Origin of the sequence: Deferribacter abyssi (assembly GCF_049472655.1) — a bacterium.
GTDB lineage: Bacteria > Chrysiogenota > Deferribacteres > Deferribacterales > Deferribacteraceae > Deferribacter > Deferribacter abyssi.
Genome location: NZ_JAQNCS010000005.1, coordinates 1 through 57,671, shown reverse-complemented (window position 1 = coordinate 57,671; position 57,671 = coordinate 1). Strand labels below are relative to the sequence as shown.

Below are 57,671 nucleotides of genomic sequence, written 5' to 3'. Positions count from 1 at the left end.
CATACAGACGATCTTATCAACAATAAATTTGAACTTGTAAAAATTTTAATTTCTTTAATATTATTTACAATATCTCTTTTTTACAAAACAAAATTAGCATCTTATCCTCTTTTGGAGTATTCCGCATTTTTATTTCCTTACTTCTTAATAGGTTATCCCGTAATATTTAAGGCAGCTAAAAACATTAGGAACAGACAACTCTTTGATGAAAATTTCTTAATTTTAATAGCAACACTCGGAGCAATTGCTATAAAAGAACTACCTGAAGCAGTTGCAGTAATGCTATTTTACAATGTGGGGGAATATCTCCAAAATCTAGCAGTCGGTAAATCAAAAAAATCTATAACTAGTCTGCTTAATTTAAAACCTGATACAGTAACTATTATTAAAAATAACTCATATATTACAGTGATTCCAGAAGAAGTTAAAATAGGAGATTTAATAGTTGTAAAACCAGGAGAAAAGATACCTCTTGATGGAGTTGTAGTAGAAGGGAGTAGTTCTTTAAACACTTCAGCAATTACAGGCGAATTTGTCCCAAAAATGGTAAAGACAGGAGATGAAATACTATCAGGGATGATAAACGAAAGCGGACTTTTAAAAATAAAAGTAACAAGAGAATATAAAGATTCAACTATAGCAAAAATTTTAGAACTAGTAGAAGAAGCATCTAGTAAAAAATCAAAAACTGAACAGTTTATCACCAAGTTTGCGAGATATTATACACCATTTGTGGTTTATACTGCAATCTTTATAGCATTCATACCACCAACGATACTGCCAAATCAAACCTATGCAAGTTGGATTTACCGAGCATTAATACTTCTCGTAATTTCATGCCCATGTGCATTAGTTATCTCAATCCCACTATCATATTTTTCAGGAATAGGAAAATCTGCTAAAAACGGTATACTTGTAAAAGGTAGCAATTACTTAGAAGCATTAACAGATGCAAAAGTAGTAGCATTTGATAAAACCGGCACACTTACAAAAGGAGTCTTTAGAATAAATAAAATCATTACTAAAAACGGAGCATCTGAAGATGAGCTTTTAGAGTATGCTGCCTATGCTGAAATAAATTCTAATCATCCTGTGGCAGAAGTTATTATTAAATCATTTGGTAAACAGATAGATAAATCAAAAATTGAATCATTCGAAGAAATCAAAGGTTATGGACTTGAAACTGTCATAGACGGCAAAACAGTTTTGGTGGGTAACGATGGACTGATGCATATTAAAAGGATACCACATGATGATTGTGATGTAGAGCATTCAGTGGTTTATGTAGCTGTAGATGGGAAGTTTTTAGGTTATATCCTTATCGATGATGAAATAAAAGAAGAATCTATACAGCTTGTAAATAGACTCAAACAAATAGGTGTAAACAGAGTCATAATGCTTACTGGAGATAATTTTAATGCTGCGAAAAAAATAGCTGATAAACTTAATATAAATGAATTTTATGCAGGTCTACTCCCTCAGGATAAAGTAAACAAATTAAAAGAAATAAAAGAAAAACTTCCTGAAAATGAAAGAGTAGTTTTTACAGGTGATGGCATTAATGATGCCCCTGTTATCGCTTCAAGTGATATAGGTATCGCAATGGGAGGCTTAGGTTCAGACGCGGCTATAGAAGCTGCTGACATTGTAATTATGGATGACAACCCCTTATCAATTCCTAAAGCTATTAAAATAGCAAAATATACCAAGAAAATTGCAAAGCAAAATATTATATTTTCACTGAGCGTAAAAGGTATTTTCATAACCTTAGGGATTTTTGGTATCGCTACAATGTGGGAAGCGGTTTTTGCAGATGTGGGAGTAGCTCTAGTTGCAATACTAAATTCATTAAGAATTTTTACATATAAAACTTAATTGCAAAACACAAAAATTAATTTTACAATAAGTGTTTTAATAGATTATCGAGACTAAACGGTTTAGAAATTACAGGTACCGATATTGTTCCACTTCTAAACTCTTCAACCCCATAACCTGTCATCAATACAATGGGGAATTGTACACCTTCTTTTTTTAAATTATTGACCAACTCAACCCCACTCATTTCAGGCATGGTAATATCTGAAATCACAAGATCTATATCATTTTTATTAGCTAAAATATAATCTTTAGCTTTCAATGGATTATCAAAAACTTCTACTTTTTTACAAAATCTAGATAACATTGCCCCTACAGAGTGGGCTAAGTCTTTATTATCATCTATTACTACAACGTGCTTATCTCTTAATAAATTTATCTTTTCGTTTGTATTCATTAATTCTTGTTTATTCTCCATATTCATCTCAAATAAAGGCAAATAAATTATAAATTTCGTATACTCACCTTTCTTCGTATCCACTATTATATAGCCATTATTTCTTTTAATAAAACCATAAATGGAAGCAAGGCCAAGCCCTGTCCCTTTTCCCCTTGGTTTTGTGGTAAAAAACGGCTCAAAAATTTTATCCACTATACTTTCATCAATACCAGTACCATTGTCTTCGATAATTATTTCAGCATATTTACCTTTGTTTATTGTAAAAAAACCATATGATCTTTCATCATGAAAATTTTTTTTATCTATCGTTATCTTAATATACTTATGATCCCTCTTCACATGCTCTAATGCATAAACAGAATTATTTATCATATTTAAAAACATTTGATCTAAATGTACTGGATCAACTTTTAAAATTACCTCTTTAGTTTTCCTATCCAAAATAAGCTCAATATCTTCTCTTATAAGCCTTCTGTACATATCAATTGAGTCTACTAGATATTTAGATACATTAATCACTACTGGTTGATGTGAATCTTGTCTGCTGAAAGCCAACAGTTGAGATATAAGTGATGATGCCTTATCCACAGCTTCCATCATCTTATTAAAAATTTTCTTATCATATTCTCTATCTACTTTCATTTGATAAACCTGCAAATACGAAGATATTACTGTTAAAATATTATTGAAGTCATGAGCTATTCCACCAGCAAGCTGCCCAAGTGTCTCAAACTTCTGCTGAGCTATCATTTTATCTTTAATTTTCTTATACTCAGTAATATCAATACCAAATTTTACATATACATCTTTCCCCTTAAAATTTGTCTTTGATATTATAGAACTTTCAGTATATCTTGAACCATCAGTTTTTACATTTTCTATTTCCCCACTCCAAAATCCATTCTCATCAAGTTGTTGCCTAATTTCATCAGAATGCTTGTTAAAAAATATACATTGTTTTCCTACCTCATGACCATTATATAATAGAAAATGCTTATTTGCATATATTATCCTCCCATCAACATCCATCACAGAAATAAGTACAGGAGATTGTTCTATTAAATAACCAAAAAACTTTAACTCTTCTTCCCTTTCAAGTTTATCTGTTATATCTCTTAAAATTATAAAAATTCTATCTTCATTATCCATTCGAAAAGATATTGCTGAACTTTCAAAAATTAATTTATCTCCACTTTTATTCTTAAAAAATGTAATATAATTAGTTAATTTCCCCGATTCTTTAAAATTAGCCAGGAATTTATCTTTTTCTACTTTACTATAGTATAATTCATTAAGATTCATTTCTCTTATTTCATCCTCTTTAAACCCAAAAGTATTTTCTACATTACCATAAACCTCAATAACATCCCCACCAAAATTTGTGATAAAAATAATATCATATGTATACTCTAAAACCATTTTATAAAGCATTAAAACTTGCTTATGTCTTTTTTGAAAATAGCTATATATTAAAAAACCTGAAGCAGAAATTATTAATATAAAAATAAATGTATATACAAATTTTTTATTCAAATGAATTTGATCATCAGGAGCATTCAGAATAAAACTATCATTTGGAAGTTTTTTTATATCAATATTAAAATTCTTTAGTAAGTTAAAATCAAAAACCCACCTGCCCAATTCATCACTTGAAACCAATGGAAGTTCTTTTATATCTTTCCCTTCTAAAAGCTTTAAGACATAATCACCTACTATTTCACCTTTTTTACTACAACTTAATACTTTACCTCCTATTACACTTCCTGTTTCTAAAGATTCACTGTAAAAGGTATATAAAGGTATCCTTGCTTTATTAAACAAGAATTTATTTATACCTTTTACAAACCGTATTTCACTATTATTTTTCGATGCGCTCATAACTATGGCAGCAACATCACTTTTCCCTTTAAACCTTTCAACCAATTCGTTTAAACTAACACCATCCAATAATTCTATATCAACATTTTTAAAATTATTATTTTTTATAAATTCAGATATTTCAGCCTCTAAAAAACCATGAAACATTTCAAAATAAGAATCACCTATAAAAACTATTTTTTTAATATTGGGTTGCAACTTTATGATTTCCTTAACCAAACCATCATAGTCATATTTTTCATAAATTCCTGTAGTAAGATTATCAAGAACAATCTTATCTTTAAAGTTTAACATATTTACAAATACAATAGGAATATCATTAAATAAACTATCCCTTAAAGAATATACAAAATTAAGAGCATCATTTTCAATAGTTACAATAACATCAGGAACATCATCTGAGTATTTCACAAAAAAACTTCTTCTAATTGTATCAAAATAATAAAAATCAATATTTATTCTAGAGCTATCGATAAACTCTGTAACTACCCTTACTTCTGTTCTCAAATCAGCAAGTGTCTTACCTATAGCCTCATAAACATTATGAGTTCTCCCATATTCTTCGTCATGAGAGTGAACGACCAAAACAAGATTGTCTTGAAAAGCAAAAGCACTAGAGTTAATTAACGTTAAATGTAACAAGACTAAAAAAAATATTGTTTTTTTTAAAATATAATTATTGTTCAAATTTTCCATAAACTGTACATTATAAAATTTTTAATAAATATTCCAGAAAAAATTGTTGACAATATCAAAAGTTAGATATATCTAACTTTTGATATTGGAGGTAATAATGCACAAAAAAGAATACAAAGTGTTACTGGTAGGTAACCCAAATGTGGGTAAAAGCGCCCTTTTTTACAATATTACCAAAAAATATGCCTCCGTATCAAACTATCCAGGCACAACTGTATCAATATTTAAAGGTAAAACAAAAATAGGAAATCATCATGAAATTGAAATTATTGATACACCAGGTTTTTATAACTTTTTGACTATCACAGAAGAAGAAAAAGTAACAAAAGAAATTATTTTAAAAAAAGAATATGACTGTATCCTTCATGTTGTAGATGCTAAAAATATAGTTAGAATGCTCCCTTTAACCTTTCAATTATTAGAAGCAGGTATTCCTACAATGCTTGTTTTAAATATGTACGATGAACTTGAATGTAAAGGGATGGAAATCAATATTTCACATCTAGAACACGACCTTGGAATACCTGTAGTAAAAACTGCAGCTATTAAAAACAAAGGTACGGATAATCTTATATCAAGGCTTGTAAGTGTTTTAGAAGGGAGATATAGTTTTCAACCTGTAGGAATAAATTATGGTAACAACATTGAGTCTTTTATAAAAAGTATTGCTTCACTTTTAAAAAAAGAGTACCCTATCTCTAAGAGGTCTATCGCTCTTCTATTACTGCAAAAAGATGCAGACACCATCGAATTAGTAAAAAATGAGAATGAATACTCTGAAATTATGAAACTCATTAACTCTCTACCAGAGGATTTGAACATAGAAATATCATCAAAAAGATTACATTTATCTCAAGAATTATGTAGTGAACATTTTTACTCAAATGGTAAGACAAAAGGTGTTGCAATAAAGCAACTTATTGATAAAATAACATTACATCCTGTGGCTGGTTTTCTAGCTGTTTTACTAATATTATATTTTGGTTTTTATAAATTTGTAGGGCAGTTCGGAGCAGGTACTCTCGTAGATTTCATTGAAACAAAAATTTTTGAAGAAAGTATTAATCCATATATCAATAATCTTTTTCACAAACTATTAGGCTCCACAATTTTTTTCAATCTATTTGCTGGAGATTACGGTATAATAACTTTAGGCTTAAGATATGCTATCGCTATCGTTTTACCTGTTGTTTCTACTTTCTTTTTCATGTTTTCACTGTTAGAGGACTCAGGATACCTGGTTAGGCTCTCAATTATTCTTGATAAATCACTAAAAAAAATTGGGTTAAGCGGACGTTCTGTAATCCCTCTAATTTTAGGGCTTGGTTGTGGCACAATGGCAACCGTTGTCACTAGAACTCTTGAGACAAAAAGGGAAAGACTCCTTGTAACTTTTCTCCTTGCATTAACCATACCTTGCTCAGCACAACTTGGTGTAATCTTGGGCTTGTTTGATAAAAGTCTTTCTGCTTTATTAATATGGTTTACCACAATTCTTATCGTATTCCTATTAAGTGGATTCATATTAAACAGATATACAAAAGGGAAAGAAGCAAGTTTTTTTATGGAAGTGCCACCCCTTAGAATGCCAAACTTAAAGAATGTTTTTTTAAAAACTTACTCAAGGCTAAAGTGGTATGCATTAGAGGTTATTCCCCTCTTCATATACGCATCAATCCTTATTTGGATAGGAAAAATAACAAAACTTTTTGAGCTATTCTCTCTCATACTTTCATATCCAGCAAATTTAGCAGGACTTCCTGAAAAAATGGGAGAAATCTTTCTTTACGGATTTTTTAGAAGAGATTTTGGAGCTGCGGGACTTTATGATATTCAAGAACTTTTAACTACTAGGCATTTAGTAGTAGCAAGTGTAATTCTTACCCTTTTTGTACCATGCATTGCTCAGCTTTCTGTCATGATAAAAGAAAGAGGTTTTAAAACATCGATGATAATCTTTGGTACTGTTATACCATTTGCCTTTTTAGTGGGAATTATCTTAAATGCAATTCTTATTACAGTAGGATACTGATATGAAATTAAAAGATGCAAAAATAAATAAAGGATATATAGTGGTAGAAATCAACAAAAAAGATAAAGATGCCTTTAAAAAAATATGTTCATTGGGAATATTACCAGGACTAAATATTAAAGTTATACAAAAAACACCTATGATAATATTTGAAGTGTTCCATTCTCGTTTTGCTATTGATAACGAGTTGGCAGATAATATTCATATAAAAGAACTTATTTGAAAATATCTATTTATTAATTGATATATTTGAATATATAAATGATTGATAATATTGCACTTTTTTTGATCAAACATTGTTATATTTATGATAAAAATCCACTTCTTTTTCTTCATTTTTAACAACTTTTTTTTCTCAAAAACTCTTATCTTATATACATCTTGTAAACTTTATTTAAAAAAAGAAAAATGTTTGCTAAATATAAATATTTAAACAGTTATTGCAATATAAATATAAATAAGTTTATATTTAGTTCATAGGGTATTGTAATATCAATAATAAAAATTTCTTATTAATGTTTGGAGGTTAAATATGCCCCGTATAAGTAGAAGAAGTTTCTTAAAATTGGGAGTGGCTTCAACTCTTTCTGCAAATTTCTTATCTATTCAAAAATCTTATGCCGCAGTTTCTTCCGTTGATTTTGGTATGGAAAAGAAAGTACCCGTTTTGTGCAGAATGTGTGCACAATTTTGTCCAATGCTAGCAGTTATACGCAACGATAGGGTTATAAGAGTAGAATCAAACAAACACACACCACATCCGGGAATATGTGCTCGTGGCAGAGCAGCAATGGGAGCATTATATAATCCAGACCGAATTAAATATCCATTAATCAGAGTAGGAAAAAGGGGAGAGGGCAAATTTAGAAGAGCTACATGGGATGAAGCTCTAAACATGATCGCTGATAAATTAAAAGAACTTAAAAACAAAGGTGAAGAGCATCTTGTAGCCTTTCTTCCACGATTTAATAGTGCTCCAGAAATGGATAAACAGTTTTTCAAAATTTATGGAACCCCAAATATTGTGGGTTATGGAGATACCTGTTTTGGCAACTCTCTTGTAGTCAGTTTCGGTGCAATATTTGGAGGTAAAGAAGATAAAGGTGTACCTGGTGGCGGAACAGGAGCTCTCACACCTGATTATGAAAATGCAAAATATGGATTACTCATAAATAGAAACCCTGGCGGCGGACTCGTAACATTCCCATGGGGGGTAATGTTTGGTCGTGGAAAAAGAAATGGGCTAAAAATCACTGTTGTTGATCCAAGAAAACCATCAGAAGCGGGAGAAAGTCTTACTGATTGGCTACCTATCAGACCTGGAACAGATCTTGCTTTCCTTTTAGCCTTAACTAACATTATTTTAACTACAAACAAATACAACAAGGACTTTTTAAATAAATATACCAACGCTACAATGCTAATTGATGATGAAGGAAAACCTATATACACAGAAAAAACTGATGATAAACATTTTGATTATCTAGTATTTGACGAAGCTGATCAATCATTCAAACTATCACGTTTTGCTCAAAAACCTGCTTTGATAGGAATATTTGACTATAAAGGGAAAAAAGTAAAAACAGCACTTACAGTATTAAGAGAATCCTCAAAACATTATACTCCAGAATGGGCTGAAAAAATCACATCAATCCCAGCGAGTAAAATTAAGCAAGTAGCTGAGAATCTCATTAAAAATTCTCCACAGGTATTCATCGAAAGAGGATACAGATCAACTAGATATGAAAACTCAATGGAAGAAAAACGTGTAATTTTGATATTAAACGTTCTTTTAGGAAACATTGGAACAAAAGGTGGAATGATTTTGCAAAGAAAAGTCAAAACAGCTCACTTTTTAAAAACACCAAAACCACAGAAAAAGCCACTTAGTCTCTATTATAGAAAATTTGATAATTTTTCCCTAATTAACACATCAAATTACAGAAGATTATTTATCAAGTCACTATTAGATGAAAAACCTTATAAATGCAAAATGGCAGTTTTTTGGGGACAAAATATAATAGGCGGTTCTACAGGTGGAGAAGAAATCATTAAAGCTTTAGAAAAGCTTGAAATGATTGTAGCTGTATCTCCATTTTTCAACGAGACAGTTCTTTATGCAGATGTAGTTATTCCTGATGCAACGTTTTTAGAGAGAGATGAAGCAATAAGAACAAAATTCAAAACACCATATCCGGTCATAGCAATCCACAAAAAAGCTGTAGAACCACTTTTTGAAGCTAAAGATGGTTATTGGATTGTACTCGAACTCGCAAAAAGAGTGTTTGATAGCGAAACCTATAACAAATATTTTAAAGAATTCGAAGAGAAAGGTATTCAAGCCATCTGGAATAAACAGCTTTCACATATAAAAGGGTTTTCTAATGAAGAAAAAGCTGGTTTTTCAATACCTGCCCTTTTTGAAAAAGGGGTTTGGACAGGTCATATAAAATACGGTATAAAAACAAAAACAAAATCAAAAAAAATAGAAATATATAGCACTTTCTTTCTAAATAATCATCTCAAAATGAAAACTAAAAGTGAAAAATTAGCATTAATACTTGATCCAAAATTTAAATATATAGAGCCCTACTGGAGAACATCTAAAAACAATCTTGATAATGACGAATTTGTACCTGTAACAGGATTTAATCCTTTGAGCTCATTCACTGGTGCACAAACTAAAAATAATCCTATATTAAAGGTTGTGGGTGAAATGATTGATTGGGACGCAGTATACATTAATAAAGCAAAAGGTGAAAAATTGGGACTAAAAGATGGAGACATGATTGAAATTTTCAATATAGAAAAACCTCATTTACCAACGTTGGCTAAAGTTAGGTTGGTAGAACATGTTCATCCCGATGCCCTATTTTCATTTTATGGAATTGGTGCAGGTTTTTATAATAAACTCAATAAATTTCTAACTTATGCTCCACAATACGGTTTGAACCCAAACCATATTGGCAATTTCAACTTTTCACCACTTGATGGTGGTCAACTTTCTCAAGATTTCATTGTAAAAATAAGGAGGGCAAAATGAGTAAAAATTTAATTTGTTACGACTCAATATCCTGCATTAGGTGTTATGCATGCATGATAAATTGTGCAGTAGAAAATAGAGCCAGACAGTTTAGAGATAAAAACAAAAGATATGAACTTGCTGTAAACGAAACAAAAGAAAGTTATTACTATCTTACTCCAGAAATACACGAATATGGAAAATACCCAAAAACTCAAAAAATAACCAAGTTTATCCATTGTAACCATTGTGAAAACGCACCATGTATGCAAATATGTCCAGCAAATGCTATTGAAAAAAGAAAAAATGGTGCTGTGGTAATACATGATGAAATCTGTGTTGGATGTAGATCCTGCATGGATGCATGCCCATATAACATTCCCAAATATGATATCAAAAGAAACAAAACATATAAATGTATATTCTGCTACGATAGAGTAGAAAATGGATTAAAACAGGCTTGTGTTGAAGCCTGTCCAACTGGTGCTATGTTTTCAGGAACTTTTGAAGAGGTAAGAAGAGAAGTTTTAAAAAGGATTGAAAAATACGAATCTACCTACAATGAGCCTTTCGTAGCTTATGGACTGGAGGAAATAAATAATTATGTGGGTAGTTTAGGATGGATTACTATTGTTCCCAAAAAAGAACTTGAAGTATACAAACTATCAGAAACCCCATACAAAAATGGTGTAGTATTAAGAAATATAGCTAAAAAAAGTGCACCTGTATTAATTGGTACTGCTATTGCTGCTACAGCAGGCCATTTCCTTTATTGGCTAGCAAAAAGGAAAAAAGTTGTAGAGCAATCTTCAAAAGAGGAGGAGTAAAATGTTAAAAAAAGCTGATACAAAAATAGAAGTATTTAACCAAATTATTATTTGGTATCATAAACATATAATACATTTTATGTTCTTCTTCATAATTACAGGTTTACCTATTCTATCCGACAAATTTAAATTTCTCGCATATATTTTTGGTATCCCAGTAAGCTGGCTTGGTGAGATAAATACATCTGCAGAAATTTTGAGTGTAGGTATCCAGGTAGCAAGAATTTTTCACAGGGTTACAGCATTATTTTTCATCATTGCTTCAATTCCATTTGTAATTGTAATGCTAAAAGATATTAAATCTTGGCATATTTGGCCTGAAAAGTGGGGAATAAAAGCATTTTTTGGAGGAATTAAAGATCTTTACAAAACGTATATAAAATTTGAGCATCCTGAGATTGGTAAATATAATATGGGTCAAAAACTTTTTGCATGGTTTATAATTTTTGCAATGATTATGATGACAGCTTCTGGGTGGATTTTGGCTTTTAGAGACTTTTACAGCGAAAATCTGTGGCAATGGGCACGAGCAATCCATGCTATTTTCTTTATATTAATAATTTTCTTTTTAATAATTCATATATATATAGGAACTCATCCTATAAACAGATGTGGTCTTAAAGCAATTTTTCGTACAGGTGAAACGGATTTAGAACATATAAAAGAAAAACATCCCCGCTGGTATAATAAACTCAAAAATTTATGAAGAAGGAGGTAACCCTCCTTCTTTATATAAAAAATTATACTAAAACGTCTTAAAAACTATGATAACTAAAAAATTAACAAGGAAACCATCTTACAAAGAAAAAGGTGAAAAGATATACCAGTTTTATTTTAGCGTAACCAAGGTTGATCATTAGCTAAAGAGAAAAAAGGCTCATTATACAATGAGCCTTTAATTATTAAAAAGTTATTATGCCTTTTGCACTTTACCTGCTTTAATACATTTCGTGCAAACTTTTTTTCTTACCACTTTGCCATCTTCAATAATTCTTATTTTATGCACATTTGGATAAAAAACCCTTTTTGAGACATTGTGAGCGTGGCTTATAGTATGCCCAAACATTGGACCTTTACCACATATATCGCATCTTCTTGCCATTATCTCTACCTCCATCTTAAAATGAGCGAACAACTCATATATATGAAAAACAAACTTTTTGCAACGATTTTTGTATAAAACTAAAAATAATTTTTTCAACTATTACGTTTTATTAAACTATAGAGTATCTACTAGAATAAGCTTTATTTATTCAATAATTCTTTTATTGTACTAATAACATCTTTTATGTGAAAAGGTTTCCTAAAAAAAGGATAGCTCTTTTCAAAACTATCTTTAATTAGTTGCAATTCATCGGAACCTGAAATAAAAACAATCGGCAATTCAGGCTTTAATTTTAAAAATTGTTTTGCCAAATCAATACCATTTTTATCATTCAAAAAGATATCTATTATTGCTAAATCTACACTATTATTGAATTTAATTATAGCATCATTAAAATTATTTGATTTAATGATATTATACATTTCTAAATTTAAAATAATTTTGAAGGATTCAAGTACAGTATCTTCATCATCCACTATTAAAATTGTTTTTTTAGTATTTTCTTCTTTTGAGTGTCTATATGAATTGGTTATTAAACTATAAGCATGCTGAATAGTAGGTAAAAAGATTTTAAATGTTGTACCCTTACCAACTTCGGATTTTACAGTTATTGTGCCACCATGTTTTCTAATTATACCATAACTGGTTGCCAAACCGAGACCTGTACCTCCTTGATTTCTTTTTGTAGTGTAAAATGGTTCGAAAATTTTAGGCAAATTTTCTGATTCAATTCCAACTCCTGTATCAGATAATGATAACTCAATATAAACACCTGGAGATAATTCAGGATTAAATAAGCTATTATATTCATCTATTATTTTATAGTTAGCTGTAACACGAAAAACCCCACCATTGGGCATTGCATCTTTTGCATTTGCTGTTAAATTTAAAATAACCTGAGTAAGTTGAACAGGGTCTCCTTCAAAAGGTGGTAAATTTAAAGGGATATCTGTGACAAAAGAAATGTTTTCCCCAAGTATATTTTTAATTAATGAAATATTTTTATTTATTAATTCGTTTATACTCAGGATTTTAATTTCAGATTTGGATTCTCTACTAAATTCCAAGAGTTTATTTATCAACTGTGTAGATTTATTGGAAGCCTCATGAATTATTTCAGCTGGTTTTTTTAAATGCTCTGGTAACTGGTTATTTTTTATAAGATAAGATGATAATGTGAGAACTGGTGTTAATAAGTTGTTTAATTCGTGAGCTATACCAGCAGTAAAATATGCAATACTCTTTAATTTTTCAGTATTTATCATTTGAGACTCAAAATTTTTGTATAAAGTTATATCATATAAAAAACTATATACATGTGTAAGGCTTCCGTCTTTATCAAATCTACCGACAGCATTTTCTAATACAATAGTTTCATTTCCTTCTTTGTCGATATAAGTCATTTCAATATTTTTCACTGTTTTCTTTTCTTTTAATATTGTCAGAAAAAGTTCACGCTGTTTTTTATCTTTATAGAATTTAGAAGCATTAGTTACTTTGAGCTCATTTTTATCCTTATATTTAAAAAGATTTAAAAATGCTTGATTACAGTCTATAAATTCCCCTTCTGGTGAGGTAATACAAATCGCAGCAATATTTTCTTCTAAAAATTTTTCAAAATCTTCAGATAAATTTGATAATTTTATAGATTGTTCCAACCTATAAAGGTTTGCTGCTAATAGATTTGATATTTCACACAAGATTATACGCTCAAATTCTTCGAGTTCTCTGTTATATACATTCAAATTCAATATTATATACCCATAAAAATTGTTTAGATATTGAATTTTTGTTGTAAATGTATGGCTTCCATGTTTTAAATTTAAATAGGCACAAGATTTACACATCTTATTGTTGTGATGATTTTGCAAAATGATATAGTTTCTACTTTGTAATACGTTGATACAATTCGGCAATCCTCTTTGAAGATTTTTTACAAATAACGATTCTTCTTCTTTAGTAACACCGTAATTTATAAAATCACTTATTTTCCTATCAAAATCTAATAGAATAATAGAAAAACATTTTATATCACTATATTTTGAAAGAAGATCTGCCGTCTCCGTTAAAATCAATTTTTTCGACTGTGCTGTTTTGAGGTTTTTATTTAGTTCATGCAAAATAGACAATAAGTCGAGATGATTTTGGAGTTTTTCTTTAGCTGATTTTTCTTCATGAATATCTATGGCAGTTATTAACCCTGCATATTTACCATTGTAAGTTGTAGTCCGACCTTCTAATAAAACCCACCTTTTTTTCCCATCTTTTCTTTTTACGAGAACCTCATATTTGTTTTCTGGGTCATACCCTTCTTGCCGTTTTCTACCACGTTTTTTTACAATTTCTTGGAAGCTTTCGTCTACAAGTTCCCAAAATTTCATACCTACAATTTCATCGTTTGAATAACCTGTAATTTTAGTAGCAGCAGGATTTGCAAAGATTATATTATCATCTTGGTAGAAAATAATTGCTACAGAAGTTTTTTCATAGAGGTCTTTAAGGGTTTGATTTCTTTCTTCTAATTGAATTTGGAAATTTTTTTTAGCCGTTATATCCCTTAAGGTAACTAATACGTTGTCAACAGTTTTTTTTTACTTACTATAGGAGTGGAAGTTACTTGTATATATTTAGTCTCTTTACCAAAAGGTATTTTTAGCTCATTAGTGAAACACTTTCCTGAATCAATAACTTCTTTTACTATACATTGAGATATGTTTTCACAAATATTGTGATATTCTCTTCTGTTATCATAGCATTTTTTACCTTCACAAAAACCTTCATCTTTTGCTTTCTGATTTGCATAAATTACAGTAAAATCTCTACTTAGTAAAAAAATTATATCAGGTAAATTATCTAGTATTTTCTTTAAAAAAAACTCTCCTTTATCCATACTTAATTTTATAGTATATTTTAATTATATTCAAGTTAATTTAATAATTTTATGGATATTATGTGAAAATAACTAATCTAAAATTAGCAATCAATTAAGCTGTTTCTTAATTTATTTTAATGTTATAGTAACAACTCAAAACTTGCACCACCTAAAAAAAATCTAAATTTAAATTATTTATTGAATTATTTAAAGGTTAAATAAGGGTTGAATATTTTTTAACTCTGATTTATATTTTGCACATGGAAAAACTGGATGAGTTAAGACGACAAATCGATTTAATCGATGAACAAATTTTAAAACTATTGAACAAACGAGCAGAGATTGCTATTGCTATTGGTAAAATAAAAAAAGCTCAAAACAAACCTCTTTATGTTCCATCAAGAGAAAAAGCAATTTACGAAAGACTAAAAATATTAAACAGTGGTCCATTCCCCAATGAGTATATAAAAAATGTGTTTCGTGAGATTATATCTGCATCCCTTTCTCTTGAAGAAGTGCAAAAAATTGCTTATCTTGGACCAGAAGGAACATTCACTCATCTGGCAGGGATAAAACATTTCGGATTAGCGGCAAAGTTAATACCACTTTCAAATATATCTGATGTTTTTGAATATGTAGAAAAGAAAAGATGCGCATTTGGAGTTATACCAATAGAAAACTCTCTCGAAGGTGTAGTAAACCATACCCTTGACATGTTTATGGATTCAAATCTTAAAATTTGTGGTGAAATTTATCTTGAAGTTTCTCATCACTTGATGAATTTGACTGGAAAATTTGAAGATATAAAAAAAATTTATTCTCACCCTCATGCTATTGCGCAATGTCGAAAATGGCTTTCAAAAAGTGCTAAAGGAATTACTGTAGTAGAAGTCGAGTCTACAGCTAAAGCTGCTGAAATTGCTAAAAAAGATGCAACTGTAGGTGCTATAGCTTCTGAAATGGCTGAAATACATTATGGATTGAAGATTGTAGAGAAAAGTATTGAAGATTTTACAAACAATTTTACAAGATTTCTTGTAATTGGATACACCGAGCCAGTAAGAACTGGCAATGATAAGACGTCAATTATGTTTTCTATCGCTCACAAAGCTGGTTCTTTGTACGAGGCACTTAGGGCTTTTGCACAACAACATATTAATATGACTAAGATAGAATCTCGTCCATCTAAAAGAAAGGCATGGGAATACATTTTTTATGTGGACATAGATGGTCATATTATGGATGAAAATGTAAAAATTGCACTAGATAACTTTTCAAAAAATGTTAATATACTTAAAATATTAGGCTCTTATCCAAAGGGGGAAAAATGATAAATTTTAGGAAGCTTGCAGGTGAAAATATTGCATCACTTGTGCCTTATGAACCAGGTAAACCTGTAAAAGAACTTGAAAGAGAATTAGGAATTAAAAAAGCTATAAAGCTTGCGTCAAATGAAAATCCTTTAGGAATCCCACCAAAAAGTAAAGAAGCCTTAATATCTTTCATGGATGAATTGAACAGATATCCTCTTGGTGATTGTTATTATTTAAGGCAAAAACTAGCTATTAAACTTGGAGTAGAAAAAAATAATTTACTTTTTGGTACAGGTTCCAATGAAATTATAGAACTTTTGATTAAAACTTTTGTAAAACCAGGTGAAAATGTAGTTTCTTTTTTCCCAAGTTTTTCTGTTTATGGGATAATTGCACAGGCTAATGGCTCTATTTGTAAATGGGTAGAAACAGATGAAGATTTTAAAATAAATTTTGAAAAAATAATAAATGCAATCGATGAAAATACAAAAATTGTTTTTCTTGCAAATCCTAATAATCCAACAGGCACGTATTTCAGCTATGATAATCTGATCTATTTTCTCAACAATATTAGAGATGATATTATTGTTGTTTTAGATGAGGCCTATTATGAATTTGTTGATGCCCAAGATTATCCTCAAAGTATCAATCTACTGAACAGTTATGTGAATCTTTTTATTATGCGAACCTTCTCAAAGGCATATGGATTAGCAGGATTTAGAATTGGTTATATTATAGGCAATTCTGAAGCTATTGAAATGTTAAACAGAGTACGCCAACCCTTTAATGTGAATATGGCTGCTCAAGTTGCAGCTGAAGCTGCCCTTGAAGATCACGATTTTTTGAGGAAAGTAATAAAAAATAATAGAGATGGAAAAATTTATCTTTATAATGAGTTTAAAAAATTAAAACTGAAATATTTTGAAACACAGGCCAATTTTATTCTTGTAAATGTCAACGATGGTAAAAAGATTTTCAATGATTTGTTACACAAAGGCGTTATTGTTAGATTCCTTGGCCCAAAACTTGCTCCATACATCAGAGTATCTATTGGTTTGCCTAAAGAAAATGAAATCTTTATTGAAAAATTAAAAGAGGTTTTGGAGGTATAATATGATTATTGTAATGAGGCCTGAGGCCACTAAAAAAGATATAGATTTTGTAGTAAAAAAACTTACTGACTATGGATTCAAAACTCATCTTTCAGAAGGTGTAGAAAGAACAATTATTGGTGCTATTGGTGATGAAAGAACTCTTCGTGATAAACCATTAAGTTCGTTGCCAGGCGTTGAGAAGGTAGTTCCTATTCTAAAGCCTTATAAATTAGTAAGCAAAGACTTCAAAAAAGAACCTACGGTAATAAACATAAAGGGGGTTAAGATAGGTGGAAAGCATATTGCTGTAATGGCAGGCCCCTGCTCTGTTGAAAGCAGAGAATTGCTTTTTGAAGTTGCTGAATCTATTTATAAATCTGGCGCAAGAATTCTGCGTGGTGGAGCATTTAAACCAAGGACGAGTCCATATTCTTTTCAAGGACTTGGTGAAGAAGGTCTCAAATATTTAAGAGAGGTAGCTGATCATTATGGAATGCTTGTTATAACAGAGCTTCTCGATCCAAGAGATTTAGATTTAGTAGCAAAATATGCTGATATTTTACAGATTGGTGCAAGGAATATGTCAAACTTTAGGCTTTTAAAAGAAGTTGGAAAAGCAAAAATTCCTGTTATGCTCAAAAGAGGAATGTGTGCTACCATTAAAGAATTTCTTATGGCTGCTGAATATATCGCCAGTGAAGGAAACTATGATATAATTCTTTGTGAAAGAGGAATAAGATCTTTCGATACTGAAACAAGAAATATCCTGGATTTAGCTGCAGTTCCTGTTATAAAAAATGTGAGCCATTTACCAATTATAGTAGATCCCAGTCACGGCACTGGTAGGAGAGATTGCATACTTCCAATGGCACAGGCTGCCATTGCAGCTGGAGCGGATGGGCTGATGATTGAGGTTCATCCAAGACCCTCTGAGGCATTAAGTGATGGTGACCAATCTATTTTACCTGAGAATTTTGATGTATTGATGAGAAGAGTTAGAGTAATAGCAGCTACTATAGAGAAACATCTAGAAGAGTAGATTAAGTGTCAAAAATTTTAAAAAAAATTGGTATAATAGGTATCGGTCTTATTGGCGGTTCTTTTGCTAAGGCTTTTTATAAAAAAGGGTATGAAATTTACGGTCTGGATTTTAATAGTGATACCCTTTTAAAAGCTATTGAATCTGATATTTTTGAAGGAGTTGCGAACTCTTTGGATGATTTTTTGACTTTTGACCTCGATTTAATATATATTACAACACCTGTTTCCTCAGCAAAAAAGATTTTAACAGATTTATCAGCAAAAAATATAACTACTCCTATTACCGATGCTTGTAGTACAAAGCTTTCTCTCGTGAAGTTAGCTAAAAAATTGAATTTGAATTTCTATGGTGGTCACCCTATTGCTGGTAAGGAAAAATCTGGTTTTGAGTATAGTGATGAAAGTATCTTAAAAGGTGCCTATCATTTTTTTACAACTGACAAAGAGGATGAAACTATTTTAGCTTTAAAAAAAATGCATGAAGAGATAGGAATGATCATAAAAGTTATAGATGCGAAAAAGCATGACGAATTATTTGGCTTAATCAGTCACTTTCCACATCTTATAGCTTTTGCATTGATTGATTTAGTGGATATAAAAAATCGTGATGCCTTTGGGTTTAGTGGTGGAGGATTTAAAGATTTTACTAGGATTGCAGCAAGTGATCCAAGAATGTGGACTGATATTTTTCTTGATAATAGTGAAATCATAACTTTACTAATCGATGAATTTATAGATATTTTACATAACTGGAAAAACAATATTCTTTATAAAAAAGAAGATGCAATATTTCAAGATATTGGACTTATTAGTAACATAAGAAGAAGTCTGTAACATTTTGTGTTAATATGATAACTAGGGAAGAAAGGAAAATATTATGGTTACTTTTGAAAAAATAAAGAAACTAAAAGGTGAAGTGGAAGTTCCTGCTGATAAATCAATAACACATAGAAGTTTTATTTTATCTGCTATGGCTAACGGCGAATCTATTGTAAAAAACCCTCTAATATCAAGAGACACAAAAGCTACAGTGAACGCTTTAAAAGCCTGTGGTGTTCAGTTTGAAAAAATCGAAGATGGTTTTAAAGTTATTTCAAAAGGATATGAAAACTTTCATGAACCTCTTGATATTATTAATTGTGAAAACTCAGGGACTACAGCTAGACTTTTAACAGGGCTTTTTTCTCCAATGAAAAAATATTTTGTTTTAACTGGAGATAATTCGCTTAAAAAAAGACCTATGGGTAGGGTTATTGAACCATTGAGCAAAATGGGTGCATCAATATACGGTAGAAAAGGTAATAAAAACTTACCTTTGACTATCTTACCATCAAAAATGCATGCTACAAAAATTGAATCAACAGTAAAAAGTGCACAGGTGAAAAGTGCTGTAATTCTGGCAGGTTTACAATTGGATGAAGAAACGATTTATGTTGAAAGGGTGAAAACAAGAAATCACACAGAAGTTATGCTAAAATATTTTGGTGTAAACTTAGATATATTTCATAATGAAATAAAAGTACCTGGTAGACAGATTTTAAAACCTTCTTTTATAGAAGTTCCAGGGGATTTTTCTTCATCTGCTTTTTTTATTGGTGCTGCTTTAATGTTTGAAAATAGTGAAATCTTAATTAAAAATGTTGGATTAAATCCAACAAGAACAGGTTTTATAAAAGTCTTAAAAGACTTAGGTGCAGATATCTCTATTTCAATTCATAATAATACTTTTGAGATTAAAGGTGATATTTTTGTTAGACATTCTAATTTAAAAGGTGGTCGAATTGATGGTGAAATTATCCCTAATATCATTGATGAAATTCCTCTCCTTGGTATTCTTGGACTTTTTTGTGAAAATCCATTAGAAATAAGAGGTGCAGAAGAATTAAGAGTAAAAGAATCTGATAGGATTAGCTCTATTGTTCATAATTTACATGTATTGGGAGCTAAAGTGGACGAGTATGAAGATGGTTTTAAAGTTTACCCTCTTGATAAAGTAAATCGTAATGGAATGCTAAAATCTTTTGATGATCATCGCATTGCGATGATCAATATTTTACTTGCAAAAAAATTTGGAAACTTTTTAATTGACAGTATAGAGAGTATTGATGTATCTTTTCCCGATTTTATTGAGAGGTTTGAGCTGTTAGAGGTTTAAATTTGCTACGTATAGCCATAGATGGACCTGCGGGTAGTGGTAAAAGCACTATTGCAAAAATATTGGCGAAAAAGTACGGTTTATTATATATTGATACAGGTGCAATGTATCGTTTTGCTGCTTATCTTATGCTCACTACAAATAGAAATTTAAATGAGCTAGTTGATTTACTAGAAGAAAAAGATATTACTTTTGAATACAAAAATGGCGAACAGTATCTTGTTGTTAAAAATGATGACATTTTATATTTGAAAGATGAGTTAAGAAGTATAGAAGTGACTAGTATTGTAAGTAAAGTAGCCTCAAATAAAGATATAAGAAATGCTTTAACCAAAAAGCAGAAAAAAATTGCATCAAAAAACAATGTTGTAATGGATGGAAGGGATATTGGTACTGTAGTTATTCCAGATGCAGAATTTAAATTCTTTTTGAATGCTACTTTAAATGAAAGGGCGAAAAGAAGATATAAAGATTTTGTAGAAAAAGGAGTAAAAATAACTTTTGACGAAGTTTTGGAAGATATTAAAAAAAGAGATGAAATGGATGTAAAAAGGGAAGTTGCTCCTTTAAAAAAAGCTGATGATGCAATTGAAATAGATACTACAGGATTGACAATTGAAGATGTGGTTTCAATAATAGATAAGATTATTAGTAAGGCGATAAAACAGTGAAGATCATAAAAGCAGAACATGCAGGTTTTTGTTTTGGCGTTGAAAGGGCTGTTGGAATTGTTGAAAATGCGTCCGCAAAGTATGAAAATGTTGTGACATTAGGTCCTATAATACATAATCCTCAGCTTGTAAACAAATTGAAAGAAAAGGGGGTTTTCCCAGTAAAGTCAACCAATGAAGTTGATAAAAAACATACAGTTATAATTAGATCTCATGGTATTACAAAAAATAATTATATAGCATTAAAAGAAAAATCTGTTAATCTTATAGACGCAACATGCCCTTTTGTCATAAAAGCCCATAAATCTGCAATGAGTTTATCAAAAGAAGGATATACAGTAGTTGTTTTTGGTGAAAAAGAGCACCCTGAAGTCAAAGGGATAGTGAGCTATGTTGATGGTGATTATTATCTTATTTCCTCCAAAGTAGAGGCAGAGCAGTTACCATTTAGGGAAAAATATGGGGTAGTAGCTCAAACAACCCAGAGAGAAGAAGATTTCGTAGAATTAGTCAAAATAGTGAAAAAAAAATGTAATGAGCTGAAAGTGGTAAACACAATATGTAATGCTACTACATACCGTCAAGAAGCTGCAAAAACAGTGGCAAAACAAGTAGACATGATGATTATTGTGGGTGGCAAAAATAGTGGTAATACAAGAAGACTTTATGAAATATGTAAAGATATATGTAAAAATAGTATTCATATTGAAACAAAAAATGAATTAGATGAAAAAATGTTTGAAAATATTGAAAAAGTTGGTATAACTGCAGGAGCTAGCACACCTGATTATCTGATAAATGAAGTTATAAACTATTTAAAAGAGGTTGGAAATGCAAGAAAACGCAAAAAACAATAACGAAATTGAAATGGAAGATTTTGAAACTTTATTGGAAGAATCATTATCACTGCCCAAAAAAGGTACTGTTGTAAAAGGACAAGTTGTCCAAATTACTGACAATCATATACTAATAAATTTTGGATATAAAAGTGAAGGATTTGCTAATAAAGAGGATTTTTTGTCAGATGGGAAATTAACAGTTAGTATAGGAGATGAAGTAAGCGTTATGGTTGTTGGTGTCACCGGTGGTGGTGCTAAAGTATGGCTTTCCAAAAAAGTACTTGATCAGAAGAAAGATTGGCAAGATGTTTTAGAAGCTCATGAAAAAGGTAGATATTTGCCTTTAAAAATATTGGAGAAAGTGGATAAAGGTTTTAAAGTTTCATTTGGTACAGTGGAAGGATTTATTCCTGATGGCCATATGGAATATATGTATAAACAACGTGAACCAAAATATTATATTGGAAAAGTTTTTAATTCAAAAATTCTCAAGCTTAACAAAAGAGATAAAAGTTTTCTCGCTTCAAGAAAGATTTATTTACAAGAAGTAAAAGAGGAAGAAAAAAAGAATTTCTTTGAAAAAACGAAAGTTGGGGATTTAATTAAAGGGAGGGTTAAAAGTATTAAAAATTATGGTGTTTTTATTGATGCTGGTCCCATTGATGTTTTTTTAAGAAGAGAAAATATTAGCTGGGGAAGAGTAAAACATCCTAATCAGTTTCTAGAAATAGATGATGTTGTTGAAGGAGTTGTTGTAAATATTGACATTGAAAATGAAAAAGTTGAAATAAGCCTAAAAGATAAACAACCTGATCCTTGGACAAAAGTAGATAAAAAATATAAAAAAGGCGATAAAATATCAGGTACTGTTGTTGCAAGGGTAAAAAAAGGTTATATTGTAGAAATTGAACCAGGAATAGATGGATATATTCCAGATGATGAAATTAGCTGGCTAAAAAAAGCTAATGTTAAATTAAATGTTAGAGATGTGGTAGAGGGTCAAGTTATTGATGTTGATAATAAGAATAAAAAAATAATTCTTTCTTTAAAACTTTTAAGTGAAAATCCATGGGTAACCCTGAAAAACAAGCATCCTGAGGGTTCTATAATTAAAGGTAAAGTGAAAAATATTACCGATTTTGGTGTATTTGTTGATTTTGGTGTATTTATCGATGGTCTCATTAGAAAAGAAGATATATCTTGGACGGAAGATATTGATGATTTAAATGATAGATTTAAAGTGGGAGATAATATTGAAGCTAAAATTCTAAAAATTGATGAAAAGAGAGAGAGGGTTTCACTAGGTATAAAGCAGTTAGAAAAAAATCCTTGGCGGGAAATTGATAAGATTTTACCTAAAGGAAAAGTTGTAGAAGTTCCTGTAATATCATTTACTAAGGATTTTGTGGAAGTAGAATTACCAAGGAAAATTAAAGGAGTTATTGAAGCTAAAGAGCTTGATGAACAAAAGGTATTGCCTGAAGAGCTTGTAAAAGTTGGTGATACAATAAAAGCCGTTGTAGTTGGATATAACACAAAAGAAAAAAAAGTCTATTTATCTAGAAAAAAATACTTATTAGATTCAGAAAAAAGAGAAGTTAAAGAGTTTTTAAAACAGTTGGAAAGTAAGGAAGACACTGGTTTTAGTTTAGGTAACATATTGAAAGATAAGCTAAAAGATATTGAGTAGTAATTTAGCTTTATTAAAGTAAAATTTTAAAGATATTTACTATTTTATTTAGCTTGTATGTTACTTATGGTAAATTTGAATGTGATTTTTGTATTGTATTTTGAGAATGATTTATAAATTAGAACACAGAAAAACATTTTTTTTACCATTGTTTCTAAAAGTTCTTTATAATTATTTCAGTATTAATATTTTTTTAAGATGAGTGAGAGTTGATGTATTATATTCTCTTTATTGTTTGTGCAGTTTTAATAGTTTATAGTGGAATGGCTCTATCGAAATATGGTGATGTAATAGCGTCTGCCACAAATCTTGGACATAGTTTGGTAGGAATACTCCTTCTTTCAGTGGTCACTAGTTTGCCTGAACTCATATCTTCAATTGGCTCAGTTACAGTTGTGGATGCTCCTTCACTTGCCTTTGGAAATATTTTTGGTTCGAACATGTTTAACATATTTATAATTTTTTTGATGGACTTGCTCTTTAAAAAAGATTCTATATTTGTGGATATAAGTTTAGCAAATATTGTAACAGGAATTTACGCATTATTATTAACAATTGTTGCAATAATGGGTTTTATTTTCAACTTTCCAAAATTTCTATGGCTCTCTTTTGGTAGTGTGATTATTTTTGTTATCTATGTAGCATCAGTTTATAGCGCTTATAGAAGTTCTTCTTTAGATATACAAATTGAAGATGATGAACCTATTTCTATTCCTCTTAGTAAAGCTGTCTTACTTTTCTTATTTTTTGCGATGGTCATTGTGATTGCTGGATTACTACTGAGCAAATCAGCTGATGTTATTGCATTGGAGACAGGACTTGGCAGAAGTTTTGTTGGAGCTTTTTTACTTGCCTTTGTTACTTCTTTACCAGAAATTTCAGCATCTATTGGGGCAATTAAGGTTGGATCTCCAAATATGGCTTTTGGAAATATAGTCGGTTCTTGTGTATTTAATGTGACAATATTGTTTTTTGTTGATCTCTTTTATATGAAAGGTGTTGTATTTGAATTTGTATCAACAATACACATGAAATCGGCTCTCTTATCTGCAATAATGCTAATTATTGCACTAATAGGAGTAAAACAGGATAAAATATCTAGATTTAGATTTGGAAGAATAAGTGTTTACTCCCTTTATATAGGGATATTTTATATATTCTATTTTTTCTATATGTATAAAATGAGGGGAAGTTAATGAAATGGTTGAAACTTTTTTTTAAAATCATCCTCTTTCTGATGGTAGTAGTATTTTTTGTAGAAATGGTGCTAATGCTTACTAAAGGTGATTCAACTATAATTCTTAAAAAGCCGCATATTTTGGTAGTAGAACTCAATGGAGTAATAGTTGATTCTAAAAAAGTGATAAAAAAGTTGGAAAGAGCTACAAAAGATGAGAATATAAAAGGTGTTATCCTTAAAATAAACTCTCCTGGTGGTGCCGTGGCTCCTAGTCAGGAAATATACAAATTTATTAGGAACATGAAAAAACCTGTCTACGCAGCTATTTCTACTCTTGGAGCATCTGGTGGTTATTATGTTGCTTCAGCTTGCGATAAAATATTTGCTCTTTCAGGAAGTATTACAGGTAGCATAGGCGTAATAATGAAGTTTTCAAACCTAAAGGAACTTTACAATAAAATAGGAATAAAAGTTGTTACAATAAAAAGCGGAAAATTCAAGGATATTGGCTCATCTTCTAGAGAAATGACTAAGGAAGAAAAAAAATTGTTGGAAAACGCTATAATGGATGTTTATAATCAGTTTATCGAAGATATACTCAAGACTAGAAATATAAAAAGGGAATTACTTTTGAAATATGCTGATGGGAGAATTATAACAGGTAATCAGGCTAAAAAAATTGGATTAGTAGACGCTATTGGCACTTATAGAGATGCTTTTGTTTCTATGAAGAAGGACTTTCATTTCACAAATGATGTTATTTTATTTGAACCAGAAGAAAGGAAAGGAGTTTTAAAAGAGCTTTTAGATGGGATTACTCATATAAAAATGAAGTTTGAAGAAACCGGTATTTTTTATTATCTTTATGAAAATTAATGTTTAATGAGGTTTTAATGTGTTTGCCAAGATTCCTACAGCACATATTGAGGGGATAGAACCAATACTTGTTGAAGTTGAAGTTAATATTTCGAATATGGGGTTACCTTCTTTTACTATAGTTGGTCTCGCAGAAACAAGTATAAAGGAAAGTCGTGAGAGGGTTAGGTCTGCTTTAAAAAATATTGGATTTAACATTTTTGCAAAACCTATTACTATCAATTTAGCACCTGCAGATTTTAAAAAGGAAGGTACTCATTATGATTTGCCTATCTCTATAGGGTTACTGGTAGCATCAGGTTTTCTAAATGCTGAAATAGATGATATTTTTTTCATAGGTGAAGTTTCACTCGACGGAAAATTAAGAAGCGTTAAAGGGGTTTTGCCATTTACAATATTTGCAAAGGAAAACGGTTTTAAAAAAATAATTTTACCTAAAGAAAATGTTAATGAAGCAGCTATAATTGATGATATAGAAATCTATGGATTTGAATCTTTAGATGAGGTACTTGCCTTTTTAATAGGCAAAGTGAATGTAAAGCCTACAAAGAAGGATATTTCAGAATTAATTAACCATGAAGATGAGTATCTTGATTTTGAAGACGTAAAGGGACAATTTACTGTAAAAAGAGGCGCTGAAATTGCTGCAGCAGGAATGCATAATTTATTAATGATAGGTTCTCCAGGTAGCGGTAAAACAATGATTGCAAAAAGAATCCCATCAATTCTACCTGAAATGACTCTAGAAGAAATAATTGAAACAACAAAAATTCATTCTGTAGCAGGAAGGCTAGTTAATAAAAATCAAATAGTTAGTAAGCGACCTTTTATTGCACCACATCATACAGCTAGTGATGTATCAATCATAGGTGGAGGACGTGATGCAAAACCAGGTGCGGTAAGTCTAGCCCAAGTGAATATAACAGTTTAATGCAAAGATGAGTGAAAATTTATTGTTTGTGATTATACTTGTGTATAGCAGTTACCTTAAAATCAATATGTTCTTCTAACTCTGGTCTAACTTTATTTCCTAAAGTATCCAATCCTATTTGGATACTTTCTTTCCGCGCATGTTTTAAAGCAGGAACAATATCTGAATCACCTGTTATTACAATAATAACATCAACAATTCTTTTATTTGCCAAAGAAGCAATATCTAATCCAATTTTTAAATCTACTGATTTTTGTTTAATCAAAGGCTTTATGTCATTTTCTTCCAACTCATTAACAGTGATTTTCCTTTTAAGTAATTCCTTTAATCTATCATAACGAATAGTCCAAGCATTATTTTCCCAATAAGTAGTTCCAAGTCTGAGAGCAAATAAAGGTGTCTTTTTTATTGACTCTAATAACTCTGTTTGTTTCTTAGCTTGATCGGTTTTTGAAAAATCAATGCTTTTTTTTGTTAAAGGATGCTCACCTTTTTTATTCAAAGGTAAAGTATCATAATAATAAATTCTATATAAATAGTCATTTTTTCGTAATAATTTTCTACAGTAGTTCCTAATGTTTTCTCCATTGTAATAAAATAATTTTAATGATTGTATTCTTTTGTACATAAACCAGCCATCAATAATAAAAGCTACTTTTCGAATAAACACTATTTCTCTCCAAAAAGTAAAGCCCCTTGGTCGGCCCTGCATCTCTTAGTTAGCAGGACGTTGCAAGGGGCACTTTTTAAGCGTATAACCATTTATAGTTTCCACCTGTTATTTATAAATTAGCGGAAGTTTTCATTAGAGTCAACAAAAATTACATAACCACTTATCAAATAAAACTTTATATGATTTCTCCGCTATTATAAAATATCTCATCAAGTTATCAATTCATTTTTTTTTAGAAACAAAATGCCTATACCAAAAATTTTTTAACTTATTACTCGCTACTCTATAACCCTGTTCCTGCAAATGTTTCATTAGATCATCGAAAGTCATATGTTTCAACTTGTCTATATTCTCTAAAACATAGTCTTCAAACTCAATCTTCATATTCGGTTTAAACTCTTCAAAACACGTCCTAATACCCGTTCTGTTAAAAGCTTTCACAAGCCACTGCACTTTTGAAAAATCAACCTGCAACTCGTAAGCTACTTCGCTAATCTTTTTGCCTTCATTTAACATCAACAACGCCTTTGCTTTCTTGGTCGGAGTGTTCTTTAAAACCTCTATCTCCCAATCCTCAAGATTCCTGCTAAAATAATCCTTCTTAGGTTCTTCTATCGTTATTCTTTGCCGATAGCCAGTAGTGAATTGAACATCAACATACTCATCAAATACAACAATCTTTTCAACTAAAACGCTCAATATCTTTTTCCTATCTGTTAAATCTGATACTTCCCATAAAACTTCAAACTGTTCCAATAATGTGTTTATTTTTTCTTTTTCTTCTTCAAAAGATTCAAATTGGTTTGTTTTAAGAGTTAAATCCAAGATTTTCTTATTCACCTGTTCCTTTTGCTTTCTCAATGCCTCTATTCTGTTCTTTAAGATGTTTTTGTCTATCTCTCCATCTTCAAAGGCTTCAAAATATTTATTTAGTTTTTGTTCGAGTTCTTTTTCTTTCTTTTTTAACGTCAAGATTTCTTTTTCTATGTTATCCTGTTCTTGTTTTAAAGCTTTATACTTATTTAGAAAAGGCTCTAACAACTCATTTTTTTTACTTTTAATGATGTTAAGAATTAAATTGCTAACCTCCATTTCTATAAAGTCAGCTTTTACTCCCTTAGAATCACAACTATCTGCAAAATAATTTATCCTTGCGGCGCACTTATACCTTCTCTTATTCCCATTCGCATTAGAGTGCATAGGAGAACCGCATTTGCAAAATATAAATCCTGTTAGCAAATGCTTTTGAGGATTCTTTCTTTTCTCAAATCTTCTTTGCTCAATTATTTCTTGAGCTTTATAAAATGTCTCCTTATCAATGATGGCGTCAATATTACCATCGACCAACCTACCTTTTATTTCGACAAGACCGGCATACGTCGGATTTTTCACAATACGCCAAATTGACGCTCTGGTAAAAAGGTTACCCTCTTTTGTCCTATAACCCTCTTTGTTTAACTCGGAAGCAATTTGCTTAGGTTTGTAACCGTAAATATACATCTCAAAAATTCTCTTCACAATAGGAGCATTCTCATCCTGAACAAATCTATCATTTTCCGCTTGATAACCAATAGGAGGATTGCCAAGCGGTAATTTTTTCTTTAACTTCCTTGTTTCCTTAACCGCATTGATTCGCTGTATAATACTTTCTCTCTCAAATTCCGCAATAGAACCAAGCATATTGATGAGCAGTTTTCCAACTGGCGTTTTTGTGTCAAAACTCTCAGTCATAGAGTAAAACTTAACGTTGTTTTTTTCAAACAACTCAAGAATGTAAAGCAAATGCCTCATTTTTCGGGATAATCTATCCATTCTCCATACAACGACATTTTCAATATATCCTTCTTCAATTTCCTTAATCAGTCTTTGCAGTTCAGGACGCTCTAATTTTGCGCCAGAAAAACCGCTGTCTATAAAATAATCAATCAAAGCAAACCCTTGTCTTTTACAATAATCGGTTAAATGCCTTTTCTGCGCTTCAACAGAATATCCACTTTTAGCCTGCTCCTCAGTAGATACTCTGATATAAATAGCCGTTTTTTTCACAATAATTACCCTTTAATCACGAAAGTTTCTTTATTTGACTTAATTATAATTTCATCAGGTTGCCCGATCAGGTTCAACAAATTTTCCACAGATGCAACAGGTATCGTTTTCTTTCCAGCTTTAACAAAAAGTATCTTATTACTATTTTTGCTATAGATAGCCGTTAAAACATCTATTAACTTCTGGTTGTTTACGCCCATAAGATATTCCCTCCTTACCATAAACTGTTTACTTAAAATATAATCAAATCATGTTTTTAATTTTGTGGTTTTTTCTAATATTATGTTTTTGTAAATTAAAATTCCTTTTACAGTCTCATTGTCTAATTTGATTGTCACAAGACAGTTGTTGTCCATTTTGAATACATAATTAGAATTATTTAAACTATCACATATCCGATCAGCTTCTTTTCTAGCATTTTCTAAATCATATAGATTTGTTTTTTGAGCAATAAAATTGAATCCATCAATCCATTTAACTACAATATATTCCTGTCCACTTACAGTAGTTTGAAAAATTGGTTTATCAGGTTCATCGTCTATTGAATAGTCTTTTAAAACTTCAATCAAAGCTTCAATAAATTTTTCATACAGAGGTTTGCGTTTTTTCTTTTTTATTTTTTGTGCTTCGTTTACTTTTTCATGCTCTTTACTGCACTGATCCTGTGTTTGTTCTTGTTTATGCATCAAAGTATTATCATTTTCAGACGGTTCATCATCAATACTTTGTATTTCGCTTGTTACAAAATCATCAAACTTTACCTTCCCTTGAAAATTATCGGGCTTTGAACATCCCCATAAAAATTTATTCTTTATTATGACAAAATTTAAAGTAACCTCTCTACCGTTATTAAAAACTAAAGTTCCTTTGAAAAAGTTTTTACCAGCATTATCGGATATAATAACGTCTTTTTGACTTAATATTGATATTAAATGATTAGCGGTTGTTTTATATCGGTAATTTTTCTGCATATAATTGATAGCTTTATTTACTACCAGAGGAGTCACAAGCAACGATACGGTATCTAAAACAAATATTTGTCCGCCGATTTTGTTTATTAAAAGAGATTGTTGGTTAGCTAAATCGTTTACGGATTTTATAAAATACTCGACTAAAGCAATATCCTCTTTTATCCCCTTTTCCTCATTCTTATCTTCTTTTCTTTCCGCTATAACGCTTTTTACGTCCGCTTCTCTTATAATTTCCTGAATAGTGCTCTTCGGATCATAACCGAAAAAATCGTCGATTAAACGCAAGAAATTTATAGCTGATAGATATTGTCTATCTTGCTGAGTTAGTATATCGAAAAGTAGAATTATATTTCTTTTTTCATGTTTTTTTGTTCTGTTCGGTTTCCACATTAGCTCACACTTCGGATATTTTAGTTTAAAATCAAGCAAGTTATCCTCAAACGGATCAAAGATTGCTCCGCTTTCATCCTTAATAATAAAATCAAATAATTTACCAGCATCATGGAACAAAGCGTTTATAGCAGTCCTATAAAGCACTTTTTCTTTGTTTTTTAAATTAAACTGACTATCTATATTTCCTCTTTGGTCGTATTTTAATTCAAGGTATTTATGTTGCTCTACAAGGCTGTTAATCACTGTTTCAAGCGAATGTTTTAATAGTCCAAAAGGTTCGCTGTGGTGATGGTTTTCAGACGCTGGGGCGTCATAAACCTTGCGGATAAATCTCCTTATAACGTCATAAAAGAGCTTATAAGCCACATCTTTATAGGAAGGCAATAGGTTGTCTATTTTAATAAAATACTTTTCAAAATCTTGAATAATTTTATTAATTTCGGTGTCAACCTGAGACTCATCATTTCTCTTAAACAAGCTGAATATCTTAAACATTTATTACCTCGCACTCCAGTTTTTGAAAATTCTGATAAACAAAAAACCCTATACAAATTGAATCTGCAATGTCGTGGTCTATCTTCTTTTTTACTTTCTTTTTTGCATACTTTAGCGATAACTCTTTCAGCACCGCTCTTTTTAACCTTTTATCCGTAAGCAGTTTTTGCCAGTTGGATGGACGGATACGATATATGCCCTTGCAACCACACATAAAGGCTATTGTTTCAAGACGTGTCCTTGATTCCACAAGAGAAATCAAAGTTTTTGGATTGCGAAAAAAATACTGATATTCAATTGCAAGCAAGAAAGGAGAGTATTTGTTAAACAATCTTTGCAGTTCTACAATATTATCTGCCGGTATTTTTAGACACCTTTTTACTTTTTGATTTTTGAATATAGAAATTGCAAACTCTTTTGTTGACGGGTCAACGGATATTAGCCACATAAGAATAATCTAATTTATTTCAGTTGAAAAAAATGTGGTATTTTAAGAGAAAATATGTAGTTTCTAGAATAAAAATATCATCGATATCTATTTCGTTTTATAAAAAATCTTTAACAAATCTTTTTTACTCATTGGCTTATAAAAATAAAAACCTTGAAAGTAGTCACACCCAAAATCTCTTAATATTTTAAATTGTTCTTCAGTTTCTACTCCCTCTGCAATAACCTTTAAATTTAATTGTCTCGCCATGAAAATTATAGATTTCACCAAGTTTATAATTTTCTGATTACCCGGCAATTTCTTTACAAACTCTAAATCTATTTTCAAATAATTCACCGGTAAATCAGCTATAAAAGACAAAGATGAATACCCTGTACCAAAATCATCCAATGAAAATTCAATACCAAGTTCTTTAAGAGATTCTATTTTTTTTAAGATCTTTTCGAAGTTGTCAAAATAAATACGTTCTACAATCTCCAAAATTAAATTAGATGAATCTATTTTGCTTCTACTTAACAAGTCGGTTAACTTAGATTTCGTCATAGGTGATGTTAATGTTTGTTTCGATACATTTACAGAAAACTTCATTGGTAATGATAATTGTCCCATACAATCAATCACGTTTTCAAAAACAAAATATTCTACATCAATTATTAAATTAATAGATTCTAGATATTCTATAAAATCCCCTGTTGGGATCAATTCCCCATCTTTAAACCATCTTAATAATGATTCTACTCCAACAATATTTTTATATCTATCAACATATGGTTGATAATAAACCTCTATTTCCTTATTCTCAAGCGCCTTTTCAAGTAAGGTCTTAATTTCTAAACGTCTACGAGAGCCAACTTCTATATCTTTATTATAAAAACCAACTCTATCCTCTTTAAATTTTGCATCCAATAGAGCTATTTGTGCACGATGCATTAATTCTTCAAAACTCTTTCCGTCTTTTGGATAAGTCACCACTCCAAATGTAAAATACAATCTAATAAAATTACCACCCACATAAAATGGTTCTAATAATTTTTTTTGTATTTTATTAATCACCAGCAATATATCATTAATATCTCTTAGTTCCTTCAAAAAAATACCAAACTTGTCGGATTCTAATTTTGCAATAATATCATTATCTCTTAAAACTGCTTTTAATCTATTTGCTATCTCATTAATGATTATATTTCCAACATTAAAACCAAAAACTCTATTTACATCCGCAAAACTTAAAGGATTAACTATGACTATTCCCAAAAAAGTATCTTCACCTACTATAGATTTTATATAATCACTTACAATTTTTTTGAGATGATTCCTGTTAACCAATCCTGTCACCTTATCATAATTCAACAATCTATCCATTTCATTAAGTAATTTATTCTCATTTGTCAGTCTATTACATAAAAATATAAATTTCTCATGATTTTTATTTTCAGGATCTGCCACAATTGTTGTATAAAAAAGTTTCTTATTACCATTCTTATCAAAAAAATTAATAAACGTCGATAAAGTCCCTCCCTTCTCAGTTAAAGACATAATATCTTTAGATAACTTCTCGTTATCTATTATCTCTGAAATTTCGCTAATATTTTTTGATTGAAAATCAATTTCTTTAAATAAAAGAACGTCCTCAACATCACCAACAATTTGTGTAATATTAAGATCTTTATCAGCTACAATTACCAAATCAAAGCTTTTTTCAAGAGCATCATAAATTAATCTCAATCTACCTTTTTGTTCAAAATGCATTAACAAAGATTTTACTTCCTTTAATAATAGATCAAAATATGTTATAAAATTAATATTTTTTGAATTTAGAAATAATATTATTCCTTCAAAAACATGTTTGTTCTTCTCTAAAGTTAAAATTAAAGGATAAAAATTTAAACTATTAAACATATTATCAAGACATACTATTTCTTCACTAGAAGTTACATTACTTAATAAAATATTCACAAAATCTTTAAAAACAGATTCCGATATACTAATTTTTTCTTTAAAGTAGATATTAACATTAACTTCATCTTTTGTGTTAAACCTTTTGAACCATACCACTAAAGGAATATCTAAATTTTCTGAAATTATTTTGATTAACTTCAATCTCAAATTATCTATATCAATTTGCTTAATGTACATATTAAGTAAACGATAAATAGTATCGTATACCTTTAATTGGAACTCTAATCTCTCTTGTTGCTTAACAAGTTGAGTAACATCTCTAGACAAATCAACAAAATTAATTATTTTATTGTTTAACAAAATAGGGATTATTATTTTATCAAGATAATATAAACTACCATCTTTCCGCTTATTAATGATACGACCTGAAAATATTCTACCACCTTTTATTGAATCCCATAACTTTTTATAAAAATCATTATCATGTATCCCTGATTTAAAGACGTTTGGTTTTTTACCAATCAAATCTTTTTTATTATAACTACTAATACGAGTTACAGCATCATTACAAAAAGTAATAAAACCATCTTGATCCGTAAAAAGAACCCACTCATGAGAAACTTGAATTGCTCTGCCTAATACTTCAATCTGATTCAAATTATCTATCTTCTCTAATGCAAAAGATAAATTTTCTTTAATACTTTCCAGCAAAACAAAACAATCATCACTAAAAGGTTCTTTATAACTATCATCAATAAGCAATATATACTTTACTTTACCATCTTTTTCTATTGGTATAGAACAAGCAGAATGTATATTATATTTACAAAAAAATTCCTTCCATACACGCATGCAGCTACTATTCTGAATATTATGAATTGCTACAACTTTATTCTCTTTATAAGCTTGTGCAACTGTTCCTTGTCCATAAATAGAGGCAGTATCAATACTTATAGTTAGACTTTTAAACTCTTTTGCAGCTTGCTCATTATTTGCACAACTATAAAGCATATTAAGTTTTTTGTTTTTCTCATCTATCCTACCATAACCAACAATCGAATACCCAATAATATTTACTAAAATATCACATGCTCTATTTAACAGTTTAACTTCATCCATCTCTTCAACAATTAATTTATTGATATAATACAATGCCTTATAGAGCTTTAAGTACAAAAACTCTTTAGTCTTATTAACAACAATAACAAAACCAGAATATTTTCCTTTAAAATTTATTGTATAGGATATCGCATCTACATACACTAAAGCAGATTCTTTATCCTTAAACGTATAATTATAATATTCTAACAGTAAGTTATCTCCATTGAGCCTTTTATTAATTACTTCTTCTATTTTGTCTTTATTTTCATATAAAAATTCTTTAATACTATGCCCTAGAAGCTCCTCTTTTTTAGAAAAACCTAAAATTTTTGCCATACAATCATTTGTTTCTACAATAATACCATTGTCTTGATAAACATAAAAACCTACTACGTTTGACTTTATAAATATAGATATAAAATCGTCTGTTTTTAACATATGTCTCAAATATAACGTTTTTTTTATTTCAAGCTAACATATTTAATCATCATTGTCAATTCTTTTTATTTTTCAAGATGTTACATCGTTTTTTTATTTTTTTCTATAAATCACAAATCGGTCTATTTTATTACCAACAAATAAAACAGTGTGTCATTACAGTAAAATAAAACTGAATCACTTAAGATTTTCTTCAATTAGTTCTAGGACTTTACATGGAATTTTTACTTTTTTTGGATCTAACACTCCAACTATTTTCCTGAGTTGTAAGTTTTGCTTAGATAAATCAACCATAAATTCAGGAATTTCTCCTCCTTTTGAATTTATAAAAATTACTACCATAGGTAAAGTAAGTTTTTGTATATTAACTTTCGCAATTATTCCTATTTCACCAGTATTTAACAATACTATAGTGCCAACAGGATATATGCCAGTGTTTCTAATAAAAAATTTTAAAACTTCTTTATTAAAATGATTGTCTGCCCATCCCATCATCATCTTAAGAGCCTTAGCTGGCGAAATTCGAGGTTTATATACTCTTTCACTAGTCAAAGCATCGTAAACATCAACAACAGCCCCTATTTTCCCCTCTATGGAAATTTCAGCATCTTTTAACCCTCTAGGATAACCTGTACCACCAGCCCTTTCATGATGTTCATAGCATATTTTTATTTCTTCATCAGATAAACCTATGTGTTTCAAATAATCACATCCATATTCTACATGTTTTTTCATAATCTCAAACTCATAATTTGTTAACTTACCTGGCTTATTTAATATTGTGTTAGAAATTTTCATTTTACCTATATCATGCAACAAAGCTGACAAAGTAACTTTATGAGTAAATTCTTCATTTTTCTTTAAATTAACAGCTAAGCTACCAGCAAATATACTTACATTTAAGCTATGATGAAATGTATAATCATCATAACTTTTTAATTTAGTAATACTACAAAGTAAAGCCCCTTTTTTAAGGATTAAATCAGATAATTCTTTTGTTATAAGTTTTACTTTCTTTAAGTTTAATAATTTCCCTGCTCTAACATCATTTAAAAGACTCTTTGTAATTTCTAAAGCTCTATCGTAAACACTAGAAATATCACTTATTTCCTTCTTACTAATAAAATTTTCTTCAATATTAATATCCTGTTCTTTAATTTGATAATCTTTTTCGCTCTGATAAGATTTTTTTCTTTCAACAACTACTTTTTTAACACCATTCTTTTTAAGCTTTCCCTTAGTCTTACAAAGATGCTTTTCATCCTTTATTACAAATTTATGTTTTATAAATGTAGTATCTAACCATGAAAAACCAACCAATTCTATTATTCTATCACCCTTTTCAAGTTCAGATATTTTTATTTCTACTTTCCTCATTTTAAAAGTATACAATATTATTGTAGATTAAACAACAAGTATTAATAATATAAGCTATTGACATTCTCCTCTCCCTGAGGGTAGTTCACCTGTCAATCAACATCCTTGCTCGGCGTTCCCTGTTTAATATGATATTTAATACCTTTTTTGTTACAAAATTCTATTAAATCGTTAACTATTTTTTTGTAAAATTCATCGCTGTATTTAAACTCATTAGATTCAACATTATAATTTAACTTTCCAAAAATAATGTTGTCTACAAAATCAATTTTTTTGAGTATCCTTTTTATGTCCTGTTTCACTATGTTTGGAGTAGGGTAAGGTTCAATACTAACCCATGTAAAACAACCTTTATCTGACAGTTTTTTTAAGCTATTTATTCTGTCTTCGTAATTTGCAGAAAAAGGCTCATATTTCTGTCTAAAACTTTCATTTAAAGACACTAGAGTTATTCCATATTCATTTTCTGAATGAAAATTTTCAAATTGAATTTTATCAGGATATATACCTTTCGTTAAAGTAGTTACAGGAATCCCGTAATTATTCAATTTCTCAATTATTTTTAAAGTTAATTCTATTACTTCTGTATAACCATACATAAATGGATCAGTTGTAAAACATAAATGAACTTTATTTATTTTCTCTTTATATTTTGGTATTTCCTTGTCCAATAGTTCTAAAGAGTTTTCCACAATTTTTGGAGTAATCCAATCATGCCAATTTTTTACTTTACCAAACCTCCTTTTCATCATAAATGCATAGCAAGGATACTGGCAACCATGAGTACAACCTTCTACATGGTTTATGGTATATCCAGCATATTCAACTTTACTCTCGTATAATAAACTTTTTCTCTTTATGGCCAACGCTGGTTTTTTCTTAAAAATTTTATCATTATCTTTAATATAAGTTCTTTTTCTTTTGACTTCGTTTATAACCCTGTAAACTCTAATAATATTTTCTTGTTCTAACTCAAGTAATGCTTTCATAATATCAGCTTCTTGATAAGGTGTTGAATCTATTAATTTGTCTAATATTGAAATATAAGGAATTGATTCTTTTTCGGGAATTATGCTATTTATTATTGTCTCTTTGATTTCTGGAATTCTGAATTCATCCAAATCACTTATCAATACCTGATTATTTCTTTCTCCTAAATATTCTATTCTTCCATAATTAAAACTTCCAAAAGTGCTTTTAAGAATAGAACAGGCTTTTAAGTGGTTTGATAAATGTAGTAAATAATAGTATGTCCTTTGTTTGTCTTCAAAGTTTATTTTATAAGGTATCACATATTTGGCAATCTTCTTAAAATTATTCCTGACAACAGTCATTAACTTTTCTTCTCTATTTTTGCCGTAGTAATTTATGACTTCTCTCCAATTATCTCCACCAAACAATTCATAAAATTTTTCTTTTAGATTCTCGTAGGATAAAAATCTGTTGATAGTGTTAAACATGAAATTATAAAGTATTTCATGCTTTTTATACTTCATTATTTCAGTAAAAAAACCATAACTTATTTCTTTAAAACCGTATGGATCAAAAAAATAAAAGCCAGCTCCCTGTTTTGTTTCGTTTATAATATCTGCAATAATATCACTTACATCAGCGTTTAGTATATGAATTCTTGAAAGATAATCTTTAAACTTATTGGTTACTAAATTTTTTAAATAGTTAAAGTTAACCTTGTCCTTTTCAACTAAAAATACATTAAAATCTTTTTTAGCATACTTGAGATTTTCGATAAAAGTACTTATTGCAATTATAGGAGAACCGTCTTTTAACTCCCCCGTTTTCGCATCTTTCCACACTCCATTGCCAGCGTTACAATCAACATAATAGAGTTTTTCAAATCCACCAAGAATTTTTATCCATGCACTTAAATAACGTTTTATAAGCTCATGTTTTACAGCAGTATGTTTTTCTACAATCCACTTTTTACCATCATTTGATTGTTCAAACTTAGGAGTCACTTTGTTCCTTCTCCTTAATCCACCTATCAATCAACATTCTGACAGTATCAGAAATCGTTCGATACTCCTGTTTACTATATTTTTTTAGCTTTTCATACATTTCACTGTCAAGCCTAACGTGAATTTCCTCATATTTCTTCTTTTTCATATGGATAATATGATCCATATATATTATCTTGTCAATAAAAAAACTATTGAAATTGACACACTTTTGCCTATATTATATAATATAGGGGGTGGGAATAACTGGGAGAGGTGGAAGATGTTAAATTTAATTTTAACGCATCCTGAATACGTTGGTTTAAGTATTTTAGGGTTTATTGTTTTATTTGCTGTTATAAAACATAAAAAATCTCCTAAACATATCAATTATCCAAATTCTAGACAACCTCAACAACAAACTCCCAACACTGAAATCGAACAAATCAAAAGAGAATTATTAGCCCTGAAAGAAGAAAATGAGCAGTTAAAACATAAACTTAATAAAAAAGAGAAAAGCTCTATCGTTACACCAACAGAAATAGCAAAAGGCTATATATTAGGTAAGATAGGATTAAACATAATTAGCTATGCAATTATTATTATTTTTGGTATTCTAATTGCTGTTGTTTTTTCTTAATAAAAAAATAAAGAGCCTCAATAAGAGGCTCTCTATTTCTTTATAGCTGGATTATCTCTTAAGAAAGCAGCATTAGGTAGGTCAACCTTTAAGTTTTTATTTCCTACCTTTAAATACATTTCTGCTCTATTACTATCATCTACTTTTTGAAAACGTGGGTCTTTTTCTAAGAGCGGGTCTGATTTAAATTCAACATCTTCATTTTTAACTATATTCTTTCCTTTAATAGGATTAAAAAAATCTCTCTTAACTTGTTGTATGCTTTCGTTCCATTCTTCTTTTGAAGGAAATAAATCTGAGAACATTTTTACGCCACTTTGTAACCCCAACATCGCAATATCGCCTTTACTTCCTTTTAAAACTGTTGCAGTTGCTCTCGATATACCAAGTGCTAATAATGAATCTTTAATATCTTCACTACTTATTTCACCATCTCTTACTTTCCTATACAAAATTTGAGCATACCCCCTTATAGCCGTCATCTTTGGATCGCTACCCTTTAGCGCTGCTTCGCTTACACCAAGAACGGGCGCTAAATCCCTCAACAATGCAGTAAACCCTTCGTCATATCCAGCTTGATACAATTTCTTATTGGCAAATACTGCTCCCAGCCTTTGAACATCCCAACCTTTCTCCTTAGCAAGCTCGGCAAACTGCTTTAATCCCTCATATGTTTCGCCATACTTCATTTCAAGAGCCTGTATCGCTTTGTTAGGATCATTTTCAAACGTCTTCCAAAACTGCTGAGCCTCCGACTTATCCATCAACGATGCCATCATTGAATACTTAGCAATATTATCCTCAGCCTCTTTTTTAGATATCCGCCCATCACCATCAGTATCCCAAGCTTTAATCCTACCATCCATCATAGCCTCCCTAAACATTGATTCAGAAGCCACAGCTTTCCTGTAAGTATCCCAATTGCCCCAATATTGTAACCTGCTATACCATTCGCCTTTATCCAGTTCATTTTTACCCCGCTGTATTGTATAAGCATCCTTAGGAGTTAAAGAATCTATATCGGCATGCAACTTAGCGGCTCTTAAAGCACCAAAGGCAAGATTCTGCCCAGAACTGGTGTTAACATATTCTCCAAGTTTACGTTCTCCTTCCCTGACTTCAGTTGTTCCTTTTTGCATACTTGTTATTCCTTCATGCGCTGAATATCCGCCAGAACCAGTTACTTTCGCCGCAATCTCTTTACCAAGAACACTCGTTAAAACTCCAGACTTCTCTAATGTTTTAACCGCATTCATTACCTCCTGATCCCCAAGTTTCGTAGTATTTCTTAACTCTTGACTCATTTCCCTAAACTCATTTGCATGTTTTATGTCTCCCTGTCTTTCAAACCAGTTAGCAACCTTATCATAATAACTGCTCATAAACGTTAAAGCTTCTCTCGCCCTGTCAGGCGCTTTGAGCGTTGAATCTATATTCGCAACGCTATCCATTCCCAAAGCTTTACCATGAAGATTCCAACCTACCTGTTGCTTAATGTAATCAGATTTGGCTATATTTACCAATTTGTCATAAGAACCAGTGCTAATTATTTTCTGCAATCCCACAGTATCTTGAACATTCAACATTTGCTCGGCATTACTAATACTACTTACCGTTTGCCCAGCTCCCATCCTCTTAACAACATCACCAGCGCTCATTCCTAAAACTTTTGACGCCCTATCTACCTGTTCCATAGCTCCAGTTTTGTATTGATAGTCCATTAACATATCATGACGAGCAGCCTGATAAATTTTTGTAACTTTATCGACGCCGGGATCACCCAAATCCTGAGCCGTAACATTTTGTCGTAACCACTGCCTAACTTGTTCCGGATTATATGACGCTCCAGCAGTAACCATTGCGCTCCTTGCCATACCATCGGCAATTCTTCCTGCAACCCAATTACCACCATAAACAACTATAGTAGCAATTGCAGGGATACTCATCGTCATAAAACCAGTAACGCCTATCATAGAATCGGCATATTGAGCATATATCTTAGCCGTTAACATTGAATAACCACTATTTACCAACTCACTTATTAAAGCGCTTTTCTTTAACGCCATCATAACCATTATACTATTCATAACCGAAGCGATAGGATGCCATAGTTGAATCCAAAATAACGATAGAATATAACCCTTTATAAATACCCACCCTCTAGGAAATAAAAACATTATCAACACTATCGGGAAAACCGCTATCATTATGGCTTCCATAACGTTTCTGTATGCAGGAATATACTCAGCCGCATAATATGCTAAAGACTTTCCTTGTTCGTTCGACTGTAAAAAGGATAAAATACCAGAATACGCCGTCAAATCTTTGCCAGCTTCAAAAGCCTCGCTTATTACGCCATTAAAAATACCACGTATAACCGCATTCTGCATCAAGGATTGTTTCATTGTATAACTGACGTCAGTAAATGTTGATAATACATTATTCATGCTAAGATAAGCCGTAGCAAGTCTTGGCTCAGAAGTGTATTTTAAAAAAATATCGTCTATATAATCCTGCAATGCCGGTTTTAAAACGTTTTCGCAAGCATATTTACAGGTTGTTTCAGTATCCCCTATTACGGTAGGCAGTGTCCATCTTGTTCCCAATCCGTTCGGGAATCTATTACAATTGATTGTTCCATTGCTATCGGCAAATTGAGAATGTTTAAAGAAAATATCTATATCAACATCGCTTGCCGCCATAATCTCCCATGATAAACAGTTTTCGTAATAATCTTTAAAAAGTAAATTTCTTTTTGTATCCAAATCAAAATTTCTAATATCTCTCATACTTTGAAAAGCTCCGCCTAATCCTATTTTAGAATACTGCAAAGCTTCTATCACATCGTTTTGTTTGCCGAACAGTATCGTTGTTGTAGGTATAGCAAAAGCTTGTTCATATACTTTTGTAAAATAATATCCTATTGCCGATACAGTTGTCGCTCCATACGCAAAACCAATAGGAACATTATCAACAACATCTACTTCGCCAGTGTTCTCATCATATATAGTTACACTTGCTTTACTCCAAAAAAACAACCCTAATATCAAAATCGCACCCGCTGGATATATAAGCACATCATACTTTTTAGTATAAACGCTATACACAGTTGCCAAAACCATACCTATGAGCATAACAAACTGTAAAAGCCTGCCATATGAAGAGCTGTTCATAATCATTGCAATTGCATTCAAAGTCGAACTGATGACAGGCAAATTGCCAAAACATCTATAAACAAAATCATCGGCAAAACTTACAACTGGAAACAACAATATAAACAAAGAAAAACTCAGCTTTCTCATCTAGTACCTCCTTAATAACTTAAACTACCTAAGGATTTATTAAACTTATTCGTAAATGTTCCAGCGGTAATGTCGCTTTTGGCATTCTTTAAAGATTTTATAGCCTCATAGTTTTTATAGAATTGTTCTACTTTTTTTCTTTGTTCAGCAAAATATCTATGAATATCGCCCCTAACCGAAGCCAAATTAGCTTTAAGTCTATCTAATGCCTCATTGATTTTTTCAGGTGCTCTATGATTTGCCAAAGCAATCGCAGCGTTTGAACTGAGCGCTTTTTCTGTGTAAGCGGCAAAAGCCTCAACTAACCACCAAGCATAATATTCTGATAGTTGCTCAATTTCCACAAAAGCTTCAGCGGGATCATCTAAATAGATTATCGCTAAATACATAATCATATCTGCAATATTTGGTATTGTAGCTAAAGCTATAGTCTCCTTTTCAATGTCTGAAACATCTGTCCCTACAGTTATCTTTTGAACAATTGAAACTAAAGAATCTCGAATATTATCTTTTAAGCCAGCATAATTTTCTTCTTGAATACTCATATCGTTACATGTTGCATTTACAAAACCAGCCACAGAGCATGATGAACCGCAATCATAAAACCTTACTTTGCCACCATACACTAAATTTTTAAAATCCTCTATATTCTCAAAAAGTGGATAACGAGGAATAACTGTAACTTTAACCTTCTCAGGATCGCTTATACTACAACTGCCATCACCGGGAAACCACTCTATAGTCCCAAAAGCGCTCATTGCCCAATTTGCGTAATCATCACTCATTCCAGCGCTTCTCACGGCATCGTAAATCAAATTCCCTCTGGTGCTTTTAGAGTAGTCATCTGGATCACTGAAAATATCTTTTATCGCCTCAGCCGTAGTTCCTGCCGACCCGCTTGCTATATCCTTTTCTATTTTTTTATTCTCATATCCAGTTGCTATTTGACTCCCTAAGGTCATACCCAATTTTTTGCCAATTTCACACACATTACCGCTTAATTGTTGAATCCAACGAACATATTTCTGAATCTGCTCAAATACATGAGACACGGTAGGCAAAGAATAAGCTAAACCTATGAGCAATCCCCACATTAGCGAAGCGCCACCTTGCTGTAAAAGCTGTTCAATCATATCGATATTTAGGATTGATAAAAAACCTGCATTAAAATCCATTCCTGAACAGGATACTCTTAACTCTGGAGGCCTAAAAGTCGCAAGAGGAGGCAGGTTAGTATTATTTAACCTTACACTCATTGATCCGCCAAAAAAACCTACATTGCTTCCTACTTTAAATTTTCTCGGCTCACTAATGTTCGACAATACGTCGTTACTGCTTATAAAATCATCCAAAGCATTGCCTATACCGGCATACAAAGAATTAGAAAAGATCAACAAAGCCAATATAAAAGCTATACTGCGTCTCATCTATTTCCTCCTAAAACGTTAATATTTGACACACTTACATTGTTAGGATTAACTCCTGATTTGGATAAAACATTATAAAAAATCTCAGTATATTCACCCTTCCATTGCTGGAAAAATTCCTCTTTTGTGATAATACCTTGCTGTAACAAGAAAGATTTTAAGTTAAGCTCTATTGCTGACAACGGCGTATACCCTTTAGCTATAACCTGAAAGACATCCTTCTCTGGATAATAAACCGCAAACGTTGGCACAGAGGTAATTTGAAATTTGTAAAACAATCCCGGAGCAACTCTCGTAGGAAAAGAAAGTGAGTCGTCTTCATCGTCTTTACTAAAAACAACTCCTCGAACATCTATGTCATATTTTCTTGCAAACATATCTATGATTGGCTTTTCAGCCTCACAAAACTGACAACCTGCTTTGTAAAAGAAAAGCAAACCAACCTTATCCCTTGCTTTCGCAAAAGCATCCTTATAAATTTTATTTTTCATCCTTGACGCTATAGGCACTGCGAGAGGCTGTTCAGCATAACCTTCAAGCGGATAAACCATGTCGCCGTAATTGAGATATGTGTCTCTTAAAGTTCTCGATATTTTATGTAGATGATTAAAATATTTCGCCTGCCAACCTAAAAACTTTTTAGCGTTTTCTTCGTTAGGATTCTTCAGAAAATTGGCTATAACAGGCACTCTTTTAGCTTCGTCAGTTAAAGGAAACTCAAAATCTTCGGGACTTGTATTTACTACTTTCTTCTTTTTTTCTTGTTTGGATGGTGGTTTAATAATAGTAACCCTTGTTTCTTTTGATTTATTATCATTTTTTACCTGTTTTTTCTTTTCTTCAGTTTTTTGTTTAATAGGGTCTTTATACCAGAACCAACCTTTTTTCGGATCATCCTCTTTAAAAGCAGTAGCAAAAGTATTTATTGACAATAGTATGATAAAAATAACGAAAACCTTCCTCATCTATTTCCTCCTTTCACGCAGCGGAGACCCTGTCGTTGACGGCAGGGAGGAGCTGCGGCTTTCTTTCTATTAAAAATGTTTTTGCTCTTTCTAAAAGCCTTAGTTTTTTATAACTCACCGATGGACTTATCTTTTCTCCGTCAAGTTTTCTCAAGTCGAAATATCCTTTTGTCCTTAAAGCATATATAAAACACTCAATGCCATTATAAGATACCTTATCAAATCTTCTAAAACCAAAAGCCTCTTTTATTGTATTAACCTTTCTTTTGCCTCCTTTAAGCAGTTTTGCCTTATACAGGCTTCTATTTTGTCTTCTAACCTGTTTGATGAAATAAAAATATCCTAACCTTTTTTGATCCTTACCTCCAGCTATACAGAAAGCATCGTGGTAACGTGTTTTTTCAAGCCCTAAACTTATACGCATACACTTGGTAATATAGCCGTAAGTATGAGAGACTTCGTAACCCAACTCTTTCAACTTATTCACTATTTTCCATCTAACCGTAGTCATGAAAGTTTCAGCTTTAAATTGCATGGGCGGATTAAACCTTTTTAAAAGGTCGTATTCCATACCTTTTTCGTGTATGAGTTTATGACATGTTCTGCACAATGTTATGAGATTATCTGGCTTATCTGTGCCACCTTTGTTTCTCGGAATAAGGTGGTGAACTTCAAGCACTTTGTTTTTTGTTTTGTTTTTACAAAGACGACAGGTATGACCATCTCTGTAAAGCACATACTCCCTAACGTTCCAAAAACCTTTCTGTTCTCCATTTTGGTATTCAACACCAGAAATTGATGGATTTTTAATTTTCTGAATGTCAAATGCTGCAACCTCAACTACAACTTTTGAAACCGGCAAAATTTTAGCCACTTTTTTGACGAGTCTGATATAGCTGTCAAGTTTATGTTGGATACTCGGAGGCAGCCAGCCTTCACTTCTTCCCCTATTAAGAAAACGAGGTTTTCTGTACCAGAGACGGTTTCTTCTTCCCCTCCTGTATTCCTTTCTTTTCTGTAAAAGCCTTGATATATCAGAACGAAGTTCAACCTCAGCAGAAAACAATTCTCTTTTATCCGTAATAGCGGATAAACCAATATATTTATATCCACTATCCACACCAAGAGTTACGGGTTGTTTATAACCCGAACACCTATACAAAAGTTTAATGGTAAATGGTGTTCTTTGAATAACTTTTGCCTTACCCTGCTTGAGTAATATCCTTGCTTTAGCAGGATGACAGGGCATCAAAGGTTTACCATGTTTGTTTAAAACATACACTACCATAAAACCTCCCTATTACTCCTAACAAAAAGGAGTTATCTCCGCCAAAAAGCGGGTTAGTCGCTCCTCGGGATTGTTATGGCGGGTTTTTAAGCCTGCCACACTGAGAGTTTCCTCTCTGTTTAATGACAGGCCACAGAGCTCCGGACTGGAGCAGCATCCGGAGGTGTGTCGGTTAAACCATCTCCGCCATAACTGCTGCACGTTACCGCGCCCCCTAATCACCCAGTTGCCCTCAAGCCTCACGGCTCAAGCCCCTTCCTTAAGGGAGGGGTGAGTGACACTACACCTCTATTGTTTTTTCTAAAGATAAATATAGAAATAAATTGAAATCAAAAGTGTGGTATTTTATGATATTAAAAATTTCTTAGTTCTTCCAACACCTTACCTATTAGCTTATCCTTTGAAGCCTCATAAATCTTGTCAACAAGATAATCCAACCTGCTGTCTCCATAGATTATGTAATCATAATCGCACTCAACTGGTTGCTCCGTGCAATGGGCATAAACTAATGCAGGGACTTGTTTAACATTCAAGTCTCTAAAAAAGAAAGGATCAAGTCTCACTTCAATATTGTCTATTTTACCTTTTTCTACTTGCTTTTGTATAAATCTTTTTAAATCTTTTGCAGTGTTGCCTATAAAACCTCTCATACAGCCTGTAAACTCAATGGATTTAATCTTTTTTGCTTGCTTAAAAACATTCTCAATGGTAGATTTAGGAACGCTATCGGAATACAAATACACTAATTGAGGCTTTTTGTATCTTCCATACTTTTTATACATTTCCCTAAAACGTTTTGTTTGCTCAATAATATCTTTCATGTCATACTTAATCATTGGTTGAGGAAATTTATATGTATCGGCATAAGCTATGCTTAAAGCGAATACCAGTAAAAAAGTAAATATAACTCTTTTCATAACACACTCCCTTTAATTGCTTGTTGATTGCGGATGAACGCCTCTTTGATCCATTTCATTCATAAAATCAGTGTAATAAGTTCTTATTCTATTCTTTAAAGCATCGTTAATCTTATTTGTTCTTGACTTGATTTTAGACTCAATATCCTGTTGTATCTCTGAAAAGTCCATTCTATCCCAATCAAGGTTATTCAAATCATCAACCGTCAAGCCATTACACCCTTCATTCCAGTTTTTACCGAGTTGTATGTATGCCTGCTCAACAATAACTCTTGCCAATTTAGAATCGTAACAGCAATATTTTCTAGTGTGTTCAATACAAATACTACCAAATCCCAATCTTATTTTATTTGTGCATTCTGTTCCCAAATAATGACAAAGCCCTTTTTTGTTCATTTCATATGCTTTCTGTTGTTCAGGTTTCTTTTTAAAACATAAAAATCCACCCTCTCCTTTACAATTGTTACAATAAACGCCTCCATAACCATTTACAAAGTAACCATAAGAACAATATTGATACTCACCGCTCCAAATAGAATTAATATCATCAAGCATACCTAAAAGCCCCATTGCCGGTCCGAAATCAGTAAAAGTATCGTTTTTCATCTCAATGTTGGGTATTGAAAACGCTTGATCATTACATACAACTTCCTCATTATATTCAGCGCAAACATCTCTTGTAACAGTTTCAGTGCAATTGTAGTAAACCTCTTTTTGCCTGCAAACCGCTTTAGTTGAATCCCTTGCGTCTTGATGATAGTCTATACATAACTCTTCACCTGTTGCAGAACAATTTGAAGGAACAGAAATTGTGTTATAGTCAGTATAACAATAATACTGTTCGTATGTTTCTGTATAGGTAACATCCACATCTACATATTGGTCATAAGCGTCATTGCCTGCTCCGAAACAGCTCGATTTATTAGAAAGTCCACCAACTCTGGTTTCGTTAGCAACGTTTACAACAGGTTTTGGAAAAACGCCTTTTACCGCATTAAATAAATTGTTATCAAATTGGCTTACGCAAGCACTCCAACTGCTTGTGTTTGGCCCTGTTTCTCTACATATACCTCGATAATTAATAAAGCAGTTTTTAGAACTACCGTCAGCATCCCAACCGTTTATAAACCTAATTCTTTCAGTGATATTTTTTTGTTTATCTCCAATATAAATACACAAGGAATTGTTATTTAAATCAGAGCATCCTGTTGAACCTTTAACACATTCTTTTACAGCATAATTCCTGTTAAGCACAAAACTTTTCTCACTTACCTCATTAATTGTCTCTTGCACCCATCTTACACATTCTTTTTTATTTTGGCATAGTGTTTCACTTCCATCTGGACAAACCATTTTATATTCTTTATTTTCACAATTCCTAACATCTGCGCTATCACACTCATATTTTTCTATTTGAACATCATAGAGCCTTCTATCGTCTGTAAGACTAGCAATTTGATTAGGATCAGTTGTGCAAACTCTACCGTTTACAGGGTCAATAATCCAAACGCAATCAGTATTCAATATTGTGGGCTCATCCCCATATAGCGTAGTTCCTAAATCATCAACCCTTCTGCAACGAGGATTGTTTTCTAGTTGTTCACATTCATTCACGTAACACTCTGGAGGTCTTTCTCCATTAGCAAGCCTTTCTGCACAACTTGGATCTTGTCTTGGGCTATAATACTTTTGACAAGTTACCCCGCCACCGGTTAAAGTCATTGCGCTACCCCCAGAGAAAAAACCATATTCATATTCTTCCATTGTAATTGTTCCTGTTTGTCCAAATTGACTACAATCTTCCTCTGTTATATTACCTGTATATCTCAAATCGTATCCCTCAGGGCAATCATCATAATAATAGCCGGGATAACAACCAGAACCTCTTTTACATGTTCCCGCCACACTAATCGGATCATTACATGTAACCACCATTTCGCAGTGCTCTTGATTTATCATGCTCATGATATTGCTTAAATCACAACCAGCAGAATACTTTGTAACTGTTCTTTTAGCTTCTTTACAAATTGTTTGATACTCCACGCATTGGTTACCAACATAATGAACGCAAATAGTTTCCTCATCTAAACAACGCCAATCAGAAGCATATAAAACTAAAGAATGCAAAATAAATATAATTGCTGTTAACACCCTAACCATAACTCACCCCTAATTTACAGGAACTGATGTTATATTATAATTACAGTCAACGTAGGTATGCTTAATTTGTTCTTCACATGTTCCGCTTCTCGTGTATTCCCAGCAAACATTTTGATATTCAATACAATTGCCAGCGCTGTCTTTTGTAACACACGTGTTTCTGCTATCAATACATTGATAAGGATTAAGAACACAATTTACTAAAGGATCAAAAGAAGATGGTCGTTCTATATAATAGAATTTTGCTTCTTGAACCGTAGTTGAAATCATTTGCTGTTGAATAGAACATGCAATCGATTTTTTTATTTCGTAGGGAGACCATTTAGGATTAGGATTACCCCACAATTTTGTGTAAGCTCTAAAAGCTGTAGATGTTGACTCCAGACAGGTAGTTAAGTTAATAAAAAGACCATTATAAGAGTAACATTTTTTATCATTTACAAAAAGTTTAACACTAAAAAATACATTTAACCACGATGGTTTAACAGTTAGAACTTGAGTAGATGGATCATACTTAATGTATGCACTACCATAACGTCCACATTTTAAACTCACAGTTGTAATTTGAGATGTATTTTTAGTGTCCAACCAATTTGAATACACATTATTGTTAGTGATACCACAATACAGAAATATTCGGAATTGATAACCTTTGACTTCAAGACCAAGAAGATCTATAAAATAAAAATAACTTTTAGTTGATGGTGAAGTGGTATAACAATTATTAGAACACTCTGTTGCTGATTGATATGTTTGGTCATTAGGATCACAATAATATACAGTAACAGTTTCCGTCGTTGTTGTAGCCTCATAGTTAATATGATCTAAAATTTTATCCTGCGTTACGCTTACATCTTCATATTTAATTTCCGTTCTATTATCACAAACTGCCGTCTTAGTTTCTTCATAAACATTAACAGTGCAGGAGTCTGTCAATGTTGCTCCGTAGTCTAAAAATTTATCAGCATCCGCTTGACTTTTAGGACAATCAGAATTTACGCAATTCTCATCATAATTAGGGGTTCTGTTTTTTAAACTATTAACAAAGTTTTCATTTGCGTAGTTACTGTTTGCGTTGTAAAACTCTTGTATTGTGTCAGCTTTTGCTTTTGTGCTTAAAAAAATTATATCTAACAATAACAAGAAAGATATAATAATGATTTTAATAATCTTTTTCTTCTTTATAGCAGACAACATATTCTCTTCCTCCATAAAACAAATACATAATCTTCAAAACCGGGCGCTTTAGCAAAACTTGACGTAAAAACTGGAATAGTGCCTATAGCATAACCATAACGAACCACAGGACACGCAGGTTGTAGCCAATACTGAGATTTTATAATACGAGGAAAAGGGACGGGTTGACATATACTATCAGGAATTTCTTCACTGCCTACCGCCTCACCGGGACTTGTCGCCCAGAATAAAAAACTTGAATGTGCTTTATCAATAAACCTTGTAGCAATCAAGTTTGCTCCTGTAACATCATTACCGCCTTGTTCCTGCGCATTGCCAGTGTCAGGAAATATCCCACCCCAACAACCTGCGCACCAATACAAGGCGTTTAAAGGCTTTTGAAATGTAGAAGCAACACAATCAGCAAGACAAATAGATTGAGCAATGGGATTTGCATACAATAACTTTTCAGGTTGCAAATAGTGATTTAATTCATCATATGTCCATGTCGGATCAACTTCCGATAAATATCCAAAATCAATAGAAGTTGGGTCAACCTGCATACAAAGAACATCCGATAAAATATTCAAAACCCAGAATACAGGATACCAGAGATAATGGGTATTAACAGTTGTTCCGCTAACACCTAGCTGATTGCCAACCTTATATAGTCCAGAAAAAACACCTAAATTAAGGTTTAATGATGGGAAGAAGAAAGGTTTTTGCGTTGTTTCTATAAGTCCGATAGGCTCGGCATACCTTATTTTAAACCCAATACGAGGGATGGGATCGCCGCAAGCACATATCCCTAAAAACCTGAACTCTCTGACAAACATACTCCAATCAACGTTAGTAATAGGATTAAACATTGGGACACAACCAGCAGAATTGCCCTTAATAGGTAGAGATAAAACGATTAATAACATTGCAGAAATAATAACTTTTCTCATTTTTTAGCCTCCTTCTTTACAGGCAATTCCTCAACAATGAGTTTTTTACCTTTTTGATAAACAACTGAAGGAAGTCTCTTAACAAACATTTTTTCCAACATAAGCTTAGAGGCTCTACCTGCTGGTATAGGAGGATTTTGATATTTTTTTATTGTTTCGTAAAAGTATGATAACGAACCTTTAACAACAATAGGTTGAACAAGTCCATTAACCCTTGAATATTCCAAATACTTTGCTACTTGTTCTTTCTTCTCTGCATTTAAAAAAAAGTATTTGCGAGTAAAAGTTACGTAATCAAACACGTTATAACTATACCCTTTAGGATACAGTATATTACCACTTTGATCCTTTATATCGTGGTCTAAGACATAAACAGGCTCATACTCTCTAATTTTATGCTCTTTAGCATCAGGCAAATCAAAATCTACATACAACTGCTTATCTACAAGGTCATAAAGTTTATTTTTATCAATTTTTGGTATTTTGCCTGTATTCTTTTTTACCTGTTTGACAATCCACTCATAAAAGTCATTTTCTACAATAGGATAAGTTTTGCCCACAGTTCCAAGATTTACAACCGCATGACTATTTATTGATAATACAAAAATTAGTATAAAAATCTTTTTAACCATATCCATCATTTCTCATTTTTAGGATCAATCAGTTTTTTCTGGATAGAATCAAGCTCTTCTAACTCAATTTCGTATCCGGCATTTTTCATTTTCTCTAACACTAGAGACGTTACGTCGATTACATCATCTGACACCACTGCGCCTTTTTCCAAAACAACAACTTTTAAAGTTGCCGAAATAGAGTTTATAACACTTTTCAACGTTTTGATAAAATTAGAAAAATCTTCATAAACCTTTTTACTATCTTTTAACTTATCGGGATGTTTAAGAAGATATATTCTCCTAGCTTCAATGATCCTGCTCGTATCAACAACAACAAAATTTCTCTGAATAATAGCTTTTGAAAAAACTTGAACAGTCAAAAACTGAACAGCCGTTGCAACTAATAATGCAATTATTATAATTACAAAATAGCTTACACTTTTTTTCTTTACGTTTTTTGATTCGTTGATATTCTTTTTACTCATTTATAACCTCCACTTAATTTTCTCTGATTATAAGTTAGTAAATTTTTGAATTTAAATTTGTGGTATTTTTAAAAACCACAAAAAATTTTTTTGAACCAACTTACTATTAAATAAAAAAGAGAGGTGTTTTATGATTGAGTATCAAGTAAACATTTTTAAAAATATTGAGCAGTTAATGAATGAGTTTGAACATGTTAAAGAAAAAATGAAGCAACTTGTAGATAGTCAAAAAAAATATTACGTCGAAAAACACATATATTTAGATTTAAAATATTGCGGTAAAGATGGTTGTAAGTTTTGTCCTCATAACTTTATATGGATAATATCGTATAGAGATTCCAAAACTGGTAAACTTAAAAAATATGAGTTAGGTAGAAAAATAACTCATAAAATCCTTATTAAATATAATAAAAATTTTCTATATCCAAAACTCAAAGAACTTGAAAAAAAAGCAAATGTAATTCAAGCAGAAAGGGATATTATCGCTAAAACATTAGACAGGATCAACAAGATACTTAATAGATACAATCAATATAAACGCTCTATAGAAAGCAACTATTAATCCGCTTTATAAAAAGCTTTTATATAAGCCTTTTATAGAACCAACATATAGAACCTGACTATAAAACCGTTCTATAGAGTCAAATAGCAGTAACTGGCATACTGCTATTAAGGGAAAGGAATATAGACAATATGCCAACCCCATTTACAATGGAAATAAAATAGCAGTATGCCAACCAAAAAAATAATCCAAAATTCATCTGGCATATTGTATCATGATGACTCATACAACTATATCCATCTATAGAGGGGACATATATAACGTATCTATAAAACAGCTCTATATATTGACTCTATAGATAGGGATTAAACATAAAACACTCAAATACTCTCTAACCATTTGGTAATTATATATTTGTCAGAGTTTCAAACTTAAACCTACATATAAGCAGTTTATATATATCGGCTATATAGAAGGGAGTAATAGAACGTCTCTATAGAGAGGTATTAACACTCCAAGAAAAAATTATGTTGATTAGAAAAACCACAAAACAGAGTTGGAAAGTGATTTATTTTATCATTGCATGAGGCTGAAAGTATTTGCCTCAAGAAAAAAATAACAGGAGGTATATTATGCAGGAAAGAGTGATTGAAGAGAAAAACGCAGTAATACCATTTGGTTACGGAGACAATTTGGTGAGAACAGTAAATGTTGACGGTGAGGTATGGTTCGTAGCCAAAGATGTAGCCTTAGCTTTGGGATATTCAAATTACAGAGATGCCATTTCAAAGCATGTAGATGAAGAAGATAGAGATGCCGTCGCAATTCGCGACGCCATCGGTAGAGAGCAACAAACAACAATAATTAATGAATCAGGCTTATATTCCCTGATATTTGGTAGTCAGAAAGCAGAAGCCAAACAATTCAAAAAATGGGTAACTTCAGAGGTATTGCCGTCACTGAGAAAAAGAGGACACTATTCAATTAGAGAAGATGAGGCAAAATATATTGAGCGACTTGAAGAAAGGATCAGGTCGCTTGAGAATATGATTGCAAGCTATTTTAGGCTTGAATCAGAACCTTTAACTGCTGGGGATTATATGTACACTACAGAAGACATTCTTGCCCATATTGCTGAAAAGGTAGCTCAATTCAACGCAATGACGATGATGTCTGCTGAATATTTCATAAAAAACATTTGCAGGAAATTAAGAGTTAACAAACTTGATGAGATACAACCATATCATTTTGATTTGTTAAATCAAATACTTGATGAGATGGAAAGATATTGTGAGGATAGAGCGGAGAATACGGAAAGAATACTTGAATATGCAACGGATTTTATGACGGCGAGAGAGATAGCAGATGGAGTAAAGCTTTCATCACATACAGTGAAGACAATATGTAGTTTTTTAGTGAGAAAAGGATACATGGATGAGGAGACAACTCCCCATCCAGAGAAGAAAAAATCAGTGTTGCTTAGATACAAGACCATCAAAAGGTCAGATGAATAGGAGGGTGATATAGCCCTCTTTTGTATTAATCCCTTTTAACAATATAAAAAGCTCCATTGCCAATGTTTTTAGTGGAGAATAGACAATTTTTTCTCGGCACAAGATATTTTAAGAATTTTTCATCCAACCCAAAAGACTTTGAAACGTTTTTATAAATTATTGGATCAAGAGCAAAAATAATCTTTGTTGCAGAATTCAATAAAATATCACTGTGAAAATGCAGTGGATTTTGCGTTGATAATATAACTCCCAAACCAAATTTTCTGCCCTCTTGAACTACTTTGATTATTTCTTGAGCAATTTTTAGGACCTCGAGATAGAAACTGGCTTCGTCAATCACGATATAGTGTTTAACTGTTTTAGAATAATCCCTTTTCAAGAACAGAGAGAAAAGTCTATTTATCACGTAAAATGTGACCAGTTTTTTCTGTTCGTCATCAAGCATTTTTATATTTATACGTGAACTTATAAGCGGTATTTCATTTTTTATAAATATGCCGGTGTTGTTAATGTTTTGAATTCTATTTTTGAGAGATATTAGCGACTTAGGATTGGTATAAATCAAAAAGTCTTTATCGTTTAAAATACCTTTTTCAAGATACTCACGATATTTTTTTACTAAATTGTCTATCGTTTCCTTAATTTTTAAATCAACATCACCGTTTTTCAATTTTTCTTTTTCGTATCTTTCAAGTTTTTTCTTTTCTTTGAAAAGGTTGTATAGAGTTTCAATCTCTTTATTGTCAGAGTCTCCAATAAGGACTTTTTTATATTTGTGATTTAGAAACCTGATTAAATCGTTCAAGTCTGGATATTTATCCTTTCTCCATGTTTGCGGATTATCCTGATATATTCCATTTGCTTTGTATAAATCCATTATGCAGTTATAGAGCATATTTTGTTGATCTGGGCCAATTTTGTGTTTTCCTGATAATTCATTTAAAAGGGCGATGAAAGACAATGCATTAATTTTAGGGCCACCGCTATCAATGTGATTGTTTAATGCGAGAGGGTTAATACCTACATCAGAGCCATATTTAAGCTGATATTCGGGGATTTCGACGTCTATATCGCCATGTTTGTCAATAATTGTGAATGTTATTTTGTGTTTAGAGAAAGTCTTTATAATGTTTTTAATAGTGTAAGTTTTCCCCGTGCCGGAGCTACCACAGATGATGAGGTGGGGGTTGTGGCAATTATCTGGAATCCAGAAGACACTTTTGTTATTTAGTTTTCCTATAAAGTAAGAGGCAGTCATGGTTAACTCCTTTAGAACTTACAATAGCTTATGTATTTGCATTTTTCACATCGCTCAGTGAATGATTTGTTTTTTAGACGTTTAGCTAACGGATTTGATATGTAGAACTCGATTGGATCATATTCAACACAAAAGGAGGATTTATTTTTATCTTCGTAGCATATTTGACAGATAACACCGGCGTTGGTAATAGCCTGCAAGCACCCATATTTTTTCATTAAAAGCTCCTTCACTTTTCACACTAGTATAAGCAAAAATAAATGATCTGTTTGTGGTATTTTTGCAAAATAGAAAAAACCACAAAAAAAGATATTCATTTTTCATATTGTAATATTTATGAGATTAGCATCACACAAAGCCATAGGGGTAGCGACAGCTTTTGCATCGGGATATGATATATATGGCGTAGTAGGCGTAGCGATAGGTTCAATTTTGCCAGACATAATAGACATGTTATTTGCCGGTGGTAATAATTATATTTTTAGCAAGATACATCGAAAACTATCACATTGGTGGGTTATATATGTTGGTTTGATATATCTGTCATATAAAGTCTATCTATTTAGCGAGTATATTAATCTGGCAATATATTATGTTTCTATTGGTGCAATAGTGCATATAATTTGCGACAGTTTAACAATATCAGGAGTTCCTTTATTAAATCCTTTTAAACAGCATTTCCGCATAGGTTTATTTCGGACAGGATCAACGATGGAATACGTGATTGTAACAATAATCACGACGATATTGTTCTATAAGAGGTTTGTATAGAGTGCGTGTATTAGTGACGATAATAATTTTGTTTAATACAGTTTGTCTATATGCCGGTTCTATAAGCGACACTATTGTAGAGTGCGTATACAAGGCGTCAGAGAAATACAAAGTGCCGTCAGAGTTGATACTGGCAATAATAGACGTAGAGAGCGGGTTTCATCCATATGCGTTGAATGTTGCTGGGAAACCGATGTTTTTTAAGAGCGAAGAAAAAGCGATAAAAAAGATTAAGGAGCTATCTATTAGTAAAAAAAGCTTTGATGTAGGACTCATGCAGGTAAATCGTTGGTGGTTTGAGCGTTTAGGGTATTCGTATCAGTTAGGTTTAGATATTTGCTTTAACATACACTTTGGGACATACATATTGGCGTATGAGATAAGCCGAAATGGTTTTAGTTGGTATGCGGTTGGGGAATATCATTCAAAGAGAAAGGAAAGGAAGCAAGAATATGCGTTAAAGGTTTGGAACAAGGTAAAAAGGTTAAAATGAGATTCATTTGTTCACACTGTTAATTCTATTCATGACTAACTTATAAATCTTTTCTTTATCTCTTCTACCAATTCCCCATATTTCAACAACTTCAATTTTATCCATAACAATTCTGTATATTATTCGGTATTTTTTATTATAAACATAAAGTTTATAGTAACCTGTCAAATCGATTCCAGCTTTTTCTTTTAAAGGTTCTCCTAAAAATGGATTTTCCGATAATCTATCAATTTTTTTTGCAACCTGTTTTTTTATGCTATTATCAAGATTTTTAAAATCTTCATATGCTTGAGGAATAAATTCTATTTTAAAGGCCATATTCTTTTTTTATTTTATCCCAAGAAATATTTTTTTCAGGGTTATAATTTTTCTGACGTTCCTTTATATTTTCCGCAATTTCTAAGTGTTCTAATAATGACATAAACTCGTTCAATTTTTCATATTCATCCAAAGATAATAAGACAGCGGATATTTTATTTCTTTTGCTTACAAAAATTGGGGATTTTAAATTTCTTATCATTTTTGGTAAATTTTTTTGCAATTCAGTTATACTTATAATTTTATCTGTATCTACTAACATAAAACCTCCTTTAATTAAGTATTAAAATACTTAGTTATCTAAAAATGTCAATATCTCTGTTTCACATACCCGCATGTTTGAAGATATATTAAGATATATATTAAGTTATCTTAAGAAAATAAAGAGGGGGGTGCTTTTAAGTGCGCTCCCCCTCTCTCTAATCTTAAAAAGGGAAGTGAGAAAAAGATGGGAAGAGAGACCGACTGCAAACAAAAATCAAGGACATTGCACAAGTTGGTTAGCACTTCAAAGTTCTCTTTGTTTGGTTAATTTTGTCATTTTTTTACTCAATTTTTACATAATTTTGACTATTGCCTCTCTAAAACCCTCCAAATT

At 31.4% G+C, this 57,671-nt stretch carries 49 protein-coding genes (1 of these 49 running past the window's edge); 22 read left to right on the top strand and 27 right to left on the bottom strand.

The features are described 5' to 3' along the window. Positions 1–1,875, top strand: partial view of a heavy metal translocating P-type ATPase gene (locus OWK30_RS04080; RefSeq protein ID WP_423323830.1) — the 3' portion only. It extends 213 nt beyond the left edge of the window; 1,875 of the gene's 2,088 nt are visible here — the last part of the coding sequence; the start codon falls outside the window, past its left edge; it ends in the stop codon at positions 1,873–1,875. Between the two features lie 22 nt (positions 1,876–1,897). On the opposite strand, the gene OWK30_RS04075 is transcribed toward OWK30_RS04080, so the two are convergent. After that, entirely contained in the window at positions 1,898–4,849 is a 2,952-nt protein-coding gene (locus OWK30_RS04075) for an ABC transporter substrate binding protein (RefSeq protein ID WP_423323828.1), read from the bottom strand. Positions 4,850–4,946: 97 nt separating this feature from the next. Between OWK30_RS04075 and feoB the strand changes: the two genes are divergently transcribed. From feoB to OWK30_RS04050, 5 genes are all read left to right on the top strand, one after another. Then, positions 4,947–6,881, top strand: a complete 1,935-nt coding sequence (gene feoB, locus OWK30_RS04070; protein WP_423323826.1) for a ferrous iron transport protein B — start codon at positions 4,947–4,949, stop codon at positions 6,879–6,881. Between the two features lies 1 nt (position 6,882). Next, entirely contained in the window at positions 6,883–7,104 is a 222-nt protein-coding gene (locus tag OWK30_RS04065; protein WP_423323824.1) for a FeoA family protein, read from the top strand. A gap of 309 nt (positions 7,105–7,413) precedes the next feature. Further along, positions 7,414–9,924: a molybdopterin-containing oxidoreductase family protein gene (locus tag OWK30_RS04060; RefSeq protein WP_423323822.1), complete on the top strand. Its 2,511-nt coding sequence runs from the start codon at positions 7,414–7,416 to the stop codon at positions 9,922–9,924. Next, entirely contained in the window at positions 9,921–10,730 is an 810-nt protein-coding gene (locus tag OWK30_RS04055) for a 4Fe-4S dicluster domain-containing protein (RefSeq protein WP_423323821.1), read from the top strand. Before OWK30_RS04060 ends, OWK30_RS04055 begins: the two co-directional genes overlap by 4 nt. Position 10,731: 1 nt before the next feature. Continuing rightward, the gene (locus OWK30_RS04050) at positions 10,732–11,436 is read left to right on the top strand and encodes a cytochrome b/b6 domain-containing protein (protein ID WP_423323819.1); all 705 of its coding nucleotides are present in this window, start codon (positions 10,732–10,734) and stop codon (positions 11,434–11,436) included. A gap of 207 nt (positions 11,437–11,643) precedes the next feature. Here the strand turns inward: OWK30_RS04050 and rpmB are convergent, their stop codons facing one another. The 3 genes from rpmB to OWK30_RS04035 all read right to left on the bottom strand — a co-directional run bounded on the left by rpmB (position 11,644) and on the right by OWK30_RS04035 (position 14,725). Further along, the gene (gene rpmB, locus OWK30_RS04045; RefSeq protein WP_423323817.1) at positions 11,644–11,832 is read right to left on the bottom strand and encodes a 50S ribosomal protein L28; all 189 of its coding nucleotides are present in this window, start codon (positions 11,830–11,832) and stop codon (positions 11,644–11,646) included. Positions 11,833–11,975: 143 nt separating this feature from the next. Further along, positions 11,976–14,363, bottom strand: coding sequence for a PAS domain S-box protein (locus OWK30_RS04040; RefSeq protein ID WP_423323978.1), 2,388 nt, complete (start codon positions 14,361–14,363; stop codon positions 11,976–11,978). 38 nt (positions 14,364–14,401) lie between these two features. Continuing rightward, on the bottom strand, positions 14,402–14,725 hold the full coding sequence (locus tag OWK30_RS04035) for a PAS domain-containing protein (protein ID WP_423323815.1): 324 nt from the start codon (positions 14,723–14,725) through the stop codon (positions 14,402–14,404). A 242-nt stretch (positions 14,726–14,967) separates the two neighbouring features. Between OWK30_RS04035 and pheA the strand changes: the two genes are divergently transcribed. The 11 genes from pheA (at position 14,968) to OWK30_RS03980 (ending at position 26,497) form a co-directional block, all read left to right on the top strand. Further along, positions 14,968–16,038, top strand: a complete 1,071-nt coding sequence (gene pheA, locus OWK30_RS04030) for a prephenate dehydratase (protein ID WP_423323813.1) — start codon at positions 14,968–14,970, stop codon at positions 16,036–16,038. Continuing rightward, positions 16,035–17,132: a histidinol-phosphate transaminase gene (hisC, locus tag OWK30_RS04025; protein WP_423323811.1), complete on the top strand. Its 1,098-nt coding sequence runs from the start codon at positions 16,035–16,037 to the stop codon at positions 17,130–17,132. Before pheA ends, hisC begins: the two co-directional genes overlap by 4 nt. Before the next feature lies 1 nt (position 17,133). Then, positions 17,134–18,153, top strand: coding sequence for a 3-deoxy-7-phosphoheptulonate synthase (aroF, locus tag OWK30_RS04020; protein WP_423323809.1), 1,020 nt, complete (start codon positions 17,134–17,136; stop codon positions 18,151–18,153). A 5-nt stretch (positions 18,154–18,158) separates the two neighbouring features. Beyond that, positions 18,159–18,989 (top strand): prephenate dehydrogenase, encoded by an 831-nt coding sequence (locus OWK30_RS04015; RefSeq protein WP_423323807.1) that lies wholly within the window; start codon positions 18,159–18,161, stop codon positions 18,987–18,989. A gap of 43 nt (positions 18,990–19,032) precedes the next feature. Further along, on the top strand, positions 19,033–20,310 hold the full coding sequence (aroA, locus tag OWK30_RS04010) for a 3-phosphoshikimate 1-carboxyvinyltransferase (protein WP_423323805.1): 1,278 nt from the start codon (positions 19,033–19,035) through the stop codon (positions 20,308–20,310). Positions 20,311–20,312: 2 nt separating this feature from the next. Next, positions 20,313–20,981: a (d)CMP kinase gene (cmk, locus tag OWK30_RS04005; RefSeq protein WP_423323803.1), complete on the top strand. Its 669-nt coding sequence runs from the start codon at positions 20,313–20,315 to the stop codon at positions 20,979–20,981. After that, on the top strand, positions 20,978–21,838 hold the full coding sequence (gene ispH / locus OWK30_RS04000; protein WP_423323801.1) for a 4-hydroxy-3-methylbut-2-enyl diphosphate reductase: 861 nt from the start codon (positions 20,978–20,980) through the stop codon (positions 21,836–21,838). Before cmk ends, ispH begins: the two co-directional genes overlap by 4 nt. Continuing rightward, positions 21,813–23,510: a S1 RNA-binding domain-containing protein gene (locus OWK30_RS03995; RefSeq protein ID WP_423323799.1), complete on the top strand. Its 1,698-nt coding sequence runs from the start codon at positions 21,813–21,815 to the stop codon at positions 23,508–23,510. The genes ispH and OWK30_RS03995 overlap by 26 nt, the downstream gene beginning before the upstream one ends. Positions 23,511–23,722: 212 nt before the next feature. Beyond that, positions 23,723–24,706 carry a sodium:calcium antiporter gene (locus OWK30_RS03990; RefSeq protein WP_423323797.1) on the top strand — a complete coding sequence of 328 codons (984 nt, stop codon included), beginning with the start codon at positions 23,723–23,725 and terminating at the stop codon, positions 24,704–24,706. Next, a complete protein-coding gene (gene sppA / locus OWK30_RS03985) occupies positions 24,706–25,566 on the top strand; it encodes a signal peptide peptidase SppA (protein ID WP_423323795.1) in 861 nt (286 codons plus the stop codon). Before OWK30_RS03990 ends, sppA begins: the two co-directional genes overlap by 1 nt. Positions 25,567–25,585: 19 nt before the next feature. After that, positions 25,586–26,497 (top strand): YifB family Mg chelatase-like AAA ATPase, encoded by a 912-nt coding sequence (locus tag OWK30_RS03980; RefSeq protein ID WP_423323793.1) that lies wholly within the window; start codon positions 25,586–25,588, stop codon positions 26,495–26,497. Between the two features lie 19 nt (positions 26,498–26,516). Here the strand turns inward: OWK30_RS03980 and OWK30_RS03975 are convergent, their stop codons facing one another. The 9 genes from OWK30_RS03975 to OWK30_RS03935 all read right to left on the bottom strand — a co-directional run bounded on the left by OWK30_RS03975 (position 26,517) and on the right by OWK30_RS03935 (position 38,480). Beyond that, a complete protein-coding gene (locus tag OWK30_RS03975) occupies positions 26,517–27,167 on the bottom strand; it encodes an NYN domain-containing protein (protein WP_423323791.1) in 651 nt (216 codons plus the stop codon). A gap of 225 nt (positions 27,168–27,392) precedes the next feature. Next, positions 27,393–29,216, bottom strand: a complete 1,824-nt coding sequence (locus OWK30_RS03970) for a recombinase family protein (protein WP_423323789.1) — start codon at positions 29,214–29,216, stop codon at positions 27,393–27,395. Positions 29,217–29,221: 5 nt separating this feature from the next. Then, the gene (locus OWK30_RS03965) at positions 29,222–29,416 is read right to left on the bottom strand and encodes a hypothetical protein (RefSeq protein WP_423323787.1); all 195 of its coding nucleotides are present in this window, start codon (positions 29,414–29,416) and stop codon (positions 29,222–29,224) included. Positions 29,417–29,464: 48 nt separating this feature from the next. Beyond that, positions 29,465–31,075 (bottom strand): TraI domain-containing protein, encoded by a 1,611-nt coding sequence (locus OWK30_RS03960; RefSeq protein WP_423323785.1) that lies wholly within the window; start codon positions 31,073–31,075, stop codon positions 29,465–29,467. Further along, entirely contained in the window at positions 31,068–31,523 is a 456-nt protein-coding gene (locus tag OWK30_RS03955) for a RuvC family protein (RefSeq protein ID WP_423323783.1), read from the bottom strand. The genes OWK30_RS03960 and OWK30_RS03955 overlap by 8 nt, the downstream gene beginning before the upstream one ends. Before the next feature lie 87 nt (positions 31,524–31,610). Further along, positions 31,611–34,961 (bottom strand): EAL domain-containing protein, encoded by a 3,351-nt coding sequence (locus tag OWK30_RS03950; RefSeq protein WP_423323781.1) that lies wholly within the window; start codon positions 34,959–34,961, stop codon positions 31,611–31,613. Between the two features lie 177 nt (positions 34,962–35,138). Next, positions 35,139–36,338 carry an HD-GYP domain-containing protein gene (locus OWK30_RS03945; protein WP_423323779.1) on the bottom strand — a complete coding sequence of 400 codons (1,200 nt, stop codon included), beginning with the start codon at positions 36,336–36,338 and terminating at the stop codon, positions 35,139–35,141. Between the two features lie 92 nt (positions 36,339–36,430). Continuing rightward, positions 36,431–38,314, bottom strand: a complete 1,884-nt coding sequence (gene tcmP / locus OWK30_RS03940) for a three-Cys-motif partner protein TcmP (RefSeq protein WP_423323777.1) — start codon at positions 38,312–38,314, stop codon at positions 36,431–36,433. Continuing rightward, positions 38,304–38,480, bottom strand: coding sequence for a hypothetical protein (locus OWK30_RS03935; protein ID WP_423323776.1), 177 nt, complete (start codon positions 38,478–38,480; stop codon positions 38,304–38,306). The genes tcmP and OWK30_RS03935 overlap by 11 nt, the downstream gene beginning before the upstream one ends. A gap of 96 nt (positions 38,481–38,576) precedes the next feature. Here OWK30_RS03935 and OWK30_RS03930 point away from each other — a divergent pair, with 96 nt between their 5' ends. After that, the gene (locus OWK30_RS03930; RefSeq protein WP_423323774.1) at positions 38,577–38,933 is read left to right on the top strand and encodes a hypothetical protein; all 357 of its coding nucleotides are present in this window, start codon (positions 38,577–38,579) and stop codon (positions 38,931–38,933) included. 32 nt (positions 38,934–38,965) lie between these two features. Here the strand turns inward: OWK30_RS03930 and OWK30_RS03925 are convergent, their stop codons facing one another. The 10 genes from OWK30_RS03925 to OWK30_RS03880 all read right to left on the bottom strand — a co-directional run bounded on the left by OWK30_RS03925 (position 38,966) and on the right by OWK30_RS03880 (position 52,217). Next, a complete protein-coding gene (locus OWK30_RS03925) occupies positions 38,966–42,235 on the bottom strand; it encodes a conjugal transfer protein TraG N-terminal domain-containing protein (RefSeq protein ID WP_423323772.1) in 3,270 nt (1,089 codons plus the stop codon). Between the two features lie 11 nt (positions 42,236–42,246). Then, positions 42,247–43,662 carry a conjugal transfer protein TraH gene (locus OWK30_RS03920; protein WP_423323771.1) on the bottom strand — a complete coding sequence of 472 codons (1,416 nt, stop codon included), beginning with the start codon at positions 43,660–43,662 and terminating at the stop codon, positions 42,247–42,249. Beyond that, positions 43,659–44,627 carry a conjugal transfer protein TraF gene (gene traF / locus OWK30_RS03915; protein WP_423323769.1) on the bottom strand — a complete coding sequence of 323 codons (969 nt, stop codon included), beginning with the start codon at positions 44,625–44,627 and terminating at the stop codon, positions 43,659–43,661. The genes OWK30_RS03920 and traF overlap by 4 nt, the downstream gene beginning before the upstream one ends. A gap of 13 nt (positions 44,628–44,640) precedes the next feature. Continuing rightward, positions 44,641–45,915, bottom strand: a complete 1,275-nt coding sequence (iscB, locus tag OWK30_RS03910; protein ID WP_423323767.1) for an RNA-guided endonuclease IscB — start codon at positions 45,913–45,915, stop codon at positions 44,641–44,643. Between the two features lie 353 nt (positions 45,916–46,268). Next, positions 46,269–46,832, bottom strand: coding sequence for a TrbC family F-type conjugative pilus assembly protein (locus tag OWK30_RS03905; protein ID WP_423323765.1), 564 nt, complete (start codon positions 46,830–46,832; stop codon positions 46,269–46,271). 12 nt (positions 46,833–46,844) lie between these two features. After that, positions 46,845–48,992 carry a conjugal transfer protein TraN gene (traN, locus tag OWK30_RS03900; RefSeq protein WP_423323763.1) on the bottom strand — a complete coding sequence of 716 codons (2,148 nt, stop codon included), beginning with the start codon at positions 48,990–48,992 and terminating at the stop codon, positions 46,845–46,847. A 9-nt stretch (positions 48,993–49,001) separates the two neighbouring features. Next, positions 49,002–50,189 (bottom strand): hypothetical protein, encoded by a 1,188-nt coding sequence (locus OWK30_RS03895; RefSeq protein WP_423323761.1) that lies wholly within the window; start codon positions 50,187–50,189, stop codon positions 49,002–49,004. After that, entirely contained in the window at positions 50,174–51,118 is a 945-nt protein-coding gene (locus OWK30_RS03890) for a TraU family protein (RefSeq protein WP_423323759.1), read from the bottom strand. The genes OWK30_RS03895 and OWK30_RS03890 overlap by 16 nt, the downstream gene beginning before the upstream one ends. After that, positions 51,115–51,756 carry a hypothetical protein gene (locus OWK30_RS03885; protein WP_423323757.1) on the bottom strand — a complete coding sequence of 214 codons (642 nt, stop codon included), beginning with the start codon at positions 51,754–51,756 and terminating at the stop codon, positions 51,115–51,117. The genes OWK30_RS03890 and OWK30_RS03885 overlap by 4 nt, the downstream gene beginning before the upstream one ends. Further along, positions 51,756–52,217: a hypothetical protein gene (locus OWK30_RS03880; protein WP_423323755.1), complete on the bottom strand. Its 462-nt coding sequence runs from the start codon at positions 52,215–52,217 to the stop codon at positions 51,756–51,758. The genes OWK30_RS03885 and OWK30_RS03880 overlap by 1 nt, the downstream gene beginning before the upstream one ends. A gap of 130 nt (positions 52,218–52,347) precedes the next feature. On the opposite strand from OWK30_RS03880, the gene OWK30_RS03875 reads away from it, so the two are divergent. Together OWK30_RS03875 and OWK30_RS03870 are read left to right on the top strand one after the other, a co-directional pair. Further along, on the top strand, positions 52,348–52,779 hold the full coding sequence (locus tag OWK30_RS03875; protein WP_423323754.1) for a hypothetical protein: 432 nt from the start codon (positions 52,348–52,350) through the stop codon (positions 52,777–52,779). Positions 52,780–53,351: 572 nt separating this feature from the next. Beyond that, the gene (locus OWK30_RS03870; RefSeq protein ID WP_423323752.1) at positions 53,352–54,233 is read left to right on the top strand and encodes a BRO-N domain-containing protein; all 882 of its coding nucleotides are present in this window, start codon (positions 53,352–53,354) and stop codon (positions 54,231–54,233) included. Positions 54,234–54,258: 25 nt separating this feature from the next. Here OWK30_RS03870 and OWK30_RS03865 read toward each other — a convergent pair whose 3' ends face one another. Together OWK30_RS03865 and OWK30_RS03860 are read right to left on the bottom strand one after the other, a co-directional pair. Beyond that, on the bottom strand, positions 54,259–55,491 hold the full coding sequence (locus tag OWK30_RS03865) for an ATP-binding protein (protein ID WP_423323750.1): 1,233 nt from the start codon (positions 55,489–55,491) through the stop codon (positions 54,259–54,261). 320 nt (positions 55,492–55,811) lie between these two features. After that, the gene (locus OWK30_RS03860; RefSeq protein ID WP_423323984.1) at positions 55,812–55,943 is read right to left on the bottom strand and encodes a hypothetical protein; all 132 of its coding nucleotides are present in this window, start codon (positions 55,941–55,943) and stop codon (positions 55,812–55,814) included. On the opposite strand from OWK30_RS03860, the gene OWK30_RS03855 reads away from it, so the two are divergent. Both OWK30_RS03855 and OWK30_RS03850 read left to right on the top strand, forming a co-directional pair. Further along, positions 55,888–56,262, top strand: a complete 375-nt coding sequence (locus OWK30_RS03855; protein WP_423323976.1) for a metal-dependent hydrolase — start codon at positions 55,888–55,890, stop codon at positions 56,260–56,262. The two genes, OWK30_RS03860 and OWK30_RS03855, sit on opposite strands and share 56 nt — an antisense overlap. 1 nt (position 56,263) lies before the next feature. Continuing rightward, complete coding sequence (locus OWK30_RS03850; RefSeq protein WP_423323748.1) at positions 56,264–56,755, top strand: lytic transglycosylase domain-containing protein; 492 nt, start codon at positions 56,264–56,266, stop codon at positions 56,753–56,755. 3 nt (positions 56,756–56,758) lie between these two features. On the opposite strand, the gene OWK30_RS03845 is transcribed toward OWK30_RS03850, so the two are convergent. Continuing rightward, positions 56,759–57,073: a type II toxin-antitoxin system RelE family toxin gene (locus OWK30_RS03845; RefSeq protein WP_423323747.1), complete on the bottom strand. Its 315-nt coding sequence runs from the start codon at positions 57,071–57,073 to the stop codon at positions 56,759–56,761. Beyond that, positions 57,063–57,335 (bottom strand): type II toxin-antitoxin system Phd/YefM family antitoxin, encoded by a 273-nt coding sequence (locus OWK30_RS03840; protein WP_423323745.1) that lies wholly within the window; start codon positions 57,333–57,335, stop codon positions 57,063–57,065. The genes OWK30_RS03845 and OWK30_RS03840 overlap by 11 nt, the downstream gene beginning before the upstream one ends. Between the last annotated feature and the right edge of the window lie 336 nt (positions 57,336–57,671).

Excerpts from the sequence above, each read along its gene's own strand:
- OWK30_RS04075 (WP_423323828.1), bottom strand. The coding sequence starts at position 4,849 with ATGGAAAATTTGAACAATAATTATATTTTAAAAAAAACAATATTTTTT.
- feoB (WP_423323826.1), top strand. The coding sequence starts at position 4,947 with ATGCACAAAAAAGAATACAAAGTGTTACTGGTAGGTAACCCAAATGTG.
- OWK30_RS04065 (WP_423323824.1), top strand. The coding sequence starts at position 6,883 with ATGAAATTAAAAGATGCAAAAATAAATAAAGGATATATAGTGGTAGAA.
- OWK30_RS04060 (WP_423323822.1), top strand. The coding sequence starts at position 7,414 with ATGCCCCGTATAAGTAGAAGAAGTTTCTTAAAATTGGGAGTGGCTTCA.
- OWK30_RS04055 (WP_423323821.1), top strand. The coding sequence starts at position 9,921 with ATGAGTAAAAATTTAATTTGTTACGACTCAATATCCTGCATTAGGTGT.
- OWK30_RS04050 (WP_423323819.1), top strand. The coding sequence starts at position 10,732 with ATGTTAAAAAAAGCTGATACAAAAATAGAAGTATTTAACCAAATTATT.
- rpmB (WP_423323817.1), bottom strand. The coding sequence starts at position 11,832 with ATGGCAAGAAGATGCGATATATGTGGTAAAGGTCCAATGTTTGGGCAT.
- OWK30_RS04035 (WP_423323815.1), bottom strand. The coding sequence starts at position 14,725 with ATGGATAAAGGAGAGTTTTTTTTAAAGAAAATACTAGATAATTTACCT.
- pheA (WP_423323813.1), top strand. The coding sequence starts at position 14,968 with ATGGAAAAACTGGATGAGTTAAGACGACAAATCGATTTAATCGATGAA.
- hisC (WP_423323811.1), top strand. The coding sequence starts at position 16,035 with ATGATAAATTTTAGGAAGCTTGCAGGTGAAAATATTGCATCACTTGTG.
- aroF (WP_423323809.1), top strand. The coding sequence starts at position 17,134 with ATGATTATTGTAATGAGGCCTGAGGCCACTAAAAAAGATATAGATTTT.
- aroA (WP_423323805.1), top strand. The coding sequence starts at position 19,033 with ATGGTTACTTTTGAAAAAATAAAGAAACTAAAAGGTGAAGTGGAAGTT.
- OWK30_RS03995 (WP_423323799.1), top strand. The coding sequence starts at position 21,813 with ATGCAAGAAAACGCAAAAAACAATAACGAAATTGAAATGGAAGATTTT.
- OWK30_RS03990 (WP_423323797.1), top strand. The coding sequence starts at position 23,723 with ATGTATTATATTCTCTTTATTGTTTGTGCAGTTTTAATAGTTTATAGT.
- sppA (WP_423323795.1), top strand. The coding sequence starts at position 24,706 with ATGAAATGGTTGAAACTTTTTTTTAAAATCATCCTCTTTCTGATGGTA.
- OWK30_RS03965 (WP_423323787.1), bottom strand. The coding sequence starts at position 29,416 with ATGGGCGTAAACAACCAGAAGTTAATAGATGTTTTAACGGCTATCTAT.
- OWK30_RS03960 (WP_423323785.1), bottom strand. The coding sequence starts at position 31,075 with ATGTTTAAGATATTCAGCTTGTTTAAGAGAAATGATGAGTCTCAGGTT.
- OWK30_RS03955 (WP_423323783.1), bottom strand. The coding sequence starts at position 31,523 with ATGTGGCTAATATCCGTTGACCCGTCAACAAAAGAGTTTGCAATTTCT.
- OWK30_RS03950 (WP_423323781.1), bottom strand. The coding sequence starts at position 34,961 with ATGTTAAAAACAGACGATTTTATATCTATATTTATAAAGTCAAACGTA.
- OWK30_RS03945 (WP_423323779.1), bottom strand. The coding sequence starts at position 36,338 with ATGAGGAAAGTAGAAATAAAAATATCTGAACTTGAAAAGGGTGATAGA.
- OWK30_RS03935 (WP_423323776.1), bottom strand. The coding sequence starts at position 38,480 with ATGGATCATATTATCCATATGAAAAAGAAGAAATATGAGGAAATTCAC.
- OWK30_RS03930 (WP_423323774.1), top strand. The coding sequence starts at position 38,577 with ATGTTAAATTTAATTTTAACGCATCCTGAATACGTTGGTTTAAGTATT.
- OWK30_RS03925 (WP_423323772.1), bottom strand. The coding sequence starts at position 42,235 with ATGAGAAAGCTGAGTTTTTCTTTGTTTATATTGTTGTTTCCAGTTGTA.
- OWK30_RS03920 (WP_423323771.1), bottom strand. The coding sequence starts at position 43,662 with ATGAGACGCAGTATAGCTTTTATATTGGCTTTGTTGATCTTTTCTAAT.
- traF (WP_423323769.1), bottom strand. The coding sequence starts at position 44,627 with ATGAGGAAGGTTTTCGTTATTTTTATCATACTATTGTCAATAAATACT.
- iscB (WP_423323767.1), bottom strand. The coding sequence starts at position 45,915 with ATGGTAGTGTATGTTTTAAACAAACATGGTAAACCTTTGATGCCCTGT.
- OWK30_RS03905 (WP_423323765.1), bottom strand. The coding sequence starts at position 46,832 with ATGAAAAGAGTTATATTTACTTTTTTACTGGTATTCGCTTTAAGCATA.
- traN (WP_423323763.1), bottom strand. The coding sequence starts at position 48,992 with ATGGTTAGGGTGTTAACAGCAATTATATTTATTTTGCATTCTTTAGTT.
- OWK30_RS03895 (WP_423323761.1), bottom strand. The coding sequence starts at position 50,189 with ATGTTGTCTGCTATAAAGAAGAAAAAGATTATTAAAATCATTATTATA.
- OWK30_RS03890 (WP_423323759.1), bottom strand. The coding sequence starts at position 51,118 with ATGAGAAAAGTTATTATTTCTGCAATGTTATTAATCGTTTTATCTCTA.
- OWK30_RS03885 (WP_423323757.1), bottom strand. The coding sequence starts at position 51,756 with ATGGATATGGTTAAAAAGATTTTTATACTAATTTTTGTATTATCAATA.
- OWK30_RS03880 (WP_423323755.1), bottom strand. The coding sequence starts at position 52,217 with ATGAGTAAAAAGAATATCAACGAATCAAAAAACGTAAAGAAAAAAAGT.
- OWK30_RS03875 (WP_423323754.1), top strand. The coding sequence starts at position 52,348 with ATGATTGAGTATCAAGTAAACATTTTTAAAAATATTGAGCAGTTAATG.
- OWK30_RS03870 (WP_423323752.1), top strand. The coding sequence starts at position 53,352 with ATGCAGGAAAGAGTGATTGAAGAGAAAAACGCAGTAATACCATTTGGT.
- OWK30_RS03865 (WP_423323750.1), bottom strand. The coding sequence starts at position 55,491 with ATGACTGCCTCTTACTTTATAGGAAAACTAAATAACAAAAGTGTCTTC.
- OWK30_RS03860 (WP_423323984.1), bottom strand. The coding sequence starts at position 55,943 with ATGTCTATTATGTCTGGCAAAATTGAACCTATCGCTACGCCTACTACG.
- OWK30_RS03845 (WP_423323747.1), bottom strand. The coding sequence starts at position 57,073 with ATGGCCTTTAAAATAGAATTTATTCCTCAAGCATATGAAGATTTTAAA.
- OWK30_RS03840 (WP_423323745.1), bottom strand. The coding sequence starts at position 57,335 with ATGTTAGTAGATACAGATAAAATTATAAGTATAACTGAATTGCAAAAA.